The organism is Pedobacter kyonggii (genome assembly GCF_004310665.1).
Taxonomy (GTDB): Bacteria; Bacteroidota; Bacteroidia; order Sphingobacteriales; family Sphingobacteriaceae; genus Pedobacter; species Pedobacter kyonggii.
Window position 1 is genome coordinate 230,686 of the sequence record NZ_SIXF01000005.1, and the last position, 57,671, is coordinate 288,356.

Here is a 57,671-nt window from a genome sequence, read left to right on the forward strand (position 1 = left end):
CATCCAAATGACCTATTATTTATTTATAGCGTTGTTTATTCTAGGCTGTATAGAACTGTATCATGCCTTTAAAGCAAAACAGCTTCCGGCATTTGGTAAATCTGTAGCTTATATTGCTGCAGGTATTTTATTGTCGGTTCTGGTAAATGCAGGTACCCTATGGACAACCTACGAGTATGGCAAAGAAACCATCCGTGGTAAATCTAACTTAACTACCGATAAAGCTGAACCTGCAAATGGTTTAGATAAAGAATATGCTTACCAATGGAGCCAGGGTGTTGGAGAGAGTTTCTCTTTCTTAATCCCGAATATTTATGGTGGTGCAAGCAGTATTGATGAAATTATCAAACCCGAAAGCAATACCTATAAAGCGGTCGAAAAAAATCTTCAGGGCGTTGATCCTAAGCAGGCCATTGGTTATGTAGCGCAAAATTTGGGTACTAACCAATATTGGGGCAATAAACCGGGTACTTCCGGTCCGTATTATTTTGGCGCTATTATTTGTTTCTTATTTGTTTTCGGACTGTTTATTGTAAAACATCGCTGGAAATGGTGGATCTTAGGATCGAGTGTTTTATTGTTGTTCCTCTCTTTCGGACAAAACCTACCTTTTATTTCAGACATCTTTTTTGATTACCTTCCTGGTTACAATAAATTCAGGGCTGTTGAATCGATATTGGCAGTTGTAGGTTTATTGGTGCCGTTGTTGGCTATATTGGCTATTAAAGAGGCACAAGAAGGAAAATACGATCAAAAATATTTAGTGCAGCGATTAACCTGGTCAGCAGGTATTACTGGTGGTTTTGCTTTAATTATTGCCTTGATCCCTACAGCGTTCTTCAGCTTTACGCAGGCCAACCAAGCACAGGTTTTAGATGCTTTAACACAAACTCTGCAGAATAACCGCGGTGCTGCGATGGAAATTTTAAACGGCATTGTTGCCGACCGTGTGGCTTTAGCACGTGCTGATGCCTTACGTACTTTATTGTTCATTGTCATTGGTTTTGGTATTACCTGGGCGTTCATTACCAAAAAGATGAATATGCAATTGGCCTTTGGTTTATTGGCGCTGTTTGTGCTGATCGATTTATGGCAGGTAGACCGTAGGTATTTAAACAACCAGAATTTTGTAAGCAAATCTGATCTCAACAACCATTACCAGCCAAGAGATGTAGATAATTTTATTTCGGCCGATAAAGATCCAAATTTCAGGGTTTTCGATATGTCGTTAGGTGATCCATTCAAAAGTGCAGAAACTTCATATTTCCATAAAACGGTTGGTGGTTTCCACTCGGCAAGGTTAAAACGTTTCCAAGAATTGGTGGATAACCAAATGACCAAAAGCATTAATCAGGATGTATTGGATATGTTAAATACGAAGTACATCATTACACAAGATCCTCAGAACGGATCGTATAAAATGCAGCGCAATGCAACGGCTGCGGGTAATGCCTGGTTTGTACAAAGTGTTCAGTTTGCTAAGAATGCTGATGAAGAAATGAAGGCCATTAGCAGTTTTGATGCTAAAAAAGAAGCCATCGTTGACGAAAGTTTCAAAAATTCGATCGATACCAAACGTTTAGGAACTGGTCAGGAAGGTTTTATTAAATTAACCAACTATAACCCTGATCATTTAACTTACGAATACTCAACCGCCAAAGATGTAATTGCAGTGTTTTCAGAGATCTATTATAATAAAGGCTGGAAAATGTATATCGATGGTGTTGAAAAGCCATACTTCAGGGCTGATTATGTTTTACGTGCGGCGCAGTTAGAAGCAGGCAACCATAAACTTGAGTTTATTTTCCACCCAACATCGTATTATACTGGAGAGAAGATTTCTTTAGCTGGATCGATCTTATTGGTGGCCGGATTAGGTTTCGGATTTTATTCAGAAGAAAAGAAGAAAAAGAAAGCAGTTAAAGCTTAATATTTTCTTTAAATAGATTTACGCCCCGCAAGATTTTGATTTTGCGGGGTTTTTTGCAGCCAAAATTTTTTTTTGTAATGATTTCTTGCCACAGAAACACAGAATATCCCCCTCGGTTTGTCATCCTGAGCGTAGTCGAAGGATCTTTTAACGAGGTAAAATGGATGATGGAAAGGGCTAGTTCAAAGTCCTTAAGTCAATTAACCGATTCTGCAATTAACCAGTTAACCAATTTATACAATTAACCAAACTAATGAACTATTGAACTAAACAAAACTTCGAATGTCATTTTAACAATCTTTATCAAATAGAATAATAATTTAACAATGTCGTAACATTTGTTTGATATACAGAGTCTTACCTTTGTAATGTAAATCAGATGATATGTTAGAATCATTCTTTGCCGTATGCTTATTAATTGTTGTACTTTATTTCTTTAGCCCCTTTGAGGTAAAACTCGATGAGGAAGAGGAGTGGTAACACAACTAATTTATCTCTGAACTGCTTTAATCGAGCGGTAACAAGACCCTTCCCCCCTAAATTTCCCGTTTATGGATAAAAGAAATGTCGATGTAGTCGTAATATCCGATGTACATTTAGGCACCTATGGTTGCCACGCGAAAGAACTTCTAAAATATCTTAAGAGCATAAAGCCCAAAACGTTGATTTTAAACGGCGATATCATCGATATCTGGCAGTTTAGTAAAAGTTATTGGCCCGAATCGCATATGAAAGTAATCCGTAAACTGATGAAATTCGTATCAGAGGGTGTTCAGGTCCACTATCTGACAGGAAATCATGATGAGATGCTCCGCAAATTCGACGGCATGGAAATGGGCACTTTCCATCTCCAGAATAAATTAATTTTAGAGCTGGACGGTAAAAAGGCATGGTTCTTTCATGGCGATGTTTTTGATGTAACCATGCAGCACTCTAAATGGCTGGCCAAACTTGGTGCGGTTGGCTACGATACGCTAATCCTCATCAATAGTTTTGTAAACTGGGTACTTACAGCATTTGGGCGGGAGAAGATGAGCTTTTCGAAAAAAATAAAAGCAAAGTTTAAAGATGCCGTTAAGTTCATCAATAGTTTTGAGCAAACTGCGGCAGAACTAGCCATCGAAAAAGGATATCAATATGTAGTTTGTGGTCATATCCACCAGGCTGAGCAACGCGAAATCGCCACAGAAGATGGAAAAGTGCTTTACCTGAACAGTGGAGATTGGGTAGAAAGTTTAACCGCTTTAGAGTATGAAAATAAAAACTGGACGGTCTTTAAATATGAGTACCAACATTTTACGAAAGACGAATTGGATGAAGGAATCCTTTCTGATGCCGAGGATTTAAAAAGTAAACTGGACATAAATATTCTTTTACAGAATATAAAATACGAAATTGCCCAATAATTTTAGATATTCGGGCATAAATGAAGATACTTTACGCAATACAGGGAACTGGTAACGGTCATATCAGTAGGGCGAGGGAAATTATTCCTTTGCTACAAAAATATGGCGAATTGGATATTTTAGTAAGTGGAACACAGGCCGATGTGAAACTCAGTCAGCCGGTAAAATACCAGTTGCATGGTTTCAGCTTTATTTTTGGGAAAAAAGGCGGTGTAGACCATTTTAAAACATGGCTGAACATGAATCTTTTCCGATTTAGAAAAGATATGAAGCAGTTGCCACTGAAAGAGTACAACCTTATCGTTAACGATTTTGAACCTGTAAGTGCCTGGGCCTGTAAACTACAGGGCATAGAATGTGTATCATTGAGCCATCAGGCTGCATTTAAATCTAAAAAAGTACCCCGTCCAAGAACTTTAGATTGGGGAAAGCTTATTTTGAGCCGTTATGCGCCTACCAAATACCATATTGGCTTTCATTTCGACCGTTACGATACTTTTATCCATACCCCGGTAATCAGGGCAGAGATCCGGAATCTGAAAAGTGAAAATTTAGGACATTATACGGCATATCTTCCAGCTATTGACGATAAACGTTTGGTAAAGCTTTTTACACAGCTCCCTGAAGTTACCTGGCAGGTTTTTTCTAAACACAGTAAAGTTGCCTACCGGGAAGGGAATGTTTTTGTAGAGCCGGTTAACAACGAAAAATTTAATAAAAGCCTGGCCACCTGCGAAGGTTTGTTTACCGGTGGTGGTTTTGAAGGACCAGCAGAAGCACTTTATTTAAAGAAAAAACTGCTGGTAGCACCTATGCGTTTCCAGTTTGAACAACAGTGTAATGCTTATGCTTTAAAACAGTTCGGTTTACCTGTAATTTGGGGAAGTACCAGAAACTGGTTGCCTATTATCAAAAACTGGGTAGAAAATCCGCAACAGCATGAGTTTAATTTCCCGGATGAAACGGCCCGGATCATTGATGATATGGTGAAGAAATATGCGAGGGTTTAGTCCTGAGTCTTCAGTCCTGAGTTCAAAGTCAATTTGCTCTCGATTGTCATCTTGAGCGTAGTCGAAGGATCTCAATGATGAATTAAGTTACTTAGTGATTTGGAAATGAATGTCGGTAGCTTTTGGCTTGTACAGGCCCGTTATTCGCTATAGCCCGATAAAGGATCGGGGCTGTCGCTACTCCCGGGTTTATTTAACGCAAAGCAGCGCTTTTGGGGATGGTTAGCTATACATCGCGTATTTGTACCTTCCGCTGCTACCTATTCACTTTGGTCTTAGGCTTATTCTAATCCGTGGCACAATACTGATCGGAACCGATACAAACAGGAACCTGCTTTTCTAAAAATAACAGAACTCACTTTTCTGCTTTTCATTAGCCAAACGGTCTTCGACTCCGCTCAGACTGACAGATTTATGGATGTCTTTCAATAAGATAAATAACATAAATCCTCCCTTTAGTCTTTAAGCTTTGGTTTTCTACTCTTGTCCTTCCGCTCAACGCTTATCGCCCTCCGCTTTGGTCTTTAAGCTTAAGTCTTTCTTCTGCTACTATTAAATTATTTTCTTTACTTTGCCTACTCTTTAAAAAGGCATGATTAATCAGTTTAGAAAGCTAAATCCAATTAACCTCGTATTCTTGCTGGCGTACACATTTTTTTTGCGTATTGCCATTTTTCATGAAACGCACGATAAGCTGAACTTTGATTTTTTGGAGCCCTTTGCCCGATTATTGATCAATATAGATTTGGATGATGCCTTTACACCATACACCAATATTTTTATCGCAGCACTATTGGTTTATATACAGGCGTTAATTTTCAACCGGGTTGTAAACAACCATAATTTGCTGGCCAAACCCAGTTTCCTTCCGGGGCTGATGTTTATTACAGGAACAAGTCTGTTTATGCCTTTTATGATACTAAGCCCGGCGTTATTGTGCAACTTTCTGCTGATCTGGATTATAGATAAATTTTTAAAACTAGGTAAAAGTGCCAACACTATAACCACTGTTTTCGATATCGGGATGATTATTGGGGTTGGAACATTGATCTACTTTCCGTTTATGACCATGTTGCTGATGATCTTTTTAGCGCTGTTGCTTTTTAGGTCGTTTAACTGGCGCGAATGGGTAGCTGGCTTGATTGGTTTTATTACAGTTTTCTTTTTTCTGGCAGTATTTTATTATTGGAAAGATAATTTAAGTTCGTTTTATCAGATATGGCAACCATTAGGCAATAAGTTTCCTTCGGTTTTTAAAATCAACTATAACGATTACCTGGTGCTGATCCCGGTAACAGTAATTATCATACTGGCATCACTACAGCTCCGGGAAAATTTCTTCAGGAGTTTTATCAGTACACGGAAAAGTTTTCAGCTGTTGTTTTTCATGTTTATTGTTTCTGCAGCTAGTTTTTACCTCAAACCCGATTTCAGGACCTGGCATTTTTTGCTTTGTGTACCGCCAGGATCGGTACTGTTGGCATACTATTTTAGCAATGCCAAAAAACGTTGGTTTTACGAAACATTGTTCGTTTTATTTGTGCTTTCGATACAGTATTTTCTGTTTGTTTAACCTTTTTTAACAAATAACTAGAGCGAAACTTGACAAAGATTAATAGCTTTGTGCATGATTTTAGCATTAAAGCTTTTTTAGTTTTAATCAAGATGGATAAAAAATGGGGTCATTGGAATTTCTAAGAACATATTATTTGCAGTGGGAGATTTTAAATGCGTAGGCTAAGCATTGATATTGGAAATTCTGCTGTGAAGGTTGCGGTTTTTGCAGATAAGGACATTATTCATCATCAGCGTTTCAATAAAATTGGGATACTTGATCTGGCTCAATTGATTGAGAAGTTTTCGCCAGCGAAATCCATCATCAGTAGTGTTAACCAGGAAGTTGGACCATTAGAAGTATTTTTAAAAAAGCATACCGGGTATATCCGTTTCTCAACCATGTTAACGAACGGCGTACAAAATAGATATAAAACGCCAGTTACTTTAGGATTAGATAGATGGGCTGCTATTTTGGGTGCAAATGGTTTACATCCAACAAATGCAAGTTTGGTGGTTGATGCGGGTACCTGTATTACTTACGATGTTTTAACCAGTTCTAAGGAATATTTTGGCGGAAGTATAAGCCCTGGTATTAAAATGCGGTTTAAGGCCGTGCACGAATTTACTGGCCGTTTGCCTTTGGTGGAGTGGGATGCAAATGAAGCTATTGTGGAAGGTACTGATACCCAATCGGCAATTAAAAACGGCGTTTTACAAGGAATAATAAACGAAATTGAAGGCTTTATTGCCCTAAATAATAAAAAAGAAAGTGCTCTGAAGGTAATTATAACGGGGGGTGATGCTAATTTTTTGTATAAACAATTACAAAACAGCATCTTTGCGCCTCAAATTATAAAAGATCCTTACTTAGTATTAAAAGGATTAAATGAAGCTATTGCAGATTAAAATGTACAAAAGAATAAATTATATTGCAGCCATACTCGTTCTAGTTTGTGGTTTAAGTGCTCAGGCACAGGTTACCACTTCATCACCATATTCAAGATATGGACTTGGAAATATAAAGGGATCTTTGTTGCCCCAGCTTAGGGCAATGGGTGGAATTTCTACCGCAGTAGGTAAAGTAACAGGGTTCAATTATATTAATATGCAAAACCCTGCATCTTACGCCGGAATAACTTTAACTACCATTGATGTGGGAATGAGCGCTGGTTTAACCAATCTTTCGCGAAACAATTTAAGCGAAACGAGTTTCAATTCTACTTTTAGTCATTTGGCATTTGCCGCTCCGGTTACCAAAAGATCGGCCTTGAGTTTTGGTATTTTGCCTTACTCAGATTTGGGTTATTCTTACAGAAACACCACCAAAGTTGATACAACCACTTTATACCAGCTTTATGAAGGCGAAGGCGGCTTATCAAAAGCTTATTTAGGTTATGGTTATCGTTTTGGCGATCATTTAAGAATTGGGGGTAACTTAGAATATATTTTTGGTAACCTCCAAACCACCCGGGCTACAGAATTTCAATCGGTAGGGGCTTATAATGCTAAACTTCAAAATAAAAATAGTGTTGGCGGTATAAATTACTCTTATGGCATACAGTACGATTTTAATATCGGTAAGAAAACAATTATGACCCTGGGGTATTCTGGAAGCACTTCTGGGAAAATAAATTCAACACAAACTTCTTTTGCTACGTTCTACACAAGAGATCAAAGTGGTAATGAAAACCCTGCAGCCGATACGTTAAATATCGCGGATAACGGAAAATCTAATCTTACCTTGCCATTAACGCACAATTTTGGGATCTCTATCCAGCAAAATGATAAGTGGATGATTGGTGCCGATTTTAGAATGAGTAAATGGGCTGCAACAAGTATCAATAATGTAAATCAAGGTTTGCAAGATAGCTGGGGGGCATCGCTCGGTGGCCAATGGACACCAGATGCATTTTCTTACAACAGTTATATGAAACGCGTAGATTACCGCCTTGGTGTTAATTACGATAAAACTTATATCAAAATCGGTAATCAGGATATCAAACAAATGGGTGCATCTTTAGGTTTTGGCTTCCCCTTGCCTACTGCTAACGGTGGTTCAGCATTTTATAAAATCAACTTTACAACCGAGTTCGGACAAAGAGGAACGTTAAGCGATAATCTTGTTAAAGAGAAGTTTATTAATTTCCACTTAGGCTTTACCTTGAACGATACCTGGTTCCGTAAGTATCGTGTAGACTAATGAATTTAAGAACATTTTTATATGGTCTGTTTCTGGCGTTGCCTTTTTTTCTGGCTTCCTGTGGAGACGACGATCTAAAAAATGCCAGTTCAGTGTCGCCAAATAAAGTAATCCTATCAAGGGACCGGACCATCGGTGTCGATATTACTTATAGCGATTCGGCCAGAATTAAGGCTAAAGGTTATGCCCCAATAATGGATAAAGTTACGCCTAAGAATGGAAGTGCTTATCAGGAGATGATAAAGGGGGTAAATATCGATTTTTATAATCCTAACGGAGCTATTGATGGAAACTTAGTGTGCGATTATGCCATTAGGAAAGATAGTGAGCTTAAAACCGAATTTAGGAAAAATGTGGTTGTAAAAAACAGTAAGGGCGATACTTTCTCTTCGCAGGAGCTGATCTGGGATGAGTCGAAAAAGATTTTTTATTCCAGTCAACGGGTATATGTAAAAGGAGTAGATGGAAGCATTGGCGAAGGCATCAACTTTAAAGCTCCGCAGGATTTTAGTACCTATGAAATGGATAGCGGAAACGGTGTGCTGAACATGAAGGAAGGCGTAGCGCCGTAGACGACGAGATGAGTGAATGATAGCGTTTTGAATGAGCGCATGTTTGAATGGCTTTATTCAAATCATTATTCACTGATACACGCATTCAATCATCCAACTCATTATCTAATTCAATCACTCAAAATTCTGTCATTCAAACATTAAAAGAGGGCCTGTATTTACTTAAAAATTAAACACTTGATAAATAAAATTTTGTGTTTTCTTTTTTGAGGCAAATTTGTATCTTGCGCCCTCTTAAAAAAGAACTAAATAAATTTATAATTACAATATGGGATTAATGACATTTTTGCGTAACCGTGCAGGCTATATTCTAGTTTTTGCCATCGGTTTTGCAATTGTTGCATTTTTAGTAGGTGATGCAATTAACGTGGGTAAACCTTTTTGGGCAGCAGATCAAAAAGTTGTAGGATCAATTGATGGTAAGGATATCAGTATTGATGAATTCGGACCAAAGGTTGATCAGGGTGTGAACCAGATGAAACAACAATATGGCGGCAGTGCAAATGCACAGATGACTGCTATGGCTGTTGATCAGGCATGGAATGCAGAGTTGGCAAAAGTTTTGTTAACTAAAGAGTACGATCGTTTAGGTTTAACAGTCTCTGAAGATGAATTGTTAGATTTATTACAAGGTCAAAACCCTAGCCCCCTAATTAAACAATATTTCTCTAATCCTCAGACAGGACAGTTAGATCGTGCTACCTTGATGAACTTTCTAAAATCGAAAGAACCTCAGGCTTTGCAGCAATCTAATATGTTACAGGAAGAAATTAAAAACCAGGCCCTTCAGACAAAATATTCTAACCTGATCCGTAATTCGGTTTATGTAACTTCTTTAGAAGCTACTGATGAATATACCAACCGTAATAAACTGGCTAATTTTAAATACGTAAGTTTAGATTATACTTCTATTCCTGATGCTTCTGTTAAATTAACAGATGGCGATTATTCGGAATATTATGATCAGAACAAAGCACGTTTCAACAATCCACAAGAAACACGTGCTTTTGAATACGTTACTTTCAGTATCAGTCCAACCAAAGCAGATTCATTGGCAATCAAAGCTCAGGTAGACAAAATTGCTGCTGATTTCCAGGTGGCTAAAAACGATTCACTTTTCGCAGCCATCAATTCAGACGTTAAAGTCCCATTTACTTATATCACAAAAGGCAAGTTGGATCCAGCTGTTGATTCGGCAGTATTCGCTTTACCTGCAGGCAGTTTTTATGGTCCGAAATTAACAGGTAACTCATACAAAATTGTGAAGGTAGTTTCAACCCGCATCTCTCCTGATTCGGTAAAAGCAAGCCATATTTTAATCGACCCGGCTAAAGTTGGTGGTGAAGATAAGGCAATAAAACTAGCTGATTCATTAAAAGCATTAATTTTAAAAGGAGCTAACTTTGCAGAACTGGCTAAAAATTACAGTGTAGATGGTTCGAAAGATCAAGGGGGCGAATTGCCAGCTTTTGCCCGCGGTGCTATGGTACCTGAGTTTGAGAATGCTGCATTTGATGGTAAGACAGGAGATCTTAAAGTAGTAAAATCTCAGTTTGGATACCATGTGCTTAGAATCGAAAAACAGATCGGTTCATCTAAAGTGGCTAAATTAGCTTACGTAGAAAAAGCATTAAATGCAAGTAGCAAAACCCAGGCAGCGGCTTACAAAGCAGCAAGTAATTTCTTAACTGATGTGAAAGGTAACGACTTTAGCAAATTTGCTGCACAAAAAGGATTAAAAGTTGCTGTTGCCGATAAGGTTGCATCCACACAAGGATTTGCAGCTGGATTGGATAATCCACGTAAATTAATTCAAGATGCTTATGCAGCAGATAAAGGTGATGTATTACCTGAAATTTATACCATGAGCAATGCTTATGTTGTGGCCCGTTTAACTACAATCAGTCCAAAAGGTATTTTATCTTTAGCTGATGTGAAGAAAGAAATTGAGCCAATGGTAATTAATGCAGTCAAAGCAAAACAATTAAAAGAAAAATTAGCCAACGCAGGTAAAGGAAGTATCGATCAGGTTGCAGCTAAAGTTGCACGTCCGGTTAATCCAGTACAAAATGTGGTATTTGCTAATCCGGTAATCCCAGGCGTAGCACAGGAAAATGCTTTAGTAGGTAGCGTTTTCGGTTCACAGCCAGGTAAAGTATCTGCCCCTGTTCAGGGCGAACGTGGTGTTTATGTATTTTCAGTTGATGGATTTACAAATCCTGCACCAATTGCAAATATGTTTAAACAAAAAGAAAGCATGATGTTAAGTTTAGGACAGCGTTCATTAGGATCGGCTTTCCAGGCTTTACAGGAAAATGCAAAGATAAAAGACAATCGTGTGAAATTCTATTAAATAGAAAATACGTAATTTTGTAACCGTTCCGATGATTAGTCGGAACGGTTTTTTTATTTAAGGCCATGGAAATTCAGGAAAACATTATTAATAAAGTAGCCAATAGCGGTTTAATTACCTTAAATCTCGAAGATTTTTATCATAAAGGCGAAAGAGTGGTTTATGATATTGTAGACAATCTTTTTTCTGGGTTAATACTAAGGGAAAAGGATTTTAGAGAGTTTATCAAAAATCACGATTGGGCGCAATATCAGGATAAGAATGTAGCCATTATTTGTTCGGCCGATGCAATTGTACCTACATGGGCTTATATGTTGCTGGCCAATAAACTAAAGCCATATGCCAACGAAGTGGTATTTGGCGATTTAAATACATTGGAAGCTGTTTTATTTACCAAGGCATTGGCTAAAATTAATCCTCAAGATTATGCCAACGAGCGTGTGGTGGTAAAAGGATGTGGAGATATCGATGTTCCGGTTTCAGCCTATGTTGAGGTAACCAACCTGCTTACACCGGTAGTTAAAAGCATTATGTTTGGAGAACCCTGCTCTACAGTTCCCGTATATAAAAGAAAAGATTAAATTTTGGTTTGCTTTTTGTATATCTTCATGGGAGAAAGAATTTAACCACATTTTTTAGGAAACAGTTCCTTCCCAACAACACACAAATGAGTACAAAAGCAATGAAGAAATTATTTATAACCGTCACGGCTGGCTTATGCAGTCTTTTGGCAACGGCTCAGCAACTTCCCCTGAAGAAAGAGGCCGTATTTCAGGAAGGTGAAGTTTTGCAATATAAATTAAGGTACGGATTTATAACGGCGGCAGAAGCCACGATTAAGGTAGCCAATTCTGATTTAAAGTTTGATAACAAACCCACCTATAAACTTACGGTTGATGCGCAGACTTCCGGAACTTTTGATGTGTTTTATAAGATAAGAGATCATTACGATTCGTATATCGATAAAACTGACCTTTTACCTTACTTCTATCAGGAGAATATCCGTGAGGCCAGTTATAGACGTCAGGATAAGGCACGTTTTACGCAGGATGCAAAGAAAGTAGTTTCGAACAGAGGAACTTTTACAACACCGACTAATCAGACTTTTGACCTGGTTTCGGCTTATTATTTTGCCCGGAGCCTGGATATCAGTAAAATCAAGGTTGGTGATAAGTTTAAACTGAACTATTTTTTGGGTGATGAAATCTCAGCCTTAGAGGTAGAATATATAGGAAAAGAAACGATTAAGAGTAAGTTGGGGAACATCCGCTGTTTAAAATTTAGTCCATCCATTAAGCCAGGAAGGATCTTTAAAAAAGATAGCCGGTTATACCTTTGGGTAACCGATGATGGAAACCGCGTGCCGGTAAAAGCCCAGGTAGAGATATTGGTGGGTGCAGTTACCATGGAATTAAAATCGGCCAGTGGACTGAAATATGCTTTAGCAAAAGAATAATGATGATAGAAGTTGAACAGGTGCTGGTGCACGAAGACGTATTGAAAGAAAACTTTGTTTGTAATTTAAGCAAATGTAAAGGGATCTGTTGTGTGGAAGGTGATTCGGGTGCGCCATTGGACAATGACGAAAAAGCCATTTTGGAAGAGATTTATCCAAAAATTAAACACCTGTTGAATGAAAAAGGCATTAAGGCTATAGAAGAACAAGGCGTTTACGTGGTGGATGAAGATGGCGACCTGACCACTCCTTGTGTCGATAAAAATAAAGAATGTGCTTACGTGCTTTTTGAGGGTGGTATTACCAAGTGTGCCATTGAAAAAGCGTATGAGCAAGGTATTGTAGATTGGCAGAAGCCGATTTCTTGTCACCTTTACCCTATCCGGATAACCAAATATCCAGAATTTGAGGTGCTAAATTACGACCGCTGGCACATCTGCCACGATGCTTGTACCTTTGGCCGTGAACTTAAAGTACCAGTTTATAGCTTTTTAAAAGGACCACTAATCCGTAAATACGGTGAAGAGTGGTATAAAGAATTAGAAAGTTCTGTGGCGGCGATGTAGTTTGTTTTTCTTAAATTTCTATGTTTATTGGCGCAACAGTAAAATCAAATATAAGCTTCATCTATGCTTTCCTTGCGTATATCTATTGTGACTGTAAGCTTATCTATTTATGCAAAAGATGCTCATAGAAATTAATTAATTGCTTCTAAATTATTTCGTTCAGTTTTCAGCTTATGTCAAAATTAAATTGTTTTTTGCCGAAATCTAGCTTACTTTAGCCAATTGAAAAACATTTAATAACTGTGAAAAAAATCTTAATCACTGGTGGTGCAGGCTTTATTGGCTCTCATGTAGTTCGCCGTTTTGTAAATAACTATCCTCAATACGAGATCGTCAATTTAGATAAACTTACCTATGCAGGTAACCTGGCTAATTTAACGGATATTGAAAATAAGCCAAATTATAGATTTGTAAAGGAAGACATTACAGATGCTAACGCAATGTTTGATCTGTTTAAAACAGAAAATTTCGATGCGGTTATCCACCTAGCAGCAGAGAGCCATGTAGATCGTTCTATTTCTGATCCAACAGCTTTCGTCATCACCAATGTAATTGGGACAGTAAATTTATTAAATGCGGCCCGCGAATATTGGAAAGGTGATTACGATAAAAAACGTTTCTATCATGTAAGTACCGATGAGGTTTACGGTGCTTTAGGCGAAGAAGGTATGTTTACTGAAACAACTGCTTACGATCCGCATAGCCCTTATTCGGCATCAAAGGCGAGTTCAGATCACTTTGTAAGGGCTTACCATGATACTTATGGCATGGACTGTGTAATTTCTAATTGCTCTAACAACTATGGTTCTCATCATTTTCCCGAAAAATTGATTCCATTAGCCATTAATAATATCAAAAACAACAAGCCTGTACCCGTTTATGGTAAAGGCGAAAACGTACGCGATTGGTTATGGGTAGAAGACCACGCCAGAGCAATCGATGTAATTTTCCACAATTCGAAAACAGGAGATACTTACAACATTGGTGGACATAACGAATGGAAAAATATTGATCTGATCAATTTGCTTTGTACCATTATGGACCAAAAACTTGGTCGCGAAGTAGGAGAATCGGCTAAGCTGATTACCTATGTAACCGACCGCGCAGGTCACGATTTACGCTATGCCATTGATTCGAGTAAATTACAAAATCAATTGGATTGGGTACCAAGCTTACAATTTGAAGAAGGCTTGGCCAAAACAGTAGACTGGTATCTACAAAACGAAGATTGGTTAAACAATGTAACCTCAGGCAATTATCAATCTTATTACGAACAACAATACAGCAGTAAATAATGGAAATTGAACAAACAGGATTAAAAGACTGTCTGATTATAAAGCCAAGGGTGTTTGAAGATCCCAGGGGTTATTTTTTTGAAAGCTTTAATCAAAATACTTTTGAAGAAAAAACAGGTTTATCTGGCAGGTTTGTTCAGGATAACCAATCTTATTCTTCATATGGTGTAATTAGAGGTTTACATGCCCAAACCGGTGAATTTGCACAGGCTAAATTGGTTCGTGTAACGAAAGGTGAAGTATTGGATGTTGCCGTAGATGTACGCCCTAGCTCACCAACTTATGGTAAGCACATTGCGGTGCGTTTAAGTGCGGAGAATAAATTACAGCTGTATATTCCAAGAGGCTTTGTTCATGGCTTTTCTGTATTGAGTGAAACCGCAGAATTTTTATACAAGTGTGATAATTTTTTCAATAAAGCTTCAGAAACTGGCGTAATTTATAACGATACGGACCTGAATATCGATTGGTTAATTCCAGAAGAAGATCAAGCTATTTCAGATAAAGACCTTTTTTTAAAACCCTTTTCAGTTTTACAACACATATGAGCAAAATATTAGTAATTGGCGCTGGCGGACAGTTAGGCCAGTGCTTAAAGGTGGTTGCGGAGCGAAGAGGAATTACGGAAATTGTTTTTCCAGCGGAGCAGGATGCCAATATTCTAAATGAGTCTGGTTTGAAAGATCTGTTAGCTGCAGCGCAACCTGCTTTTGTAATTAACTGTGCCGCTTATACTGCTGTAGATAAAGCAGAGGATGAAGTTGAGCTGGCTAAAGCCATTAATGAAACAGGGGCAGCTTACTTAGCCTCAGCTTGTTTAGTAAATGGGGCAACGCTTATACATGTTTCTACCGATTTCGTTTTCGAAGGGAATGAGGTTAAATTGTTGAAAGAAGATGATCAAGCTGAACCGATCAATGTTTATGGTGTAACCAAATTAGATGGAGAAGAAGTAGTTGTTTCAACACTGCCTGCTCACTTCATTATCCGCACCAGCTGGTTGTATTCTGAGTATGCCAACAACTTTGTAAAGACCATGCTTAAACTTGGTGCTGAGCGTGATGAACTGAATATCATTGCCGATCAAGTGGGCACACCGACCTACGCGATTGATCTGGCAAATGCCATTTTTGATATTATAAGTTCTTCATCCGCCGCTTATGGCGTTTACCATTATAGCAATGAAGGGGTAACCTCATGGTTCGATTTTGCAAAGGCCATTTTTGATATCAGTGAAACAGCGGTTAAAGTGAATCCTATTCCAGGTTCTGCTTACCCTACCAAAGCTGTCCGGCCAGCATTTTCGGTAATGGACAAAACCAAGATCAAAGAAACTTTTGATATCCAGATTCCATATTGGAGAGATAGTCTGATAGAGTGTATAAAACAAATTAATAAATTGAAGTAATGTAGATTTTAGATAGAGCCATTAACCTCAAATCTAATGTCTAAAATCTCAAATCTAATACTAATATGAAAGGTATAATCTTAGCTGGTGGCAGCGGAACCCGTTTGCATCCTTTAACTTTGGCTTGTAGTAAACAGATGATGCCGGTTTACGATAAACCGATGATCTATTATCCACTATCTACCTTAATGTTGGCTGGTATAAAGGAAATTCTGATTATCTCTACCCCACACGATCTGCCAAATTTTGAAAAATTATTGGGTGATGGTGCTTCTTTAGGCTGTAAATTTAGTTATGCAGCACAGGCTGAGCCGAATGGGTTAGCACAGGCTTTCGTTATTGGAGAAGAGTTTATAGGTAAAGATAAAGTGGCCCTGGTGTTGGGTGATAATATTTTCCATGGCGATGGTATGGCTAAATTATTACAGGCCAGCTCTGACCCTGATGGCGGTGTGGTATTTGCCTACCAGGTTGCTGATCCTGAACGTTACGGGGTTGTGGAGTTTGATGAAAATAAAAAGGCAATTTCGATAGAAGAAAAACCTGTTCAACCCAAATCAGACTACGCAGTACCAGGTTTGTATTTTTATGATAACGAGGTGGTAGAAATTGCCAAAAATATTAAACCTTCACCTCGTGGCGAGTACGAAATTACCGATGTGAACCGAATCTATCTGGAACGAGGTAAATTAAAGGTAGGCGTATTAAGCCGTGGTACAGCCTGGTTAGATACCGGGACTTTTACCTCTTTAATGCAGGCCGGGCAATTTGTTCAGATTATTGAAGAAAGACAAGGTTTAAAGATAGGCTGTATTGAAGAAATAGCTTATCGTATGGGCTTTATCGATGAAGAACAGCTTAAGGCTATTGCTACTCCATTGGTTAAAAGCGGCTATGGTAGTTACCTGTTGAAACAGATTAAATAAGAAGTTGGACCTTAGTGTAATAATAAATCACCATTCATTGCAATTGTATTGATTGGTGATTTTCTTTTATCCTTCAGAAGGATGATTTAAGGAGATAAACGATCGTTAAGTATCGTCATCTCCGCAGTGGAGATCTTTTGATATAGTCCCGATCTCTCCTCCAAATCAAGACGACCGCTCATTGCTGTCCCAGCGAAAGATCTTCAGAAGTATCTGAAATTTTTACCACATAAGAGATATAAGTTCATTTAAGCCTTACGCTGCACCCAACACTGTGTGCGCTGTGCTTTTTTTCTTTGTGGGCCCTGTGGTTAAAAGATTATCAGCATTGAATCAGGCACAATAAGCATCCCTGATTTATCTTATATTTGCCCAGTTACCGAAAGAAAAAATGAATACAAAAAAGCAGATTGCAATTATTGGTTTAGGTTATGTAGGTTTACCCCTGGCTATCGAATTTGCGAAGAAATATAAAGTAATTGGTTTTGATACGAACGAGGAACGGGTTGCAGAGTTAAATCAACTACAGGATCGAACAAACGAAGCCAATCTGGAAGATCTGCAAACTGTAATTGTTGAATCAGAGGTGGGATTAACCCTTAGTGCCAATTTAGCCGACCTGGCCACCTGTACCATCTATATCGTTACCGTTCCTACCCCTATCGATCAGCTCAAACGGCCAGATCTGCAACCTTTACTTGCGGCAAGTAAAATGTTGGGTATAGTGCTTAAAGCTGATGATATCGTCATTTATGAATCAACTGTTTACCCTGGCTGTACTGAAGAAGATTGCGTGCCTGTTTTAGAAAAAATTTCAGGATTAAAATACAATATCGATTTTTTCTGTGGCTATTCCCCAGAACGGATTAATCCTGGAGATAAAGTTAATACCCTTACCAAAATTAAAAAGGTAACCTCGGGCTCTACGCCTGCAATTGCTGCTGAAATTGATCAACTCTACGCATCTATCATTACCGCAGGTACCCATTTGGCACCCAGCATTAAAGTAGCAGAAGCCTCAAAAGCCATTGAAAATGCACAACGGGATGTTAATATCTCTTTTGTAAATGAACTGGCCTTAATCTTTGATCGCATGGGCATTGATACAACAGATGTCCTGGCTGCTGCTGCAACCAAATGGAATTTTCTCAATTATAAACCCGGCTTGGTTGGTGGCCATTGTATTGGCGTCGATCCCTATTATTTAGCGCATAAATCGGAAGCTTTGGGTTATAAACCTGAAGTGATTTTATCCGGGCGGAGGATAAATGACAATATGGGCATGTTTGTAGCCAATAAGGTGATTAAGATGTTGGTGGCCAGAGATAAGGTAATTAATGGCGCTAAAGCACTAATATTAGGTTTCGCTTTTAAAGAAAATTGCCCCGATACCAGAAATACAAGGGTAATCGATATTTATAGGGAGCTGATATCGTTTGGTTTGGAAGTTGATGTATTTGATCCCTGGGCCAATACAGCTGAAGTGGAAAAGGAATATGGTTTTAGGTTATTGGAACAGTTTGGATATCAATATGACACTGTGATTCTGGCGGTCTCCCATTACCAGTTTTTGAACGTTGATTATTCCGAATTCAGAAAAACTGGAGCTGTTATTTTCGATACTAAATCATTCATTGCGCGTGATTTGGTTGATGATAGATTATAACCTGAGTTCGATTATTAAAATGCGTACAATTGATTAGTTTTTACAGTTTGATATTTGATTGATGGTTTTTTTAGGGAAGAAACTATATGCTGCCAATCCAGCCAAAATATTAACTATAAAATTAATAAATGAGCGATGTCTTGAATGTTCAATCTGGTATATGTTTTTAAGCTCGTTATTTACGGTTTCTATGACAGGCCTTTTCCTCAACATGATCTTTCGTTCATGTTCATTAAGCTGTTTTTTATATTGTTATGTATGCCTGTTATCAAATGTACCCCATCAGTAAAGTATTTCAAACAAAGTTTTGGATATATACCCCTTGCCTCCAAACAGCTTTCCGAATATTTTTTCAGGAATCCCTTTCTTTTCAAGGGCTCCCTATCATCCATATTTCCCTGCCTAATCAGGAAATTTAGAATTTCGCCTCTGTCATTAATCGGCAAATGAAGCTTGAAACCGAAAAACCAGCCCATTGTGGATTTTCCAACTTCAGCAATCCCCCTGAATACCTTGTTTGCCTTGATCCGTATGTTCTTACAGACTCTTATCGGTGTGGAATCCAAAAAAAATGCCTGTACAAGAACCTGAACAACAGCTTTTAAGGAATATGGTTAAGGGCATGATTACACTTTGGTTATGCTCTACAAATCGGTGGGCTATTAATGGAAACATCTGAAACAATGGTCAAATTATCTGCTATAAAATTATTATTGAATAAAATTCAAACAGGCTCTAATGTAAATAATTTATTTGCGGCTCTTGGTTTTCTGTTGGCAAACAATTCAAAAATATAGCTGTTATAAGAATATCCATTGGCTGATCGCCGTATTTATTAATCACAAAATTCGTTTATGCAGTATATTGACCAGGTTTCAGGTTATCCTATCCCTTTGTTTTTTAAGAACCTAATCATTGGATTAATAGCGGTATCTCTTGATATTTTAATCAAGTTATCATTCACAAAACTTTCATCTTGCTTTCGGGTTGTGGGATTTTATCATTATAAACCTGAACTAGATTAATAACATGCCTTTCAAGATCTTCTGTAGATATTTTCAACTCACCGTCGTTACCCTGAATTTATTTCAGGGTCTATCTAGCAGGAAAGATGCTGACAACGAAGTAGCTATTAGGCCTTTAAAGCTATATTTTATTTAAACATGCCTTTCACTTTCAGCTTTGCTAATTTTTCCTGCAGATCGCCATCAGCGTCTTTTGGCTCATTACGTGGCTTGAAGTTTTGTCTACTGTTATTCTGCTTAAAATCTTGTTTTGGTTTATGCTCTTTAGTCTCCCGACTACGGGCTTCCGACTTCGGACTGGCTTCAGTTTTCATCGATAGTGAGATTCTTTTGCGTGTTGCATCAACTTCCATTACCATACTTCGACCTAAAGGTAAAAATTAAAGGAAGCAAAGCTAATCAGGATTTGCGGGATTTTTAAGATGAAGTTTTCCATCTGGCTCTGTGGGTAGTTTCCCAGAAAGTTATTTAGGACAATAATTCTGTTTAGTTTTTGAGTCAATTGATTTAGTGTCTGGTTGAAAAGTGTTCGGCATAAGTAGTTTATAATGTCTTATTACTTTGGCATACTATTTGCTTTTTTGTTTTGCTAACCAACTAACTAAAATACTAAATTAATGTCAAATCCGTATCCCCGATGCTGGAAATGTAACACGCACTACCACTATCAAATTCCAAGGCCTTGGTTGATTAAAACGTTGCTTTTTTTTCTGCCCATTAGGAAATATTTTTGCCCACATTGTGTGACCAGTAGATATTCTTGGGTGAAGACCAAAAATAATAGCGCTAATTACCTAAAGACTGAGCATGTTGATAAGACCGACCCTAAAAAGCTCAGAAAAAAATAAACATTGCTATCCTTTAAATGCAATTTAGCAGAGCGCTTATCATGAACGTGGCTTGCAGCCCCGATTTTACACCTTACCGTGTGGACGCATCTTTTGTTAAGTTTCAGGGATATTATTCATTCTCCATCCAATATTTATCTCGAACCTGAGTTCGATTATTAAAATGCGTATAATTGATTGATGGTTTTTTAGGGAAAAAACTATATGCTGCCAATCCAGCCAAAATATTAACTATAAAATTAATGAATGAGCGATGTTTTGAATATTCAATCTGGTATATGTTTTTAAGCTCGTTATTTACAGTTTCTATCACAGACCTTTTCCTCAATCTGATCTTATCGTTCATGTTATTTCAAACAAAGTTTTTGATATATCCCTTGTCTCCAAACAGCTTGCCGAATATTTTTTTCAGGAATTCCTCTCTTTCAAGGGCCCTATCATCCATATTTCCCTGGCTAATCAGGAAATTTAGAATTTCGCCTCTGTCATTAATCGGCAAATGAAGTTTGAAACCGAAAAACCAGCCCATTGTGGATTTTCTAACTTCAGCAATCCCCCTGAATACCTTGTTTGCCTTGATCCGTTTGTTCTTACAAACTCAAAGTTCTTGCAGAATTCGTCAACTAAGCGGAAAATATCGGTAACTTTTATCATATTTAATCACGCCCGTGTGATATTTAAGCGTTTGAATTTCACGGATTTAAATATTTTCTGGCATGATTGCAATTTTAAATCGAATTAATTATCGAACTCAGGTTTATAGCCAATGTTTATCTCTGTATATCAAACCCAGAATTTATCAGGTCGGCTCTCTTCTTGAACTGCGCCTAAGGAAATAGCTTTTTTTGGACTAGTTTCTCCTACTAATGTTAAACTGGACTCCTGCTGAAAAAAGGTTAAGCAAGAATTCTGATTTTTGATAGGTATTTACCGTCCTGGAAGTTCCGTTCGGCTCTGTTGATTCTTGGCGTTCATAAGAATAAAAATAGTCCAGACTGCTTTCCGCAAATAGATTCATAAGCGGTATTAAGTTGAGCTTTACGCCTATAATCGGCGAAATGACCAATCCATTTTTTGATGATTCTGCATATCTCGCGGTACCCACAAACATGGTATTGCCAGGATAGGTATTACCACTAAATCTGTTAGAGCGGTAACCCAGGTCCATCCCAAAATAAGGTTGAAAACGGGAGTAGGTGAAATTCTTTTCAAAGCCAACTTTGAATGCAAAATCAGTCAGTATTCCTTCCGCAATTTCACAACTGGCACAGGTATTAGGGAAGGTGATACTCTTTCTATAGAAATTTCCTCCAATACGGTAACTGATTTGATTATCATTGAATTTCATGAACAACGCATTTGCGTAGGTATGCTTGAAATCTTGGTAATTTGTTTGGTTCAATACCTTAGGAAGCTGCATGATGCTGTACGCTTTTAAGCCTAACGAAAAGTTATAATCTGCACTTGTTTGGGAAAACGTGGGTAATGATAGCGCTAGTGCCGCTAACAGGAATATAATTTTTTTCATTTGATTAGGATATCAACTTCAAAAATAAAGATATTTCCCAGATGTAGATCATTGATAGGCATTTATATTTTTGAGGACAATCAATCGTGATTGGGGAGGTAGAAAAATACGATAATTTCACACTATTGGCAACGAGCTGAGGCTTCCTATCCTTAAGCTAGAAAAAATTATGTATGTTTGCTCGCTTAAAAAGTTATCAAAATAGTTTATGAAAGTTGCGCTAATAACAGGTGTTACGGGCCAGGACGGAGCATATCTGGCAGAATTTCTTCTGAAGAAAGGCTATATGGTGCACGGTTTAAAGAGAAGGTCGTCGCTATTTAATACTGACCGCATCGATCATCTATATCAGGATCAACATGAGAATAATGTTAATTTCAAACTTCATTTTGGCGATCTAACGGATTCTACAAACCTGATTAGGATCATCCAGGAGACTCAACCTGATGAAATTTATAACCTCGCGGCAATGAGCCACGTCCATGTGAGCTTCGAGATGCCCGAATATACGGCCAATGCCGACGGGATAGGTACGCTAAGGCTATTAGAGGCAATCAGGATTCTTGGGCTAACCAAAACTAAAATATATCAGGCTTCTACTTCCGAACTTTACGGACTCGTACAGGCTGTTCCGCAGAGTGAAACCACCCCTTTTTACCCACGGTCGCCATACGCTGTTGCTAAGATGTATGCGTATTGGATTACCGTTAATTATCGGGAAGCCTATGGCTTATTTGCCTGCAATGGTATTCTATTTAACCACGAAAGCCCTTTAAGGGGAGAAACTTTTGTGACGCGTAAGATTACCAGAGCGGCGGCTAAAATAGCACTTGGATTGCAGGAATGCCTTTATTTAGGTAATCTCTCCGCACAAAGGGATTGGGGACATGCCAAAGATTACATTGAAGCGATGTGGTTGATTCTGCAACAGGAAAAAGCTGAAGATTATGTGATTGCAACAGGGGTGACCACCACAGTTAGAGATTTTGTTAGAATGAGTTTTGCAGAGTTGGGAATCGAAATTGAATTCAGCGGAAAAGACGAGTATGAAAGGGGCGTAATTATAGATGTTGAGCAGGAACTACTGAGCAATTTCGGACTAAACGCTGAAGCACTAAAGCCAGGTCAGACGGTAGTTCAGGTGGATGCTAAATATTTCAGGCCAACGGAAGTTGATTTGCTTCTGGGCGATCCTACAAAAGCAAAAACACAATTGGGCTGGGTGCCTAAATATGATCTGGCTGCGCTGGTGAAAGAGATGGTGCATTCAGATTTGCAAGTAATGAAAAAAGATCAGTATTTAAAAGAAGGCGGATTCAGCACATTGAACTACTTCGAATAATCATAATATAATTAAATATACTTCCTATACCTATGAAGTTGAAAAACATATTTACAACCCTACTATTTCTGATCATGCTCACTGTATTCCAGCAGTCAATGGCTCAGACCAATTATGCAAATGTGAAGGTCGACGACCTAACTGATACGCAGATCCGGCAATTAATGCAGCGCGCGGAATCTATCGGTTATAACGACGCACAGTTAGAGCAGATGGCTGCTGCACAAGGTATGAAGGCTGACGAAATTCAAAAATTACGACTAAGGGTAGAGAAAATTAGAAAGCAGGATGGAACAACCAGTGGCGCTACCTCGCAGAACAATAACACATCAAATAGAGATGCAGAAGAAAGCGGTGATCGGTCAAGAACAGCGGTCAAGATCAACCAGGATTCAACAAAAAATACAGATAGTAAAAATATAAACAATAAAAAGACAAACAACAAAGATTACCAACAAACTGAAATCAATATTTTCGAAGGTCTGAAACCCAAAGTTTTTGGAAAGGAACTTTTTGCCAATACCAACCTCACATTTGAACCTAATCTCCGAATGGCCACGCCAAAAGGATATGTAATTGGTCCGGATGATGAACTTTTGGTAGATTTAAGCGGCGATAATGAGGCCAGTTATAAATTGAAAGTTAGTCCTGATGGCATAATACGTATGCAATACGTCGGGAATATCGCCGTAAGTGGTTTAACCATTGAGCAAGCTATTAGTAAAATCCGGTCTAGCCTTGCGTCCACTTATCCTTCACTAAGAACAGGCAGAACTACTGTGGCTGTGAACCTTGGGAATATCCGTACGATTAAAATTACTCTTGTTGGAGAGGTTGTGAAACCAGGCTCCTATTCCCTTTCTTCCCTCTCTACTGTGTTTAATGCACTAAATGCTTCAGGAGGTCCAAATGAAAACGGGTCATTCCGTAAAATACAGGTGATCAGGGGAAACAATATCGTGTCTACAATTGATGTGTATAGCTTCCTGCTTAATGGCGTTCAAAAAGGCAACATCCGATTACAGGATCAGGATGTGATCAACATTCCGGTTTATGAAAAGCGGGTAGAAATGTCGGGAGAGGTTAAAAGGCCAGCCTTATTTGAGGTGGTGTCAGGCGAAAGCCTTGCAGATCTTCTGCGCTTTGCTGGCGGTTTCTCTACAGAAGCTTACAGTTCCAATATTAAAGTGTTGCAAAATACCAATAGAGAGCGGAAGATTATTGATGTTTCCAGTACACAATTCAATAGCTATAATCCTCAGAATGGAGATAAATTTATTATAGACACAATTTTGGATCGTTTTGCAAACAAAGTAGAAATTGATGGAGCTGTTTTTCGTCCTGGGAAGTATTCGTTAGAAGATGGTACCACCTTGAAACGCTTGATTTCGAAGGCCGACGGCTTGAAAGAAGATGCTTTTTTAAATCGAGGTTATATCAACCGCTTGAATTTCGACAATACTGCCAGTTTTATTTCTTTCGATGTTGCTAAGATCATGTCTGGTGCGCAGGCTGATATTCCGCTTCAGAGAGAGGATAAAGTAACGATATCGTCTTTGTTTGACTTGAGAGATGAATATAAGCTTAGCATTCAGGGAGAGGTTAGGCAGCCCGGCACATTTGATTATGCAGATAATATGAGCGTCGAAGCTTTGATCCAAATGGCGGGCGGGTTTAAAGAAGGTGCTACGCCCAGCCGGATTGAAATCTCCAGAAGGGTTAAAAGTGCAGATACCATAGGTAAAACTTCACGTACGGCTGAAGTATTCAGCCTTTCGGTTGATCGGAACCTGAAAATTGAGGGGCCTACTTTTGTTTTACAGCCTTTTGATATTGTGTCGATCAGAAATTCAGAGGGTTATTCCATTCAGAAACAAGTCAAATTAGAAGGTGAGGTTCTTTACCCTGGTGTATATACCATCACCAATAAAAATGAACGTATTTCTGATGTGATCAAAAGAGCCGGTGGACTCACTTCTTATGCTTACGCTGAAGGAGCGAGTTTAAAACGCCCTGGTGCCGAAAAAGTAAATCCAACAGATAAGAATGCCATTAACAATAAAGAAGAAGAGGAGAAAAAATACTTAAGCTTAAAACGTGCACAGGAAGCCGGTGCTAAAGATACATTGGCGGCGGAGATCGAGCAGAAACTGATTCAAAGTGACCTGGTCGGCATCAATCTGGAACGTATAATGGACAAACCATTGGGGAAATACGACCTGATTGTAGAGGACGGGGATATTATCCGTGTTCCACGCACTTTGCAGACTGTGCGAATTACCGGTGAGGTACTTAATCCCAACAGCATTGTGTACCTTCCTGGAAAGAGCTTAAGGCAATACATCAATGGCGCTGGTGGTTTTACCTCGAACGCGAGAAAAGGTGGAACCTATATTAAATATGCTAACGGATCTGCGGCGGCAGTGAGCAAGTTTTTGTTTTTTAGCAATTATCCTGTTGTCAAGCCTGGTGCAGAAATATTGGTTCCTAAACGTGCGGAAAGAGAACGTATGACTGCACAAAGCTGGATTGGAATTGGAACTGCAGTTGCTTCATTGGGAGCAATTATAGTTAGTTTATTAAGATAAGAGTCTAACTCATGAAAATGGAAAATATACCTCATGTGAATAGTGAAGCCGAGAAGGTTGTGTCATTAAAAGAGTTATTTATTAAGCTTAATGAATGGTATAGATGGCTAATTAGTAAAAGTTGGATTATTATTTTTCTTGCGGTATTAGGCGGGGGATTAGGAGTCGTATATTCCTATTTCAATAAACCTTTATATACTGCAACAAGTACCTTTGTTTTAGAAGAAGGTGATAAGCAGAGTGGATTGGGTCAATTCGCGGGTTTAGCATCTATGGCTGGTATTGATATTGGGAATAGCGGAGGAGGTATATTTCAAGGAGATAATATCATAGAACTTTACAAGTCGCGTACTATGATTGAGAAAGCATTGTTAAGTCCTTTGAGTGGAAATCCTACCACATCGCATATTGATCTTTTTATCCAGTTCAATAAGCTTAGAGATAAATGGACTAATAAACCGGAACTGGCAATGATTAATTTTAATGCCATTCCCGGAAAGCAATTTAGTCGGTTGCAGGACAGCGTAATGGGAGAGGTAGTAAAGGAAATCAATAAGAGCTATCTATTTGTTTCCAAACCAGATAAAAAATTAAGCATTATCAGGGTCGATGTTAATGCAAAGAATGAGCAGTTTGCAAAGTCTTTTAATGATGCAATTGTAAGGAACGTAAATGATTTTTATGTTCAGACAAAAACAAAAAAATCATTGGAAAACCTTGCCATTCTACAGCATCAAACTGACTCGGTAAAGCGGGTACTTGAAGGTAATATTTATTCAGGTATTGCAGCATTAGATGCAACGCCCAATTTAAATCCTACCAGACAGGTTTTAAGATCAAGTTCACAAAGATCCCAGTTTAACGGGGAGGCTAATAAAGCGATTTTAATTGAATTAGTTAAAAATTTAGAGCTTTCAAAAATTTCAATTAGAAAAGAGAAACCATTAATTCAATTGATCGATGAACCGATATATCCATTATTCAAGAAAAAAATTGGATTTATTAAAGGATTTATTATAGGTTCCTTTTTATTTGGCTTTGTGTCTGTACTATTCTTGCTCTTGCGGAAAATTGTTCAGGACATCATTAGAAATTAACATTAAGAAATACTAAGTATGTATAAAGATTATGTATAAAGATAAGGTTCTATTAATAACAGGAGGTACAGGTTCTTTTGGCAATGCAGTTTTACATAAATTTCTGAAATCTGATATAAATGAAATTCGTATTCTTAGTCGGGATGAAAAGAAACAGGATGATATGCGACTGTTCTACAATAACAGTAAAATAAAATTCTATTTAGGGGATGTTAGAGATATCAATAGCGTTAACAATGCGATGTCTGGAGTAAATTTCGTATTTCATGCTGCTGCACTTAAACAGGTCCCGTCTTGCGAGTTTTATCCAATAGAAGCGGTAAAAACAAACATTCTAGGGGCAGAAAATGTATTAAACAGTGCACTTTCAAATCAAGTAGAAAAAGTTGTCGTGCTAAGTACAGATAAAGCCGTTTACCCGATCAATGCAATGGGTTTATCTAAAGCGATGATGGAAAAACTGATGGTCGCGAAATCAAGATCGTTGAATGCTGAGAGTAAAATGGTATTTTGTGCAACCCGTTATGGAAACGTGATGGGATCCAGAGGTTCTGTAATCCCTTTGTTTATTCAGCAAATAAAAAGTGGAAACCCAATTACGATCACTGAACCAAGTATGACCCGTTTTATGATGTCACTAACCGATTCGGTTAATTTGGTAGAGTTCGCATTTGAGAATGCAAAACCTGGTGATATTTTCGTTCAGAAATCTCCAGCTTCTACAGTTCTCGATGTTGCAAAGGCGCTAAAAATAATCTTTAAGGCTGATAACCCAATTAAAACCATTGGTATCCGTCATGGTGAGAAAATTTATGAAACCCTCTGTAACAGAGAAGAAATGGCAAAAGCCGAAGATATGGGTGATTTTTATCGTGTACCTGCAGATAACAGAGATTTAAATTACGCGAAATTTTTAGAGGATGGGGAACCAAAATACATTGATTTTGAAGACTATCATTCTCATAATACAACCCGTCTGGGGCTTGAGGGTACAATCGATCTCTTACTTAAATTAGACATTGTTCAGGAAGCATTAAAACAATGAAAAGAATTTTAGTTTTCGGTGCTGCCGGCATGGCCGGCCACGTCATCTATACTGTGCTGAAAGAAAAAAGTGGTGTGGAGGTATTTGGAACAATTCATCGAAAAGGATTTGATGAATTGAAGAGAGTTTTAGATATCTATGACAGCGCTAAGGTTGAAGAAGTAATTAGCGATCTAAAACCTGATGTTGTCATCAATTGCATTGGCGTACTGATCAGGGAAGCAAAATCAAATCCGGCCAATGCTATTTATGCTAATTCCTATTATCCACATTTTTTAGCCAGAATTTGTAAACAGCATAATTGCAAGCTTATTCATATTTCAACTGACTGTGTTTTTTCGGGAAAAAATGGCGACTACACAGAAACTTCTGTGAAAGATGCGATTGATGTCTATGGAATTTCCAAAGGTTTAGGCGAGGTTGTAGATGAAACCAATCTTACCATTCGCACGTCGATCATCGGTCCAGAACTATCAGACTCCGGAGAGGGGCTTTTTGATTGGTTCATGAAGCAAAATGGTGTTGTACACGGATACAAGAGCGCAATATGGTCTGGTATTACGACTCTGGAGCTCGCCAAATTTATACTTTGGGTTTTGGAAAGAGAATTAACAGGTTTGATACACTTAACTAATAATATGCCGATCAATAAATTCGATTTACTTTCTTTATTTAACAACGTTTATAATAAAAACATTCAGGTTTCAGATCAAAAAGATTATCAGGTAGACAAATCGTTTAGAAATACGAATATGGCAATTGATTACGTAGTGCCGTCTTATGAGGAAATGCTTTTTGCTCAAAAGGAATTTATGAATGAACATCAATCTTATTACACTCAATACACTTATAGTTAACGATGAGTCATGCCGCGACACTTAAAAATATATTAGCTAATTACGGCAGTAAGTTATGGGGCTTTGCATCTATATATCTTTTTATCCCACTTTATATTGATTTCCTAGGAGTTGAGGCTTACGCAATCATCAGCTTCTACTCATTGATTCTTGGACTAATTAGTTTTGCAGATGCAGGTTTGTCGTCCGCCATAACAAGAGAATTCGCTAAAGATACGCAGGCATCAGACAAATACAGTTTACTTGCTATCGTTGAGCGATATTATTTGCTGATCTGCGTGTTAATATTTGGTGTGATTTTTTCCTTTTCATCGACTATAGCCTCCCATTGGCTTAATTCTCAAAAGATTGCAAACTCAGATATCTCATATTATGTCAAATTAATTGGATTGGGTGCTGTTATGCAATTGATATCTTCATTGTATTTTGGTGCGCTAATGGGTTTGCAGGTTCAGGTGCGGGCAAATGTGATGCAGGTTTCTTGGAGCATTTTACGAACGGTGGGAATCATCACAATTTTTTATTTTTATCAGGCATCTCTCGAATTGTTCCTGATTTGGCAAATAGTTTGCAACCTAGTGTACGTTATTGTTCTAAGGTATTCGGTAATCAAATATCTTAAATCATTCAGTGTAAACCTAATCCGCACAATCACCAAGCTACCTAGTGAAATTAAAGTCTATATATCAGGAATGGTAGTTGTTGCAATAATTTCTGCAATTAACACCCAGGCAGACAAGTTGGTAACTAGTAGTTTATTCTCACTATCTGAATTTGGATATTATTCTTTGGCGTCAACGCTAGCGCAGGTTCCGTTACTGTTAGCTTCGCCCTTGGCAATAGCCGTTTTTCCCATTCTTTCAAGACTTGCCTCAATTAAAGATACCCAAGCTCAGGAAACCAGCTTCAGAAACTTTACTTATCTTTTGAATATCATGGTTATCCCCATTGGCATTATAATTTTTATTTATGCAAGAGAAATTGTTGTATTATGGACAGGTAAGCGGATGTTTGTTGAGGACATCTTACAAAAGATAGTATATATAGTGAGGTTATTAACAATAGGCGGTGTCTTTCTGGCGCTTCAGTTGCTTCCATTTTATTACCTACTCTCCAACGGACAAACAAGATATACTGTTAAGCAAGGGCTGGTGCAGTTGGTTTTCGGAGTCCCTGCATTATATCTTTTTGTGAAATATTTTGGAATAATTGGTGCTGGCATCCCTTGGTTGCTAATTAATTTTTTTTCTTACGTTTATTTATATTATGTGTTATTCTCATCATATCTCAAAGAAAATGCATTTCTGTTTTTTTTTACAACACTGCTTGTCCCATTATTAATTACATTTGGTGTAACAATATTTTTCTATCTTATTTTCGAGCAATTTCCGCTAAACTACAAGTTAGCCTCACCTGTTTTAATAGGCATTTTTTCAGTTATCTTGAATATCGCTTATCAAAATTACAAGAGACACAATAAGCTTCATGATATTAGCTGGTTATTGCAATATTAACTTTATGAGTCAGCCTTTATTATCAATAATCATAGCGACAAAGAATCGCAGCAAGTACTGTTTCGAATCAGTAAAATCAATATTATTGGCTCTGGGAGCTAATTGTGAATTGGCTATCCAAGATAATTCAGATACCAATGAATTGGAACAGCTCTTAGATAATATTGCTGATCCCAGAATTAAATATAATTATACCAACTCCGCCTTATCATTCGTCGCAAATTTTAATCAGGCAATGGAGAATAGTACAGGTAAATTCTTTTGCATTCTAGGCGATGATGACTCCATTACCCCAGACATATTGAATATTGTTGAATGGATGGACCATAATCACATTGAATCTGTATGTTCTGCAAATAATGTTGAGTATATCTGGCCAAATGATAAAATAGAGAGATATAAAGATGGAGAGTTGAACATTCCCCCCTACTCTGGCACCAAGAAAAGGCTTGATCTTTTAGATTCACTGCATAAATTAATCGTGCTGGATGGGACATTGAACTATCAATCTTATTGCTTACCCAGAACCTATCACGGAATCGTTAAACGTTCGGTATTTGATTTAGTTAAGCATAAAACAGGACATTATTTCGGTGGCTTAACGCCGGATATCTATTCTACGATAGCATTGACCTGCATTACCAAGGAACATTATGTTATTGATTACCCCTTTACTATCGCTGGTGCCTGTCCCGCAAGTGCTTCAGTCGCCAATATGACAGGTGGTCATTCAGGTCGTTTGGATGATGCTCCCCACTTCAGGAATAGAGGTGATTATGTCTGGGAAGCGGAGATTCCAAAATACTATAGCGTAGAAACTATCTGGGCTGAAACAGCACTAAAGGCGCTCCGGGAAATGGGAGAAAATACACTTGCTTCGCGTATTAATCTTTATAAATTTTTAACCTATGGAATTTACGCAAATAGAAAGTATATTTTCCGTTTAACCCTTTCAGAGACAATGAATCTCTATAAAGTACTAAACATGAACCAAGTGGCGTTTTATGGTAAATTATATATCAGCATCGCTTATGTAGTTGGCGCAGGCCTGTTAAAAAAGGGGTTTAAGAAATTGACCAGCAAAAGATCTCCGATCTTTTCAAAAAAAAGAATTAACGATCTAAATCAGGCAATATATGAAGTTAACCAATATCTGTTGTCGAACAAAATAACATTTAAAGATGAGTAGTACTACAGAAAAATTTAAAATCCTTTTAAGGCCGCTGGTGTACTCTTTGAGAACCATTAGAAGGCTCACCTTGTCTTGGATCTATCCGTCAAAAATCAGTGATGCTTACCAGATTCCCATCATCATTAATAACCGGAACAGATTGGAATATATGCAGCTACTGATCAACTCACTTGAGGAAAGAGGATATACAAATATCTACATCATTGACAACGCTTCAACATATCCTCCCTTACTTGAGTTCTATAAAAAATGTAAGTATCATATATTCAGGTTAGAGAAAAATGTTGGGCATCTTTCGATGTGGGAAACTGACATTTATAAACAGTTTATTAGAGATTACTATGTATATACCGATTCTGATGTAGTGCCGATTGAAGCATGCCCAGATGATTTTCTTGACTTCTTCTGGCAAACTCTCAAATCTAGGCCAAGTGTTCAAAAGGTAGGTTTCTCGCTGAAAATTGATGACTTGCCTGATTCTTTTAGTAATAAGCGCTCTGTTATGGAATGGGAAAGCCAATTTTATGCGAAAAATATTGAAGGAAAATTCTTTGAGGGATTTATTGATACTACATTTGCGCTTTATCGACCATTTATGCAGGCAGGAAAAGGAGCATTGATGTACCGAACGGCAATGCCATATCAGGCCTATCATATGCCATGGTACGTAGACTCGAAACAACTATCCCCTGAAGAAGAATATTATATTAAACATGCAACAACGAGCACACACTGGACAAAATTAAATAATTGATTACATGTTTTATTTGCTCCTATTTCTGCTAATCTGTTTATTTACGATTTTTGAATTGATAAATATTGAATATAAGTATCAAACTTATATGACATTGTTTGTCGTTTTGATTTTTGTTCTGATAGCTGGTTTAAGATACGAAACAGGAGTAGATTGGTTAGTTTACGAAAAAATGTTGGAAACTACACCACCAATTACCGATATTACAGATGCTTTTGGGAGAGTATTGATCTTTTCTACACCAGATTATGGCTATTGTCTATTGATGTCGGTAGTTAAATATTTTGGCGGATCTATTCAAGTTATTTTCTTCATTACTTCATGTGTAAGCATGTTCTTTGTTTATAAGGGAGTGAATTGTTATTCAGAATCAAGAGTTGTTTCCTTACTGATTTATTTTTCACTGTTTTTTTTTATTCTCGACATGAGTGGGTTGAGACAAGGTTTCAGTTTGAGTGTATTTTTCTATTCAATAAAATACATTCATCAAAGAAAATTTTGGATTTATCTGACTATGATTCTTTTTGCAGCGTCTTTTCATTGGAGTGCATATCTATTGATCCCAATCTACTTCGTTGCAAAAAGAAGATTTAGCTCGGTCTCACTTGTTGTATTTTTTTGTATCTCGTTAATCATATTCTTTTTCAACATATCATGGCTTGAAAAAACAATTACAGCTGTATTTCCTTCGCTTGAAAGCGAAGTTTTTGCTGCCAAATTGCTGGTATACACAACAAATGATAAATTTTCTGAGGGAAGACAACTTACAGCAAATACTATAGCTTCTATCCTCTTTTACATTACTACATTTGCATTTTGCATTTTTTACAGGGACAGATTAGAGAAACGCAACAAATATTTTTACTTGTTTTTTAATATATATATATGCCAGATATTTACCTTTTTTTGCTTATACGAACTTATTGAGATGGCTGACAGACTTCGTCTATATTTTTTAATTTCGAATGTGGTACTGTTTCCTTCAATGATTTATTTATTTCAAGTTAAAAAGGAAAGAATGCTGGCCTTTACCTATGCAGGCATATTCGCTTTTTTTTCTTGCATGCCCTATATCCTGAATGCGCCCACAACCATAGCTTATTATCCATATCAGAACTATGTGATCTATAAAATGTTTAATATTGAGAGTACTGGTCCGCAACGGCTACAAAAACATTCAGAACTTCATGAATAATCAAATCGAAAAAATTCTTGCAGTAGTTGTCATTTATAATACTGACCTTTCTAAGGCAGATACATTAAAATCCATTGGAAAAGACCTGGAAGAAAATGATATGCAAATGGATCTCTTTATTTTTGATAATAGTCCGAATGCCCAACCTTTGATAGATATTCGCGGATTTAATATCCTAAAATATATTCACGCGACCGAAAATGCTGGTGTAAGTAAAGCCTATAATGAGGGGGCACGCTTTGCAGAAACTCTGGGAAAACAATGGCTATTGTTGTTGGATCAGGATACAAGTTTTGATGGCGGGATAATCAATGCCTATACTAATGGCATACTCAACCAGCCTGATATCAACTTATTTTGCCCTATCATAAAGGTAAAGGAATCTATCATATTTTCTCCATTTATTAGGAAGTTCAAACGAGGTTTTGCAATGAAATCGGTTAAACCAGTCCGTTATCCATTTGTTAAATTTTCGCCAGTTAATAGTGGTATTTTAGTTAATCTTTCTGCATTTTTAGATGCTGGAGGTTATAATGAAAAAGTAAAACTTGATTTTAGTGATCTTGAATTTATTGAAAGGTTCAGAAAGTTTAACCTCGAGTTTCAGGTTTTGGATAGTGAGGCACGACAAGATTTTTCTAATGACATCCAAGATATAACGAGGTTAAACAGTAGGTACAAATTCTTTTGTGAGGGGGCTAAAAATTGTGATAAAAAAAATCTCACGGAACGATTTCAATATCTCGTTGTTGTTTTTATCAGAGCAACAATGCTCGTGAAAAGGACTAGAAGCTTAATTTTTTATAAGACAATGTTTACAAATTTCATTATAGCTAACTGATCATATGTTCAAAAAGAGTTTACTGTACTATAAGTCACTTCTTTTCTTTCTTCTGAGCATCGGGATAGAATTATTACTACTCCCTATATTATATATCTGGGAATATATTTTAAGAAAACTAAGTAACTACCTGAACAAAAAGCCTCTTAAATATAATCAGTTAAGAAAAAGAGAAAAGGTAACCGATATATCCCTTCTAAATGTTTGCGTCCACGAATGGGGTGGCTATGAGATGAAAAGATCAAAAACAATTAGGGGAAGGCAATTTGATTGCGGTCTGGAGTATCAGTTGAGGAGGTTACGGAATTACAGAGGCAATGTTAAATTAAGAAATACTATAACAATTTCTGATTATGATCTTTTTAAATATAAAACAGAATTATCCGACTTTAATGTTGTACCAGTCGAGAATTTAGCTATGGACTTCTCGGGCTATAGTAAATTTATAGAGCTCTTGCCTTTGGACAACCAATATGTATTGTTGATGAATTCTTCAATATCTGCACGGCAGGTTGATTTTATAGATGAGTATCTTAATTATTTTAAAGAAAACCAAGAGCTAGGCATGCTTGGGATTTCATTTAGTTCGAAAAGTTATCAAACCTTAATCAGGAATAACTTTCAACCACATATACAGAGCTTTTTTATCCTTACGACAAAACAAGTTTTAACGGAAGTTATAGATTTAAATGGGGGATTTTTGCCAGGCTCCAGAAGCAACTATAAGCTATCCATAATCAAATTCGGAGAATTAAAACTAAGTAAGCTTGTTCTGAAATTGGGCTACAGAATAGCTGTAATCAAAGAAAATGGTATACCCTTTGTGTTTTATAGGAATAAATGGTATGATAATGGTTATGGGAGGTGGACTAATCCTGATGGGGATTGCAGACTCTATGTGAAAGAATTGAACGCAATTAATCCATTGATAATCAGTTTGTTGAAATGATGTTAGAATTAAATAAAATACTTAGTCTATTGTACTATTCTACAGATAACAGTCGTGTTAACACGAAATGTAGTGGTTTGCAACGCAATCTGAGCATCCTTTTAAATACATGGAAAAAATGCTATGAAAGTAAAATTGGCTGCAGTGATGAAGCAACAAAACCTAAAGTCATGTTCAATGTAAATCTAATTGTCAAGGTGATCAGTAGTATTTTTAAGAGGTTAAAAAAGGTTGATATATTATGAAGTTAGATCTTACTGGATGTATTGTGCTTTACCAAAATGATCGTGAGGTATTATTGATGGCAATTAACAGTTTTTTGGGGACGGATTTGAACTTAAAACTATATCTCATAGATAATTCTCCGACTGATGAACTTAATGATGTTTGCTTTGATACGCGTATTTCCTACTTTCATAACCCTTCAAATCCGGGATTTGGGGCAGCCCATAATATTGCCATAAAAGATGCGATAAAGCTCGGTAGCAAATACCATGTAGTCATTAATCCAGATATTTACTTTAGTGGTGATATTTGTAAGACTATGATTTGCTATATGAATATAAACGAGGATATTGGTATGATGATGCCGAAGGTGCTGAATGAGGACGGTACCATTCAAAGCTTGCCTAAGCTTTTGCCTAGTCCGTTAAGTATAATCTGGAGAAAGCTAAAGAGGCCCGTCAATTCCTATAATAAGTTTATTGAAAAATATGAACTCCGTTTCGTCCCTTCCGATATAATCTACAATGCGCCCATACTATCGGGTTGTTTTACACTACTTAATTTAAATGCAATCAAAGAAATTGGGATGTACGATGACAGGTATTTTATGTACTTTGAGGACTGGGACTTGTCAAGAAGAATGCACGCCAAGTACCGGACTATTTACTTTCCACAAGTTTCAGTATATCATAAATACGAATCGGGGGCAAATAAGAGTGGTAAATTGTTTAAGATATTTATTAAATCGGCAATTGCCTATTTTAATAAATGGGGATGGCTTTTCGACAAAGAAAGACAAAGGATAAATAGAAGTGCATTAGCCCAGTTTAGATGAATAGAATATTAATTACAGGAGCCTCTGGCTTTGTAGGTAAAAACTTAGTGCCTTATTTAAATAAATTCAGCAATATTACAACTGCTTTAGGCCGTAACCAAATGGAGGATAAGTCTAATTTTGCAGAACAAGATGCAATTATTCATTTGGCAGGTAAGGCACACGATTTAAAAAAATCAGCAAATTCGGAGGAATATTATAGTGTGAATTTTGAGCTAACCAAAAAGCTTTATGATGTTTTTTTGAAATCTGAGATGAAGAAGTTTATCTATATTAGCTCGGTAAAAGCCGTCGCTGATAGTTTAAACGAGACTTTAACAGAGGAGAGGGTACCTGCGCCAGCAACACACTATGGTAAATCTAAACTCATGGCCGAAGAATACATTATGTCTATTCCGCTCCCGGAAGGTAAATCATACTTTATTTTAAGGCCCTGCATGATTCATGGGCCTGGTAATAAGGGTAATCTGAATCTTCTATATCAATTCGTGCAAAAGGGAATACCCTATCCACTTTCTGCATATGAGAATAAGAGATCGTTCTTAAGTATTGAGAACTTGTGTTATGTAATTAAAGAATTGCTGAAAAGAAATGATATTCCCTCAGATGTTTATAATGTAGCAGACAGAGAGCCAGTATCTACTAACGAAGTAGTATGTATTTTGGCTGCTAGTCTTAATAAAACACCTAAGCTTTGGAATATACCGAAAAGCTTATTGCATGTTATGGCCGCTATCGGAGATCGGCTCAAACTCCCTTTAAACACTGAACGATTAAATAAACTAACGGAGAACTATGTGGTAAGTAATCGAAAAATCACAGAAGCACTTTCCTCAGCTTTACCAATCGAAAGTAGAGAGGGATTAATTCAAACTGCCAAATCTTTTAAATCTTCTTAGTCTATGTCTGCAACATTTACGATCTTAATTCTTCTTGCTTTATTTTTTATCCTGGAAATTTTTTATTTTAAAATTGCAGATTATTATAATATTATAGATATGCCTAATAGTCGTAGTTCACATAAAGTTATTACTATCAGGGGGGGAGGAATTATATTTTATCTTGCTGTTTTAGCATTCTTTTTTTCTCAAGCATTTCAATATCCATATTTTGTCCTGGGACTTTCCCTAATCACTATTGTAAGTTTTCTGGACGATATCCTCACGTTGAACAATAAGATGAGGTTGAGTATTCATTTCATTGCCGTATTCCTGTTGATCGGAGAATGGGGAGGGAATTCCTTGTCGCTTTATCTTATGCCTATAGTGGTTATTTTGATCATTGGAACCATCAATGCATATAACTTTATGGACGGAATCAATGGCATTACGGGAAGCTACAGTTTGATCACAATCATCGCACTTTTTTTTATTAATCAGGAGGTGGTTAATTTTGTAGCCTCTGATTTAATACTTTACGCGGGCTTGTCGTTATTGGTTTTTAATTTTTTCAATTTCAGAACCAGGGCTAAGTGCTTTGCAGGTGATGTAGGTAGTGTTTCAATTGCTTTTATTATCACATTCCTGATTGGTCTGCTTATTATTCGAACAGATAATTTTGCTTATATTCTTTTATTATTGGTTTATGGACTAGATGCGGCTACAACTATTGCATTTAGGTTAATCAGAAAAGAGAATATTTTTGACGCTCACCGAAGCCATTTTTATCAATACTTAGCTAATGAAAAAAAAATACCCCACATATATATATCTCTAGGCTATGGAATTGTGCAGCTACTAGTCAATATCATTGTCGTTAAATTGGGAACAATTGCAATCGCTTCTACAATATTAATAATTTTAGGATCGACGTGTGTTTTTATCGGTGTGCGATTAAAAATAGAAGGCAGAATACGACTTCTTAAAAGCGCAACCTCATAGCAAAGTAATTTGCTCAAATTATAATTAACTTTATCATTTCTTAGAAGAAATGACACCATTGCTTGGTTAAGGAAGGTTAGATCAATTAGTCGCTATTAAGATAACCATTCAAAATTCGTGCTACCATGACTTCTTTTGATAGAATGGCATTGTAAGCATTCATCTTTCAGGCCATTTATAAAGGATGATGTTGGCCGATAGGTACTGGTTGGTTAATCATCAGGTTTTAAACTTAAAATGATAAGAAAAATTGAGAAAGCAGGCTGCCTTTATATTTACCATTCGAGTTATCAGACTAGGTTTTGCTATTTTGAATCTCTCACTTTCCTCAAAATATTTTGGCGTGAGTTTAGAGCGTGATGTATGGCTATTGGCATTGAATGCGATTATCATTTTAGATATTGCTATCTGGGCTCCATTAAATGATACTTTCAGAGCTAAATTCCAATTTATCAGAGCTGAAAATGGTGAAGTAGCGGCCATGCAACAAACAAAATCGCTGTTGTTATTGATTCATTTGATTACCTTTCTATTGGTCGTAATCATTATGCTCTTTCCTCAATTAATGGTAAAACTTCTTGCGCCAGGTTATGATAAAATTGAACAAACAAGTTTAATGTTTATGATCCGAGTAGTAGCGCCATCCTTTCTACTCAATCAGCTAACAAAAATTTTAATTAGTATTTTGAATACTTATAACTCCTTTATCATACCGGAAATTATTGGTTTGGTTACACAGTTCTTCACCCTTGTGGTAATCCTTACGCTGGCTCCATCAATCGGAATTATATCTTTGGCAATTTCCTATTACGCTGGATTAATACTTTTACTAATTATGTTATTGCAGCAGCTAAGAAAACGCAACCTGGATTTATTTAGTGGGGTTTTAAAAGCGAAATTCGCCACAGCTCTGCCATTTTTTATTTTTTCAGTTCCTTTTTTTCTACCTCACTTCAGTTCTCAGATCAATGTAATTGTGGAGAAATCAATGGCAACGTCTTTCTCGGCGGGGGCTATTTCTATTTTAGACTACGCACGTAAATTTTCTGATATTCCTTTGGAAGTACTTAGCGGTGTTCTTGTTTCGCTCATGGTACCAATGCTTACATTGAAATTCTCCTCCAAACTGATGGATGAGTTTTTTGAGGAATTCCGAAAAATCTATCAGCTTGGTTTCCTCATTGTGGCAATAATCGTTGGTATGTTAACAGGGTGTTCTAATTCAATGGTTGATTTTTTATATAAAAAAGGAAATATAACAGCTGTGTCATTAGCTGAGATAAGTGAATTATCGATGTTTTATGGCTGGGCAGTCCTTTCGATTTTTCTTTACTACATCTATGGCTTATCACTTCTTTCTGCTGGAAAGGGGAAACTATTTGCAACTTATGGAACGCTCGCCCAGTTATTAATGATTGGGATGAATCTGTATTTTTTTAAAGATTATAATATCTACATTTTTCCTTTTTCGCTAGCTAGCTCCCATTTTATCGCGGCTGCGATCATGGCATGCTATTTCCCCGTTAAAAATAAACAGTTGCTACTAATAACCATTAAATATAGTTTGCTAGTATTGGTTACGGCGCTAATGATGTATTTCCTCAACCTCTATCTTATCGATTTTCAAACACCACTTTTAGACATTGTATCAAATATTGTTATCTTAAGTCTTATCTTAGCGGCGGCGATATTTATTGCCAAACTGGAAGAATATAAGGTTATTAAAACCTATTTAAAAAGAATCATTTCTTAGCTTCTAAATTCAATTAAAGCATGGATCTTTCATTTATCATCATAAACTATAATACTACTGCTTTAACACTTGCATGTTTAGATTCTATATATCTTCACACAAAAAAGAACAAATTTGAAGTTATTGTAATAGATAATGCTTCCCCCGATGCTTCAATCAATAAGCTCAAAATATTATATCCTGAAACTATTTTAATTATTTGTGAAAATAATATAGGTTTTGGCCGGGCCAACAATCTAGCCATTGAAAGGGCTACTGGAAAATATATTTTTCTACTCAACTCTGATACTTTACTCATAAGTGATGCTGCAGCTGTATTTTTTAACTACATGGAAGACGTAAAAAATTTGCAAGTTGCCTGTTGTGGAGGTGCTTTAATCGGTGCTGATGGTTGTGATATGGTTTCGTACGGGAATTTTCCCTCTTTTAGAGAAGCCTTTTCCTCCTTAGGTTTTTTAAAGTTTTATAAAAATTATTACAGCAAATATTTAAGCAGTGGAGTTTTAAACTATTCTGAGCGGATTAGGTCAGTGGATTACTTATGTGGTGCAGATATGTTTCTGCGAAAATCTGTCTTAAAGGAAATTGGTGTTTTCGATCCTGAATTTTTTCTTTATTTTGAAGAAGTTGAGCTTTCTTTAAGGATGAGAAAAGCCAAATATTTATCCGTAATCCTGCCAGATGTAAAAATAATACATTATGAAAGTGCGTCTTTTGAGGGTGGAACATTAAATCTTAACAAAATCCAACATATGGCCATCAGCAGACGGGTTTATTTTAGAAAAAGTCATGGAAAGCTTGCATCGAACATTATTAATAAAATATATGGAGTTCAAGCATTAATATTTTTATTGGTGAAAAATAACTCAGCATACCTTAAAATTGCTGGCATTTTATTCAAATCCTAGACGTTGATGATGAAGAAAGTTTTACTGGTTTGTACTGTTCCATCCCTCGAATCATATTCCATAGGGATCATTAGTGCTGCTTTTGCCAATAAAAGTATAAACTGTTATGCCTACATTTTTTTAGATGGTAAAGATCAGCGGAGCGAAAAGGAGTTGGTTTTTGCATATGGTGTATCCGATGTAAGACAACAGGTTCAATTTTGTTATTTGGCTACAAATAAGATCATAAGGTTCTTATCATCAAGTATTTATCTTGATAAAGTAAAGCGGTTCGCTTTCAGCCAGGTTATTCAGGAAATTCATTTTATTTCGCAAGATATTATATTAGCCCGGCACTTATCTAAATTTAAAAAATTTAATTTGTATTATACCGTCCATGATTTTGTGCCGCATCCCGCCAAACTCAATTTTTTTCAAGGTTTAAAACATTATTATTTGAGGATTAGAAAGGATAAATATCTGATGAGCCAAATCAAAAATCTAGTTACCAATAGCGTGTCGCAACTCCGCGCACTTCAAAAACGGTATCCGGATAAAAACGTCAGGTGGCATCGAATGCCAACAATGTTGACAAATGAAATCTTAATGGGAAATGAAGTCGTTCCTGAACTAGGCGAAATAGAAGGTTATGTTCTCTTTTTCGGTAGAATTGAAGTTTACAAAGGTATTGAGGGCTTATATCGAGAATTTATAAATAATCCGAAGCTGTCTAAAATAATTTTGGTAATTGCTGGAAAAGGATCGCTATATTTTAAACGGGACAAAACAAAAGAAGCCAATATTGTATTCATAAATAGGTTTATCAAAGAAAAAGAAGTTGCTACTTTATTTAAAAAGGCAAAATTGCTTGTCTTACCCTATCACAGCGCCACTCAATCAGCCATTACTTCGCTCGCTTATTATTTTAAAAAACCAGTTGTCGGATCCGCTATTGAGGGGCTCAATGAAAGCATTTTGCATATGGAAACAGGATTATTATACCCACCCGAACAATTCGATCAATTGACATCCATGATCATACGGTTGTATGTTGACGGGCATTTATATAGAAAAATAGAAACTAATTTGACAACTGAACAGCCCATATATGATCTTTTCAAATTGGGAGATGAACTTGCAGTTATTTATCAAAGCCATTTATAAGTATGAAAATCGCATTTATCATCACGTCACTGGCGAATAAAGGGCCGATTATCATGGTACAATCTCTGGTGCTTAAATTGGTGCAAAAAGGATTTGATTGTGATGTATATTATTTCGATGCCATCACGGATCTGAAATTTAATTGCCCGGTAAAACAAATTAGTTTTTTCGAAGTCATACCATTTAGAAATTACGATTTAATTCATTCTCATTTATTTAGATCAGATGTGTATTGTGCAATTCATCACCAAAAAATCCAAAAAGCTGGAGCAAAACTGATTTCTACGATCCATACTGCTATTTACGATGATCTGGCTTTCACATACGGTAAACTGGTAAGTATCTTGCTCATTCCGGTATGGAAGTTAGCCTGGCAAAAAATGGATCATGTAATCCTATTAACTAAGGCTGCACAAAGATATTATCAAAATACAGAATTCAAGGCATTGAGTATAATCAATAATGGCAGGGATGTTTCATTGACAGGGGAAGGTATCTCCGATACGGACTTGAATGAGATTTTGGCTTTAAAAAAGAAATACACGTTACTAGGGACAGTATGCAATATCGACAGCAGAAAAGGATTAGAACAGATTTTAGAACTTTTGACTATCAATAATAACTATGCATTTATCGTTATTGGCGATGGCCCCGAACATCGGACTTTAGCAGCTATCGCACGTCAATATCGGGTTTCCTCAAGGTTTAAGGTTATGGGGTTTAGGGCCGAGGGTTATCGTTACATTAAGCATTTTGATATCTATGTATTACCATCCAGATCAGAAGGCATGCCATTGGCCCTACTCGAAACAATGGCGTTAAAGGTTCCGGCGGTTTGCACACGTATACCATCATTAGCAGCAGAATTCAGTGATGACGTATGTTATTTCTTTAACCTCGATGATGTTACTGATTTGAGCAGGGCATGCGAACTTGCCACTAATGATCTCGGATTGAAGACCTTAGCCGCCTTCGAAACCTATAATAATAAATATACAAGCGAGAAAATGGTGAAAAATTATGTAGAGTTATATGAGATTTTAGTTGAAACACTGTAGTTTCTGGAGTTTGTTGATTTTGTAAAGGAATAAACAAACCAATAAATTAATGTCAGAACACAGTTAGGAGATTTTTTAGTAAGGATTAGAACGTAATTTAAGGTTATTAACCATTCTATTTTACTTTGATATCCATCGTTTTCCACAGGGCACAAATCTTATAATCGAGCTTAGAAATGTTTTGAGTCATTTCCACTTCCTGTTTTCAAAAAAGGTTTCATCGCGGATGATTTCGATCCAATTCACGGCCTATGTTCATGTTTTTATGCCGTATTATTTAATCAAGGAATGGCAATAAAAAAGCCACTTATACACTGCGATAAGAACATATTCCCTGAATTATTATGAAATTGATTAAAAAAAAATGGTAACTATCTGTTAGCTATGTATATTTGCTAACGAAGTAATATATAATATGAATAAATCTATACTTTTTTTAGCGATCATGCTGCTTTCTGTTGGTATGAAAAGTTTCGCACAAACACTTCCTGTTGGATTATTAGATGGCACCGAGGATAACCTGAGGAGACAGCAATTGCTTGGGAATGATAGCTCAAGGAGTTCATTTATGATTCGGCCCTTAAATATATCTGATCGGAATAATTTTTTGTTGGATAGGGATCAAAATATTTACTTAGACGGTTTTAGGAAGAAGATTTATTCGGCTCATAATGATACATACGCGGTGTATCTGTTACCCGTTACCTGGCAACAGCAAATTAATACCCACCATCCCTATGGATGGAATGACGGGTCGATGATCCAGGCAAGGGGCTATCAAACCCAAATTTCTGCGGGCGTTTACGCTAAAATTGGTCCATTGAGTATTCAGTTGAGGCCAGAATATGTATATGCTGAGAATAAAGATTTCAGGCAAATGAAGGATGCTGGAAACGGTGAGGCCTTTTTGCAAAAATATGCACAGTTGGTGAACAGGATAGACAATCCAGAACGCTTTGGTAACGGTTCCTATTCTAAACTTGATTGGGGTCAGAGCAGCATCAGGTTAACTTTTGATCCGGTGTCAATAGGCCTATCTAATGAAAATTTATGGTGGGGCCCTGGCGTTAGAAATTCCCTGTTGATAAGTAATACCGCATCTGGTTTTAAACACATTAGTTTAAACACCTCCAGGCCAATAAATACACCAATCGGTTCTTTTGAGACTCAGATTGTGGCCGGTGTTTTGAAAAGTTCGAGAATTACAATCGATAATGCATTATTCACTGCAAAGCCAAATAATTGGCGTTATCTTTCGGGCATTGCTTTTACCTATCAACCAAAATGGATCCCTAACCTATTTCTGGGTTTTGATCGTAGTTTTATTGTATACCGAAATGATATGGGAAATTCTTTTGGTGATTATTTCCCGCTATTCTCATCAGTAGAAAAAGTTAGCATTGCTGATGGGCCGAATAATGAAGATTCTAGAAAAAGGGATCAATATGCTTCATTTTTTGCCAGATGGGCAATGCCTGAAAGCCATGGGGAAGTTTACTTCCAGTATGGAAGGAATGATCATCCTTACGATATACGGGATGCGCTGCAGGAGCCTGAGCATTCAAGAGCATATATTGCAGGTTTTAGAAAACTTGTTCCTCTTAAGAGGAGCGATGAGTTTATTCAGGTGGGGATAGAAGTGACTCAAATGGAAGGTGCTAGAACAGGAGTTGGTAGAGAACAACCTGTTTGGTATGCGCATCATCAGGTTAGAGATGGATATACCAATATGGGACAGGTTTTGGGTGCAGGTATTGGCCCGGGAAGTAATCTACAATCGTTGGATGTGAGTTGGGTAAAGGGACTGAAACGCATTGGGATTCAAATTGAAAGACTTGTAAATAATAACGACCTGTATTATGCGGCTATTACTACTGATCCGAGGAGAAAGTGGATAGATCTTTCGTTATCGGGTAAATTTGACTGGACTTACAAGCACTTTATTTTAAATTCTCAGTTGAGTTATATCCGTTCTCACAATTATCAATATACTGCAAAAGATATTGTTTATACGGCTAAGGATTTTTGGAATTGGGATAAACAAGACGTAAACAATCTGCATCTTAAAGTAGGTTTAATGTATAGGTGGTAGGGTTTAAGGGTTAATGGGTGATTTCAGGTACGAGGGTTCAGTAGTTTTGAGCTTATATTAACCAGGCACTTTAAATTAGTAATGAAAATGGGGCTAATTTTTTGTTCATGGAATTAATTTCATGTTAAAATGGCTAATCGTGTAATTTTGCCAAGATGTTTACGTTTATCTGGTATTGATTGAGAGGTTTCGGGAGGTGTATACTTGAAGTTGCTAGTCAAATATTTATTTTAATGTTATTTAACAATAAAATAATATAGTTTTTTTTATTTTGACAGTTATCCAATTTTATATTGGCGTTAGTGACTACAGTCTGAGAAAAGACAGTTTTTGTAAATGGTTTTTATTTTTTTTTCTATCTTTAGACGATTTAATTATGAAAATATTTTTGAATGTTCTCTATTTTTAAGAAAAAAGGCACGGTTGTGGCTGATATCAGCTGGCTAGGGGTTGATTTGCACTCTCATCTGCTTCCGGGAATTGATGATGGATGTAAGAATCTTGATGAGTCGCTTGCCTACATTACGAGATTACATGGTTTGGGATTTAGTAAACTGATATGTACTCCTCACATTTTTACAGAACTTTATCCCAATACCCCAGAAACTATCTCGACTGCCCTCAAGCTTGTGCAAGATTCAATTGAAGCAGCGCAAATCGATATAGAAGTTTCCGCGGCTGCTGAGTATATGGTTGATGAGACTTTTAAAATAAATGATAGTTTGATGTGTTTGCCAGGTAGACGTATACTTGTCGAAATGTCGTATTTGTACGAAAGTCCTGATATAGAGCAAATTATATTTGATTTGCAGATCAAAGGTTATGTTGTGATTCTTGCTCATCCTGAGCGCTACAATTTCTATCATGAAGTACAAGAGCGATATAAACGACTTAAAGATATGGGTTGTTTGTTTCAATTAAATTTGCTCTCTGTTGCTGGATATTATGGTAAGGGGGTGGCAAAGGTCGCGAACTATTTGCTCAAGAATGAATTATATGATTTTGCAGGTACTGATTTACATCATGAAAATCATCTAATGGCGTTAGAAAAGATTGTTTTAAATGGCAGATTGTACGAGGAAATCGGGCATTATTCTTTTAAAAACAAACAGATTTAAAATAAAAAAAAGCAGCCGGATGTCTTTGAATATTATACTTTATCAAAAAAATACCGTGCTTTTATTTAACTTCTTATATTTACCATGCATTTAAACCAGCTAATTTTTACTAATGAATAAGTACCTGTCATTTTGTTTTAAAAGTATTTCACTGATCTATCTAGGCCTATTTCTGGCTGGATGTTCTAGCACAAGGAATATTGCCTATTTTCACGAAGGCAATAGGGTCGATTCGGCAAACTTGGTAAAACTGGTTGGTTTTACTGAACCGACTATTCAACCTGATGATATTTTAGCCGTTTCCATTTTTACAATTGATCCTACTACCGGTGCACAAGTTAACCAAGTAGCTTCCCAAGCTGTTCAGAGCTCGAATAATTCGAGTGGGCAATCTACCGCTATAAACGGCTTTTTAGTCGATAAGAATGGGGAAATAGAGTTGTCTATTATAGGTAAGCTAAAACTTGTAGGATTAACGACCTTCCAGGCTAGAGAACTAATTCGGACCAAGGCCTCAACAGATTTTAGGAATCCGAGTGTGCAGGTGCGATTTGCGAATTTCAAGGTTACTGTTATAGGGGAAGTTACACACCCAGCTATGTACACCCTACCCAATGAGAAAGTAACTGTTTTAGACGCATTGAGCTTAGCGGGCGATTTAACACTTTATGGTAAAAGAGAAAACGTATTAGTAATTAGGGAGAAAGATGGTAAAAAGGAATTCGGAAGGTTAAATTTATTTAGTAGGGATTTATTTAACAATCCTTATTATTATTTGAGACAGAATGACATTGTATATATTGAACCAGATAAATCTAAATCTGCAGCTTTAAATGCCCCAAACCGTGCTAATTTGGGATTAATATTGTCGGCAATTTCTGTCTTAGCATTGGCATTTACAAGGATATTTTAACATTAGCAGCCCGTCTATACTAATATAATGGATATAAACCCTCAGGATGCTCAGCTACTGTCTGAGAAAACCGAAACAATGTTTGATTTTAAGAGAATTTTAGGTAAGATATTATTTATTTGGCCATGGATATTACTAAGCATTTGTTTAGGAATGTCTGCATCATGGTTCTACTTGCGTTATAAAACACCTTTATATAATATTACAGCACGTATATTAGTCAATGATGATAAGAAAGGCGGCGTGTTAGGCCAGAATGACGTTTTAGGTGATATGGGTGGCTTGTTGGGTGCGAAAAACTCAGTAGATAATGAAGTTGAAATATTAAAGACTAAAGATTTGCTACGTAAAGTAGTGTTGGATATGAGATTAAATGTTAGGTATTTCAAGAAAGGAAATATCCGTGACATCGAATTTTATAACTCGCCTTTTAGCGTCGTGTTTTTAAAAGAAGCGGACACCATTTATAAGAGTACTTGTGTTTTGAAACCATTGGCAAATGCTAAATTGTCATTAAAAACTGATGTGATAGATACCGTTGTAAATTATGATAAGCCGATTTTCCTCAAAAATATTGGACTTTTCCAAATTCATCGTAATGGGGCTTTGCTTGATGTTAAAGAAGAATATAGTTTTTCAATTAATTCTGTCGATGCAGAGGTGTCGGATTTGTTGGCTAATATTACAGTTGCAGCAACAAATACTCAGGTAACTATTATTGATTTAAGCATGAAACATCCTATCCCACGTAAAGGAGAGGACGTTTTGAACAAGTTGATACAAAAATATGTTCAAGGCAATATCGATGATAAGAATATCATAGCAGATAGCACTATAAAGTTTATCAAAAATCGTTTAGCCTACATTGGTGGTGAGTTGGGTGATTTAGAAGGTAATATACAAGGCTTCAAAGAGCGCAATAAACTAGTCGAAATGAGCGAGCAAACTAAAATGTTAGTTCAGAATACCGCGCAGTATGTAAAGGATCTTTCTCAAATCGAAACACAACTTAATATTCTAAAAAGCCTAAAAGATTACCTCAATGACGAAAGTAGGAATAAACGTGTTCTACCAAGTTCTATTCTGTTAACCGATGCGGTATTTAATGGGTTAGTAGAGCGATATAATCGACTTTTACTAGAGAGAGACAATCTTTTGATAAGTGTTACAGAAACGAATCCACAGATTGTTAACTTGGATGCCCAAATTATCAATTTAAGATCTGATTTGCTTTCTAACCTTGAAAATACACAGCGTACTTTAACCATAAATAGAGACGGGTTACGCAAACAGATGGCTAATATAGAGGGAGATATGAAACAGGTTCCCGAAGTTGAACGCAACTATCTGGAATTGGCTAGGCAGCAGCAAATTAAGCAGCAACTCTACTTGTTTTTGATGCAGAAGAATGAAGAAACAGAAATTTCTAAAACAGCTAATCTATCAAATTCTAAAGTCATCGACTCTCCTAAATCTGATGTTAGTTACTTTAGCCCTAAAAGGCCAATTGTACTGCTTATTGGATTTATTGTAGGTTTGCTAGTGCCAATGTTGATTGTCTATCTGAGGGAGCTAATGAATACTCGGGTGGAGTCTAAAGCTGATATAAGCAAAATAACAGAGGTATCTATCATAGGTGAAATCAGTCATGATAAAATAGGAGATAATTTAGTCACGGCATCTAATTCGCGATCTGCTATTTCCGAACAATTTCGAGCCCTGCGGACAAACCTCGCTTTCTATTTAAGAGATAAAGATGAAAAGATAATACTGCTAACATCAAGTATGTCGGGCGAGGGCAAGTCTTTTGTTGCCATTAATCTTGGAAATATTCTTGCTTTAACAGGTAAAAAGGTTTTGCTAATGGAACTTGATTTACGTAAGCCTGGTTTATCGTATAAATTGGGAATGAGCAATACTAATGGTTTCACTAATTATAGCTTGGATGAAAATTTAAAGATTGAAAACCTCATTAAACCACTCGATATTCATCCAAACTTATTTTTATTAAGTTCTGGTCCTATCCCACCAAATCCAGCTGAAACAATAATGAGTAGTAGAACAGATGCCTTAATGAACGAACTTAGAACACAATTCGACTATATTATTATAGATGCGCCACCTATTGGACTTGTTACCGATGCTCAACTATTGTCGAAGTATGCAAGCCTTTGTCTTTATTTGGTAAGACAAAATTATACTTTCAAAGAACAAATAAACATAATACAGAACCTTTACATAAATAAAAAAATGAGAAAAATGGGTATCGTGATAAATGATATTCAACAAAGGAAGGGTTATGGTTATGGTTATGGTTATGGTTATGGAGAATACGGAGCAGATATGCCAAAACAAAATTGGTTACAGCGGCTATTGTCAAAAGCGAAGAAATCATAATACTTGGATTTACAGCTTACTAGTCGGGTAAAAATAGCGAGTGGTTTCATCTGATTCTATACTTTAGTGATTCAGGTTGGTTTTATTGATGGTGGTTATACGCGATCAAAATATTTCTCAACAGAATTAATCGGTTTTTTGAAAATCAAACTTTAAAGTTGTAGAAAATTTATATCATTGATATACAATATATATACGTCTATCCATCTAATGTGAAATATTCGAATGGGTTATCATTTCTAATAATGACAGTCGTTGATGAGAATCGAGAAAGATTTTGCGTTAAAGTCTAAACTAAAAAACAATATAACTGATTAGCTTACTACTTAGAAAGATCATAGTTCGCTATGATGGTTATAAATTCACAAATTAAAGTATAAAATGCCAGCCACCACACCGAAAATCGGAGATAACAAAAGAATAGCAAAAAACACGATGATGCTATATTTCCGAATGCTATTAACTATGGGAGTTAGTCTTTACACTTCCAGGGTGGTGCTTAATACTTTGGGGGTTTCAGATTATGGTATTTATAATTTAGCGGGTGGAGTTACAGCGATGTTCGCTTTTCTGAATAGTTCTATGAGTGGAGCGACATCTCGTTTTTTGACTTTTGAATTAGGGCTTAATGATGTGGCTAAATTGAAAAAGACATTTTCCGCAGCCTTGACAATTCATTTATTAATAGCTGCGGCAATCTTTTTTTTGGGAGAGACGGTGGGGCTTTGGTTTTTGGAAAACAAGTTGATAATACCCGTCGATCGAATGAGTACAGCACGCTGGGTTTATCAATTGTCTATTTTGAGTACGATGGTTACAATTACCCAAGTTCCGTATAACGCCACGATCATAGCGCACGAGAGAATGAATGTTTATGCCTATGTAGAGATATTAAACTGTTTCCTGAAATTGGGGATAGTTTATTTATTGGTAATTGGGCATTTTGATAAACTTTTGCTTTATGCTGTTTTAGTCTTGTGTATTTCAATAATCATCGCATTGATTTATAGAATATACTGTGTCAAAAATTTTCCTGAGTCTAAGTACAAATGGGGGTGGGACAAGGAAATTATATATCCTATGCTTAGCTTTTCCGGTTGGAATATGTATGGTACCATGGCATACACAGTGAAAACTCAGGGAGTGAATATCCTGCTTAACCTATTTTTTGGCGTAATAGTCAATGCTGCTTATGGTGTCGCCACGCAGGCTCAAAATGCAGTTCAGAGTTTTTCAAATAATTTTTTAACGGCTGTGAACCCTCAGATTGTAAAACATTATGCTCAGGGAGAGATTGAGAAGATGCAAAATTTGGTGATTAATGCTTCAAAGCTTTCTTTTTTATTGCTGTTTCTGATTTCCTTTCCGTTGATAGTGGAAAATCATTTCATACTTAATTTATGGTTGAAAAAGGTTCCGGATTATGCAGTAGATTTTTGTCGACTGAATTTGATTTCAGGTTTAATGACAGGTATGTTCACAGTGCTCACATATGCTATTTTTGCCACTGGCAAGATAAAAAGTTTTAGTATTATCTCCGGGACTATCTATGTAATGGTTTTACCTATTTCATATTTTTTGCTTAAGAATGGATTCTCACCTATTATTCCTTTTATTATAAATATTGTTCTACTGTTTATAGGCTATATGAATAATATACGAATACTAAATAAATTAATTCCAAAGTTTTCTATATCCAAATTTTTTATCAATGTTGTTTTTAGTTGCATAGTGACCATTACTTTAGCATCGTTGCTCCCGATGTATTTTCATTTCTCATTAAATGAAGGTTGGGTACGGCTTATTTTGGTCGGGGTTACTTCAGTACTATCTACTCTACTCTTTGGATATTTTATAGTACTAGATGCAGATATGAGAAGTAAATTGACAAATATGTTTTTAAGCAGGATAAAAAAAACTCATTAGAATTATGATTTTTGATAAAATAAGAAATAAGTTTAAAAGCCATAAACTATCAAACTTATTAAAAAAACTAAAAAAGTTTGGTGATTTAAATGATATAAATGTTGACACGCAAATAGTTCATCCAGAAAGAGTAGAAATAGGATCGTATATATATATAGGGCCAGGCGCACGAATAAATGGACTTGGGGGACTGGAGATTAAATCAGGGACGATAATTGGGCCCAATCTTATACTTCATTCTGCAAATCATAAATTTAAGGATTCTAGATTTATTCCATATGATGAAACCTTTGATTTTCGAAAAGTTACAATTGGAGAAAATGTTTGGGTTGGTGGAAATGTAATCATTGTTCCAGGAACTGAAATTGGCGAAGGTTGCATTATTGGAGCAGGTTCTGTGGTTTCTGGTAAAATCGCGCCTTTATCGATAGTCGTAGGCAATCCTTGCAGAGTTATTAAAACAAGAGATGCTGAACACTATTATAAACTGAAAAAGGAAAATAAGATTTATTTGAAAAATAAAAAGGAAAATCAAATCACTCCCAATTTAAACATAGGCTATAATGAATAATATTAAGATAAAAATAAAAGGTGCATACGGGGCAACCAATTTTGGAGATGATTTGTTGATGTGTTTATTTGAAAAGTATTTTTTAAACAATTTCAAGAACATAGATCTCAATTTTGAGGGTATTGACATGAAGTACCCTGATAAATTACTGGTAAAAGCCAAATACAATTCTAAAAGTTTTAATGAAGACTGGTTTATTTACGGGGGGGGAACTCAGTTTTTTTCATTTCAGCAAACGCATAGTAAAACGTTCTTTGGATTGATAAAAAAAGCCATAACTAGCCCTGACAAGGCTATGAAAAAACTGTTAAGTATGCTTGAACCTAAGAAAACTGTAAATAAACACGTAGCGTTTTTAGGATTTGGTTTAGGACCTTTTTATGATAATAATGAAAAGATAGAGCAGGTAAAAAAAACTTTGTCTTCAGCGCATTTCATAGGACTTCGCGATGAGGTTTCTATTAATTATTGCAAAGAATGGGGAATTAATGCATTTTTTGGAGCAGATATGGCTTATTCTTCGTATTTTGATTATCAGGTAAGTTCGGATAAAAAACAAAATGTAAAAAAGAAAATTGGGATAGTTGTGAGAGATTGGGTATGGGAGGAGTCTGGGAGAGGCTATTTTGAGCCAATACTTGATCTATATAAAAATAGAAATGAAGATTATGATTTTCAGTTCATCATATATGCTCCTGATAAAGATCCAGAATGGATGAAAAGGTTAAAAGATGAAGACACATTGATCTGGGATCCTAACAAATATTCTATTCAAGAATTTCTCGACACGCTAAATAAATTTGACGGATTTATTTCTGCGAGATTTCACGGTGCTATTGTTGGTGCTTTATTGGGTAAACCAGTTATATCTATAGAAATTGAGCCAAAGCTGAGGATCTTAACGGAAGATATCAAAGAGTTATTTTTGTGGGAAAAACCATTCAATTCAGACGATCTGAACAAGCTATTAGATAAAATGGATTATAACGTTGATTACGCTACATCTTTAGATATATTGAGAACAAGAGCTGATTTCGCATTAGAGAAATTTAGAGGGGTGTTTAATAAAGACCAGTAAAAAAGTGTTATTATGAGGTCAATAAGAAAAAACATATCATCACTGGTTTATTTTTTTATCAACTCTTTTGTTTTGAGGCTCCCATCAAGAAGTCTTAGACGTCTTGTGTTGTCAAAATGCTTGGGACAATTGGGGAAAAACAGCAGTTTTTTACGATTTGTAGAGATAAGGAATGGCCGAAATATCTCAATTGGAAACCATACAGTTATCAATCAAAGAGTATTGTTAGATGGAAGAGGGGGTAAATTAATAATCGGTGAAAATGTTGATATTGCTCAAGATACTAATATTTGGACTTTAGGGCATGATCCTCATGGTGACTATCATGAACCTAAAGGTGGCAATGTCACGATAGAAGATTATGTTTGGATTGCATCTCGAGTTACAATTTTACCTAATATAATTATTGGGAGGGGGGCAGTTGTTGCAGCAAACAGTGTTGTCACAAAAGACGTACCAGCGATGGCCATTGTGGCAGGTGCTCCTGCAAAGATTGTAGGAACTCGAAAAAGTAAATTATTATATAATTTGGATTATAAACCGTGGCTTCGGTAAATCCAACAAAATGGAATGTTATGAAAAATTGGTTCAGAAATTTCACTGCATGCGCAATTTTATTTTTTGGTAGTATTGTTGCACTGAAGGCCCAATCAGGTTATGATGGGATGTATTTAATAGATGCTAGGGCACACAAAAAAAACCTTGAGCTCTTTAGAAGTAAAAATAAGGGCTTTCTTGAAAAGCTAAATAGGTTGAAGATAGAGGCAGAGAAGATTTTAAGTAAAGAAACCTATTCTGTCACTTTTCACAAAACGAGTACTCAATCTACTAGTGATGTACATGATTTCTATAGTAAGTCACCTTATTATTTTGTTGATCAAGCCGGCAAGGCCTTTATGAAAGATGGCGCGCGAAACCCTAAAATAAAAGAAGATAAAGATAAAGAACAATTAGTGAAGTTGCTCGACGATCTTAAGGTTTTATCAATAGCTTATTTTTATACTAAAGATGAGAGATTTGCGGAAAGGGCACGGCTGCTAATGGATACTTGGTTTATAAATGTAAAGACAAAAATGAATCCGAATATGAATTTTGCGCAGATAAAGCCAAATAGCAATCAAGGTACTTTTTCTGGCATCATAGAGTCCAGACAATTGGTTTGTTTACCTGATGTGCTATTTCTATTACAAGATTCGAAGAAAGTCGATGCCAATTTTGTCTCGTCGATGCGTATATGGTTTAAGAGTTATCTTTATTGGCTGGAAACGAGTAAGTTAGGAAGGATTGCCTCGGTTCAAAAGAACAACCAAATTAATTATTATAACTTGCAAGTGTATGTATTCAAATTATTTACTGGAACCAATATGCAAGAGGTTAGGTCTATGATATCCAACAGCACACTAGACAATATTAAACATCAGATTAATGAAAAAGGCGAACAAACAATCGAATTGAAACGGGCGACGCCTATTGGTTACTCGCTTTTCAATTTAAAAGCACTCTCATTAATAGCTCTTTTTTCAGAGAATATAGGTGGGCCGGATTTATGGAATTATGAGCAAAATGGAAGCGGTATAAAAAGCGCCCTTATCTGGCTTGACAAACAGTATGTCAATCAGAAAATCAATAAGAAGACCAACCCTAAATTTGAAAATATCCTGCCGGGGCATTTGTGGGGCCTGTATACGCTAGCCCAAAAAAGAATTAGCAATTTGTCCCTTTCTTACAAACAAATAAATAATCAATCAGTAGGAATTAGTTCAGCTTATTTTGAATTTAACTAGCCTTTGTGGCCACATTTAAGTCATTTAGTAAATAAATGAAGCCAAATTTTGGAAAATATTTTAGAAAATTGTTACTAGTCGTGAGTTTATAGATAGTCCAGAAATGAAAATAGCTTTTTTTCCATACGAAAGTACAGAGAATAAATATGTAAATATTATCATCGAAATTCTTAAAAGTATAAATGGTATAAAAGTGTATCCGTTTGTACCTTTAGATTACCTTCGATTTTCAAGAAAAATGTGGGGTGCTAATGTTGTTTGGTTAAATTGGTTTGAGTTAGATCACGGAAGGGTAAAAAACATGTTAAAAATATTTGTGTTGATCTTGCTCAAAGTTACGGGCAAAAAAATAATTTATACATTACATAACAGGAAACTCCACAATAAGGACACTTCAACTCTCAGCCGCCTACTGCAAAATAGTATTTACTATTTTTGCGATATTATCATTATTCACAGCAAGATATCTATACATGATTTGCCAAAGAAATATATTGTAAAAACTCAATATATCCCTCACCCGAACTATATAGGCGAATATGGAGACAGCAAGGGGAAAGAGGCTTCAACAAAATTGAGGCTATTGTTTCTCGGACAGGTAAAACCGTATAAAAATATAGAATTGCTTATAAAAACCGCTTCCGAATGGAATCCAAATGAAGTTGAGCTTACCATTGCTGGTAAACCTATTTCTGAAGAGTATAAGAGCGAGTTGCTAAATTTGGCGGCAGGTAAGAATATTAAATTTGTTTTTGAATTTGTAAAGGATGATGAGATGAGTGAATATCTGGGTAACTGCGATCTTTTAGTTTTACCTTATGATATATCAAGTAGTTTGAACTCAGGGACAGTTATATTGGCTTTTTCTTATGCAAAAACAGTAATTTGCCCCCTTATAGGTACAGTTGGTGATTTAACCAACAAGGAATTTTTAACATATACCTATAATGACTCTACTGAGCATTTAGCTGCGTTGAAACAGCAAATCCAAAAAGCTACTACCTTGAAATCAAACGATAACCAAATTTTTGATAATTGGGGGCAAATAATGTATAATGAAGTTTATCAGAGTAATTCAAAAGATAAGATTAAACAAATAATTGAACAAAGAATATTAAAGTAATACTTTTAGTGCTAGAGCGATAACGGATGACCATATTTATTGTATTATACCTCTTATTATTTTTGTCGACTTTTTTTGAGCGAGAAGATGTTCCCGCATTCCGCAAAAAGGAGCTTCTTGTTTTTTGGGTCATCATTTTCACTCTTTTTAGGGGGTTGAGATGGGAAACAGGAACAGACTGGGAACAGTACTACCAAGTCTTTTTAACTGCAAGTTGGGATAATTTGTTTTCTTTTGCGCGTAATTCATCTGTTAGTATGGAATCGGGCTATGTTTTACTCAATGTCTTGGTGAAAACTATCGGGGGAAACTATACAATTTTTTTATTGTTGACCAACTTTTTTGTAATGGTGGCATATATGAAATTTTCGTTGACAAATTCTAAGACTCCAATTTATATTTTTGTTTTGATCATGTTTAGCACTCAGTTTTTTCCCGTGCGGATTGGTATTGCCGTTGCTGTTATTCTCTTAGGCTTGTGCAATTTTTCGCAAAGAAAATATAAGAGGATCATTGCTTATACACTAGTTGCGGCAAGTATTCATTCATCAGCTTTTGCATTTATACCTGTCTATTTCTTTGGCTTTTTCAAAAAAGTACCTACGAAATTGGCTGTTGCTGGTGCTGTAATGTTAATGATAATAGCTCAATTACCTTTTTATAATGGTTTATTAGTGTCGATTGCGGGCGGTCTTCATGTTTTAGGTGATGAGGCGTCGCATAAATTTGAGACCTATATAAATTACGATGTTACTAAAAATAGTGGAGCGATAATAGCCTTCGCGGGAATAGTTAGCAATACAATATTTATAGCCTTATTGATTCTGTTTGGGGATATGATAAAAAAACAACCTGCCTATTTGAAAACAACTAATGTTAATTATGATTTTCTTTTCAACATATATTTCGTTTTCATTATGATAGCCATCGCTTTCCCAGGTAATAATATGGCTGGATTAAGACGGTTGCAAAATTATTTCATGTTTGCCTTTCCTATTTTATTTGCTACGTTTATTGTGTATAACAAAAAAAGATATCCACAATACGCTTTTGTATATATGTTTGCTTTTTTCTTCTACGTTTTATTTCGTTCCTATTCACTGTTCTTCGCTGGGCATCTCGAGAGTAATTTCCCCTATCTATCTGTACTAGATAACGCATTTTAATATGAAAAATAAAAATCAATTCTTTGCATGGGTATCGTTTCAAAGACGGCCAGTTTCTATGCAGTCATATTTTGGCTATAATTTAGAATTTATAAAAACTTCTATAAAAGACAAGTGGCTGAAACCTTTTGACTATATCGCAAAGGGGATGCAAACAAGCTACAGCTTATTAAAGAATAAGCCAGAAATTTTGTGGATACAATTGCCACCAACTCCATTGTTGCGAATTGCTCTAGCCTACAAAAAAATAAATAAAAAAACAGTCTTGATTGTCGATTGTCACAATGGAACATTTTGGGGCAAGTGGAAAAAATATCTAAAAAAAGATAACTTAAACAAATGTGATGTCATTATTGCTCATAATTCAGTGATTCGAGATATTGCTATTGAATTGGGGGTGGATAGAGATAAATTGATGGTGCTTGAAACTAAACCTGCGGAGAGAAAGTCAACTAAAGAAATATTACCGAGAGTTGCGGGTCGTCCTCAGGTTTTGATGCCATGTAGTTTCAATATAGATGAGCCAGTCCAAGTGGTGTTTGATGCAGCAAGGCAAATTCCAAATATAGATATCCTTATCT

Annotated in this window: 49 protein-coding genes and 2 pseudogenes (2 of these 51 only partly in view); 46 read left to right on the forward strand and 5 right to left on the reverse strand. The window is 36.4% G+C overall.

From position 1 onward, the window contains the following. From EYS08_RS08030 to EYS08_RS08105, 16 genes are all read left to right on the forward strand, one after another. Window positions 1–1,930, forward strand: the 3' portion of a protein-coding gene (locus EYS08_RS08030) for a YfhO family protein (protein ID WP_131029526.1). The gene continues 566 nt to the left of window position 1, outside the view; 1,930 of the gene's 2,496 nt are visible here — the last part of the coding sequence; its start codon lies off the left edge, out of view; it ends in the stop codon at window positions 1,928–1,930. Between the two features lie 551 nt (window positions 1,931–2,481). After that, window positions 2,482–3,336 (forward strand): UDP-2,3-diacylglucosamine diphosphatase, encoded by an 855-nt coding sequence (locus EYS08_RS08035; protein WP_131029527.1) that lies wholly within the window; start codon window positions 2,482–2,484, stop codon window positions 3,334–3,336. 20 nt (window positions 3,337–3,356) lie between these two features. Next, window positions 3,357–4,346, forward strand: coding sequence for a glycosyltransferase family protein (locus EYS08_RS08040; RefSeq protein ID WP_131029528.1), 990 nt, complete (start codon window positions 3,357–3,359; stop codon window positions 4,344–4,346). Window positions 4,347–4,938: 592 nt separating this feature from the next. Then, on the forward strand, window positions 4,939–5,919 hold the full coding sequence (locus EYS08_RS08045; RefSeq protein WP_131029529.1) for a DUF6427 family protein: 981 nt from the start codon (window positions 4,939–4,941) through the stop codon (window positions 5,917–5,919). A gap of 155 nt (window positions 5,920–6,074) precedes the next feature. Continuing rightward, window positions 6,075–6,809: a type III pantothenate kinase gene (locus tag EYS08_RS08050; protein ID WP_131029530.1), complete on the forward strand. Its 735-nt coding sequence runs from the start codon at window positions 6,075–6,077 to the stop codon at window positions 6,807–6,809. Beyond that, on the forward strand, window positions 6,790–8,103 hold the full coding sequence (locus tag EYS08_RS08055; RefSeq protein ID WP_131029531.1) for an OmpP1/FadL family transporter: 1,314 nt from the start codon (window positions 6,790–6,792) through the stop codon (window positions 8,101–8,103). Before EYS08_RS08050 ends, EYS08_RS08055 begins: the two co-directional genes overlap by 20 nt. Next, window positions 8,103–8,675 carry a hypothetical protein gene (locus tag EYS08_RS08060; protein ID WP_131029532.1) on the forward strand — a complete coding sequence of 191 codons (573 nt, stop codon included), beginning with the start codon at window positions 8,103–8,105 and terminating at the stop codon, window positions 8,673–8,675. The genes EYS08_RS08055 and EYS08_RS08060 overlap by 1 nt, the downstream gene beginning before the upstream one ends. Before the next feature lie 268 nt (window positions 8,676–8,943). Further along, complete coding sequence (locus EYS08_RS08065; RefSeq protein WP_131029533.1) at window positions 8,944–11,028, forward strand: peptidylprolyl isomerase; 2,085 nt, start codon at window positions 8,944–8,946, stop codon at window positions 11,026–11,028. A gap of 65 nt (window positions 11,029–11,093) precedes the next feature. Next, window positions 11,094–11,609 carry a DUF2480 family protein gene (locus EYS08_RS08070; protein ID WP_131029534.1) on the forward strand — a complete coding sequence of 172 codons (516 nt, stop codon included), beginning with the start codon at window positions 11,094–11,096 and terminating at the stop codon, window positions 11,607–11,609. 101 nt (window positions 11,610–11,710) lie between these two features. Continuing rightward, window positions 11,711–12,484, forward strand: a complete 774-nt coding sequence (locus EYS08_RS08075; RefSeq protein ID WP_131029598.1) for a DUF3108 domain-containing protein — start codon at window positions 11,711–11,713, stop codon at window positions 12,482–12,484. Window positions 12,485–12,486: 2 nt separating this feature from the next. Next, a complete protein-coding gene (locus EYS08_RS08080) occupies window positions 12,487–13,050 on the forward strand; it encodes a DUF3109 family protein (RefSeq protein WP_131029599.1) in 564 nt (187 codons plus the stop codon). A 242-nt stretch (window positions 13,051–13,292) separates the two neighbouring features. Further along, entirely contained in the window at window positions 13,293–14,345 is a 1,053-nt protein-coding gene (gene rfbB / locus EYS08_RS08085; protein WP_131029535.1) for a dTDP-glucose 4,6-dehydratase, read from the forward strand. Further along, a complete protein-coding gene (gene rfbC, locus EYS08_RS08090; RefSeq protein ID WP_131029536.1) occupies window positions 14,345–14,893 on the forward strand; it encodes a dTDP-4-dehydrorhamnose 3,5-epimerase in 549 nt (182 codons plus the stop codon). Before rfbB ends, rfbC begins: the two co-directional genes overlap by 1 nt. Next, a complete protein-coding gene (rfbD, locus tag EYS08_RS08095) occupies window positions 14,890–15,753 on the forward strand; it encodes a dTDP-4-dehydrorhamnose reductase (RefSeq protein WP_131029537.1) in 864 nt (287 codons plus the stop codon). Before rfbC ends, rfbD begins: the two co-directional genes overlap by 4 nt. Window positions 15,754–15,818: 65 nt before the next feature. Next, entirely contained in the window at window positions 15,819–16,679 is an 861-nt protein-coding gene (rfbA, locus tag EYS08_RS08100) for a glucose-1-phosphate thymidylyltransferase RfbA (RefSeq protein WP_131029538.1), read from the forward strand. Window positions 16,680–17,070: 391 nt separating this feature from the next. Beyond that, the gene (locus EYS08_RS08105; RefSeq protein WP_131029539.1) at window positions 17,071–18,345 is read left to right on the forward strand and encodes a nucleotide sugar dehydrogenase; all 1,275 of its coding nucleotides are present in this window, start codon (window positions 17,071–17,073) and stop codon (window positions 18,343–18,345) included. A gap of 33 nt (window positions 18,346–18,378) precedes the next feature. Here EYS08_RS08105 and EYS08_RS26640 read toward each other — a convergent pair whose 3' ends face one another. The 5 genes and pseudogenes from EYS08_RS26640 to EYS08_RS08135 all read right to left on the reverse strand — a co-directional run bounded on the left by EYS08_RS26640 (window position 18,379) and on the right by EYS08_RS08135 (window position 21,746). Next, window positions 18,379–18,558 (reverse strand): transposase, encoded by a 180-nt coding sequence (locus EYS08_RS26640; protein ID WP_131029540.1) that lies wholly within the window; start codon window positions 18,556–18,558, stop codon window positions 18,379–18,381. Next, window positions 18,535–18,911, reverse strand: a pseudogene (locus EYS08_RS26645) (transposase); the annotation flags it as partial. The gene EYS08_RS26640 and the pseudogene EYS08_RS26645, both read right to left, overlap by 24 nt. Before the next feature lie 587 nt (window positions 18,912–19,498). Continuing rightward, entirely contained in the window at window positions 19,499–19,729 is a 231-nt protein-coding gene (locus EYS08_RS08120; RefSeq protein ID WP_131029542.1) for a hypothetical protein, read from the reverse strand. 601 nt (window positions 19,730–20,330) lie between these two features. Further along, window positions 20,331–20,816 (reverse strand): annotated as a pseudogene (locus EYS08_RS26320) (transposase); the annotation flags it as partial. A gap of 252 nt (window positions 20,817–21,068) precedes the next feature. Then, the gene (locus EYS08_RS08135) at window positions 21,069–21,746 is read right to left on the reverse strand and encodes a hypothetical protein (RefSeq protein WP_131029544.1); all 678 of its coding nucleotides are present in this window, start codon (window positions 21,744–21,746) and stop codon (window positions 21,069–21,071) included. 208 nt (window positions 21,747–21,954) lie between these two features. Between EYS08_RS08135 and gmd the strand changes: the two genes are divergently transcribed. From gmd to EYS08_RS08285, 30 genes are all read left to right on the forward strand, one after another. After that, window positions 21,955–23,088, forward strand: a complete 1,134-nt coding sequence (gene gmd, locus EYS08_RS08140) for a GDP-mannose 4,6-dehydratase (RefSeq protein ID WP_131029545.1) — start codon at window positions 21,955–21,957, stop codon at window positions 23,086–23,088. Window positions 23,089–23,120: 32 nt separating this feature from the next. Continuing rightward, window positions 23,121–25,676 carry an SLBB domain-containing protein gene (locus EYS08_RS08145; RefSeq protein ID WP_131029546.1) on the forward strand — a complete coding sequence of 852 codons (2,556 nt, stop codon included), beginning with the start codon at window positions 23,121–23,123 and terminating at the stop codon, window positions 25,674–25,676. 11 nt (window positions 25,677–25,687) lie between these two features. Further along, window positions 25,688–26,773, forward strand: a complete 1,086-nt coding sequence (locus EYS08_RS08150; protein WP_131029547.1) for a Wzz/FepE/Etk N-terminal domain-containing protein — start codon at window positions 25,688–25,690, stop codon at window positions 26,771–26,773. A gap of 31 nt (window positions 26,774–26,804) precedes the next feature. Then, on the forward strand, window positions 26,805–27,818 hold the full coding sequence (locus EYS08_RS08155; RefSeq protein WP_131029548.1) for a polysaccharide biosynthesis protein: 1,014 nt from the start codon (window positions 26,805–26,807) through the stop codon (window positions 27,816–27,818). After that, window positions 27,815–28,675, forward strand: coding sequence for a dTDP-4-dehydrorhamnose reductase family protein (locus EYS08_RS08160; RefSeq protein ID WP_131029549.1), 861 nt, complete (start codon window positions 27,815–27,817; stop codon window positions 28,673–28,675). Before EYS08_RS08155 ends, EYS08_RS08160 begins: the two co-directional genes overlap by 4 nt. Before the next feature lie 2 nt (window positions 28,676–28,677). Continuing rightward, window positions 28,678–30,189 (forward strand): oligosaccharide flippase family protein, encoded by a 1,512-nt coding sequence (locus EYS08_RS08165; RefSeq protein ID WP_131029550.1) that lies wholly within the window; start codon window positions 28,678–28,680, stop codon window positions 30,187–30,189. Between the two features lie 4 nt (window positions 30,190–30,193). After that, on the forward strand, window positions 30,194–31,378 hold the full coding sequence (locus EYS08_RS08170) for a glycosyltransferase family 2 protein (RefSeq protein WP_165456403.1): 1,185 nt from the start codon (window positions 30,194–30,196) through the stop codon (window positions 31,376–31,378). Next, the gene (locus EYS08_RS08175) at window positions 31,371–32,135 is read left to right on the forward strand and encodes a glycosyltransferase family 2 protein (protein WP_208745816.1); all 765 of its coding nucleotides are present in this window, start codon (window positions 31,371–31,373) and stop codon (window positions 32,133–32,135) included. Before EYS08_RS08170 ends, EYS08_RS08175 begins: the two co-directional genes overlap by 8 nt. Window positions 32,136–32,190: 55 nt before the next feature. Further along, window positions 32,191–33,330, forward strand: a complete 1,140-nt coding sequence (locus EYS08_RS08180) for an EpsG family protein (protein ID WP_165456404.1) — start codon at window positions 32,191–32,193, stop codon at window positions 33,328–33,330. Continuing rightward, window positions 33,323–34,171, forward strand: coding sequence for a glycosyltransferase family protein (locus EYS08_RS08185; RefSeq protein WP_131029553.1), 849 nt, complete (start codon window positions 33,323–33,325; stop codon window positions 34,169–34,171). Before EYS08_RS08180 ends, EYS08_RS08185 begins: the two co-directional genes overlap by 8 nt. 4 nt (window positions 34,172–34,175) lie before the next feature. After that, window positions 34,176–35,120 carry a hypothetical protein gene (locus tag EYS08_RS08190; protein ID WP_131029554.1) on the forward strand — a complete coding sequence of 315 codons (945 nt, stop codon included), beginning with the start codon at window positions 34,176–34,178 and terminating at the stop codon, window positions 35,118–35,120. Window positions 35,121–35,361: 241 nt separating this feature from the next. After that, window positions 35,362–36,180, forward strand: coding sequence for a glycosyltransferase (locus EYS08_RS08195; protein WP_131029555.1), 819 nt, complete (start codon window positions 35,362–35,364; stop codon window positions 36,178–36,180). Further along, the gene (locus EYS08_RS08200; RefSeq protein WP_131029556.1) at window positions 36,177–37,079 is read left to right on the forward strand and encodes an NAD-dependent epimerase/dehydratase family protein; all 903 of its coding nucleotides are present in this window, start codon (window positions 36,177–36,179) and stop codon (window positions 37,077–37,079) included. The genes EYS08_RS08195 and EYS08_RS08200 overlap by 4 nt, the downstream gene beginning before the upstream one ends. Before the next feature lie 3 nt (window positions 37,080–37,082). Further along, the gene (locus EYS08_RS08205) at window positions 37,083–38,060 is read left to right on the forward strand and encodes an MraY family glycosyltransferase (RefSeq protein ID WP_131029557.1); all 978 of its coding nucleotides are present in this window, start codon (window positions 37,083–37,085) and stop codon (window positions 38,058–38,060) included. A 250-nt stretch (window positions 38,061–38,310) separates the two neighbouring features. Further along, window positions 38,311–39,813 carry a lipid II flippase MurJ gene (locus EYS08_RS08210; RefSeq protein WP_131029558.1) on the forward strand — a complete coding sequence of 501 codons (1,503 nt, stop codon included), beginning with the start codon at window positions 38,311–38,313 and terminating at the stop codon, window positions 39,811–39,813. Window positions 39,814–39,833: 20 nt separating this feature from the next. Beyond that, complete coding sequence (locus tag EYS08_RS08215; protein WP_131029559.1) at window positions 39,834–40,721, forward strand: glycosyltransferase family 2 protein; 888 nt, start codon at window positions 39,834–39,836, stop codon at window positions 40,719–40,721. 207 nt (window positions 40,722–40,928) lie between these two features. Next, window positions 40,929–41,864 carry a glycosyltransferase gene (locus EYS08_RS08220; RefSeq protein ID WP_165456405.1) on the forward strand — a complete coding sequence of 312 codons (936 nt, stop codon included), beginning with the start codon at window positions 40,929–40,931 and terminating at the stop codon, window positions 41,862–41,864. 2 nt (window positions 41,865–41,866) lie between these two features. After that, window positions 41,867–42,922 (forward strand): glycosyltransferase, encoded by a 1,056-nt coding sequence (locus tag EYS08_RS08225; protein ID WP_131029561.1) that lies wholly within the window; start codon window positions 41,867–41,869, stop codon window positions 42,920–42,922. A 415-nt stretch (window positions 42,923–43,337) separates the two neighbouring features. Then, window positions 43,338–45,014 (forward strand): capsule assembly Wzi family protein, encoded by a 1,677-nt coding sequence (locus EYS08_RS08230; RefSeq protein WP_131029562.1) that lies wholly within the window; start codon window positions 43,338–43,340, stop codon window positions 45,012–45,014. A gap of 392 nt (window positions 45,015–45,406) precedes the next feature. Continuing rightward, window positions 45,407–46,132, forward strand: a complete 726-nt coding sequence (locus EYS08_RS08235) for a tyrosine-protein phosphatase (RefSeq protein ID WP_131029563.1) — start codon at window positions 45,407–45,409, stop codon at window positions 46,130–46,132. 241 nt (window positions 46,133–46,373) lie between these two features. Continuing rightward, on the forward strand, window positions 46,374–47,045 hold the full coding sequence (locus tag EYS08_RS08240) for a polysaccharide biosynthesis/export family protein (protein ID WP_244215894.1): 672 nt from the start codon (window positions 46,374–46,376) through the stop codon (window positions 47,043–47,045). A gap of 27 nt (window positions 47,046–47,072) precedes the next feature. Continuing rightward, window positions 47,073–49,442, forward strand: coding sequence for a GumC family protein (locus EYS08_RS08245; RefSeq protein ID WP_131029565.1), 2,370 nt, complete (start codon window positions 47,073–47,075; stop codon window positions 49,440–49,442). A 381-nt stretch (window positions 49,443–49,823) separates the two neighbouring features. Next, a complete protein-coding gene (locus tag EYS08_RS08250; RefSeq protein ID WP_131029566.1) occupies window positions 49,824–51,368 on the forward strand; it encodes an oligosaccharide flippase family protein in 1,545 nt (514 codons plus the stop codon). Window positions 51,369–51,372: 4 nt separating this feature from the next. Further along, entirely contained in the window at window positions 51,373–51,939 is a 567-nt protein-coding gene (locus tag EYS08_RS08255; RefSeq protein WP_131029567.1) for an acyltransferase, read from the forward strand. Next, window positions 51,932–53,017 (forward strand): polysaccharide pyruvyl transferase family protein, encoded by a 1,086-nt coding sequence (locus tag EYS08_RS08260; protein ID WP_131029568.1) that lies wholly within the window; start codon window positions 51,932–51,934, stop codon window positions 53,015–53,017. Before EYS08_RS08255 ends, EYS08_RS08260 begins: the two co-directional genes overlap by 8 nt. A 12-nt stretch (window positions 53,018–53,029) precedes the next feature. Then, on the forward strand, window positions 53,030–53,572 hold the full coding sequence (locus EYS08_RS08265) for an acyltransferase (RefSeq protein WP_131029569.1): 543 nt from the start codon (window positions 53,030–53,032) through the stop codon (window positions 53,570–53,572). Window positions 53,573–53,592: 20 nt separating this feature from the next. Then, a complete protein-coding gene (locus EYS08_RS08270; protein ID WP_131029570.1) occupies window positions 53,593–54,801 on the forward strand; it encodes an alginate lyase family protein in 1,209 nt (402 codons plus the stop codon). A 103-nt stretch (window positions 54,802–54,904) separates the two neighbouring features. Further along, window positions 54,905–55,924 (forward strand): glycosyltransferase, encoded by a 1,020-nt coding sequence (locus EYS08_RS08275; RefSeq protein WP_131029571.1) that lies wholly within the window; start codon window positions 54,905–54,907, stop codon window positions 55,922–55,924. Between the two features lie 62 nt (window positions 55,925–55,986). After that, on the forward strand, window positions 55,987–57,090 hold the full coding sequence (locus tag EYS08_RS08280; RefSeq protein WP_165456406.1) for an EpsG family protein: 1,104 nt from the start codon (window positions 55,987–55,989) through the stop codon (window positions 57,088–57,090). 1 nt (window position 57,091) lies between these two features. After that, on the forward strand, window positions 57,092–57,671 hold the 5' portion of the coding sequence (locus EYS08_RS08285; protein ID WP_131029573.1) for a glycosyltransferase. It continues 422 nt past the right edge of the window; the window shows 580 of its 1,002 coding nt (coding positions 1–580); it begins with the start codon at window positions 57,092–57,094; its stop codon lies off the right edge, out of view.

Bases quoted from the DNA above. Each gene is read 5' to 3' on its own strand.
- EYS08_RS08145 (WP_131029546.1), top strand. From the start codon at position 23,121: ATGAAGTTGAAAAACATATTTACAACCCTACTATTTCTGATCATGCTC.
- EYS08_RS08170 (WP_165456403.1), top strand. From the start codon at position 30,194: ATGAGTCAGCCTTTATTATCAATAATCATAGCGACAAAGAATCGCAGC.
- EYS08_RS08050 (WP_131029530.1), top strand. From the start codon at position 6,075: ATGCGTAGGCTAAGCATTGATATTGGAAATTCTGCTGTGAAGGTTGCG.
- EYS08_RS08250 (WP_131029566.1), top strand. From the start codon at position 49,824: ATGCCAGCCACCACACCGAAAATCGGAGATAACAAAAGAATAGCAAAA.
- EYS08_RS08200 (WP_131029556.1), top strand. From the start codon at position 36,177: ATGAATAGAATATTAATTACAGGAGCCTCTGGCTTTGTAGGTAAAAAC.
- EYS08_RS08190 (WP_131029554.1), top strand. From the start codon at position 34,176: ATGTTCAAAAAGAGTTTACTGTACTATAAGTCACTTCTTTTCTTTCTT.
- EYS08_RS08255 (WP_131029567.1), top strand. From the start codon at position 51,373: ATGATTTTTGATAAAATAAGAAATAAGTTTAAAAGCCATAAACTATCA.
- gmd (WP_131029545.1), top strand. From the start codon at position 21,955: ATGAAAGTTGCGCTAATAACAGGTGTTACGGGCCAGGACGGAGCATAT.
- EYS08_RS08120 (WP_131029542.1), bottom strand. From the start codon at position 19,729: ATGGTAATGGAAGTTGATGCAACACGCAAAAGAATCTCACTATCGATG.
- EYS08_RS08185 (WP_131029553.1), top strand. From the start codon at position 33,323: ATGAATAATCAAATCGAAAAAATTCTTGCAGTAGTTGTCATTTATAAT.
- EYS08_RS08175 (WP_208745816.1), top strand. From the start codon at position 31,371: ATGAGTAGTACTACAGAAAAATTTAAAATCCTTTTAAGGCCGCTGGTG.
- rfbC (WP_131029536.1), top strand. From the start codon at position 14,345: ATGGAAATTGAACAAACAGGATTAAAAGACTGTCTGATTATAAAGCCA.
- EYS08_RS26640 (WP_131029540.1), bottom strand. From the start codon at position 18,558: ATGTTGAGGAAAAGGCCTGTCATAGAAACCGTAAATAACGAGCTTAAA.
- EYS08_RS08040 (WP_131029528.1), top strand. From the start codon at position 3,357: ATGAAGATACTTTACGCAATACAGGGAACTGGTAACGGTCATATCAGT.
- EYS08_RS08225 (WP_131029561.1), top strand. From the start codon at position 41,867: ATGAAAATCGCATTTATCATCACGTCACTGGCGAATAAAGGGCCGATT.
- EYS08_RS08150 (WP_131029547.1), top strand. From the start codon at position 25,688: ATGAAAATGGAAAATATACCTCATGTGAATAGTGAAGCCGAGAAGGTT.
- EYS08_RS08135 (WP_131029544.1), bottom strand. From the start codon at position 21,746: ATGAAAAAAATTATATTCCTGTTAGCGGCACTAGCGCTATCATTACCC.
- EYS08_RS08265 (WP_131029569.1), top strand. From the start codon at position 53,030: ATGAGGTCAATAAGAAAAAACATATCATCACTGGTTTATTTTTTTATC.
- rfbD (WP_131029537.1), top strand. From the start codon at position 14,890: ATGAGCAAAATATTAGTAATTGGCGCTGGCGGACAGTTAGGCCAGTGC.
- EYS08_RS08105 (WP_131029539.1), top strand. From the start codon at position 17,071: ATGAATACAAAAAAGCAGATTGCAATTATTGGTTTAGGTTATGTAGGT.
- EYS08_RS08045 (WP_131029529.1), top strand. From the start codon at position 4,939: ATGATTAATCAGTTTAGAAAGCTAAATCCAATTAACCTCGTATTCTTG.
- EYS08_RS08275 (WP_131029571.1), top strand. From the start codon at position 54,905: ATGAAAATAGCTTTTTTTCCATACGAAAGTACAGAGAATAAATATGTA.
- EYS08_RS08205 (WP_131029557.1), top strand. From the start codon at position 37,083: ATGTCTGCAACATTTACGATCTTAATTCTTCTTGCTTTATTTTTTATC.
- rfbA (WP_131029538.1), top strand. From the start codon at position 15,819: ATGAAAGGTATAATCTTAGCTGGTGGCAGCGGAACCCGTTTGCATCCT.
- EYS08_RS08055 (WP_131029531.1), top strand. From the start codon at position 6,790: ATGAAGCTATTGCAGATTAAAATGTACAAAAGAATAAATTATATTGCA.
- EYS08_RS08070 (WP_131029534.1), top strand. From the start codon at position 11,094: ATGGAAATTCAGGAAAACATTATTAATAAAGTAGCCAATAGCGGTTTA.
- EYS08_RS08270 (WP_131029570.1), top strand. From the start codon at position 53,593: ATGAAAAATTGGTTCAGAAATTTCACTGCATGCGCAATTTTATTTTTT.
- EYS08_RS08075 (WP_131029598.1), top strand. From the start codon at position 11,711: ATGAAGAAATTATTTATAACCGTCACGGCTGGCTTATGCAGTCTTTTG.
- EYS08_RS08230 (WP_131029562.1), top strand. From the start codon at position 43,338: ATGAATAAATCTATACTTTTTTTAGCGATCATGCTGCTTTCTGTTGGT.
- EYS08_RS08235 (WP_131029563.1), top strand. From the start codon at position 45,407: ATGTTCTCTATTTTTAAGAAAAAAGGCACGGTTGTGGCTGATATCAGC.
- EYS08_RS08165 (WP_131029550.1), top strand. From the start codon at position 28,678: ATGAGTCATGCCGCGACACTTAAAAATATATTAGCTAATTACGGCAGT.
- EYS08_RS08160 (WP_131029549.1), top strand. From the start codon at position 27,815: ATGAAAAGAATTTTAGTTTTCGGTGCTGCCGGCATGGCCGGCCACGTC.
- EYS08_RS08060 (WP_131029532.1), top strand. From the start codon at position 8,103: ATGAATTTAAGAACATTTTTATATGGTCTGTTTCTGGCGTTGCCTTTT.
- EYS08_RS08195 (WP_131029555.1), top strand. From the start codon at position 35,362: ATGAAGTTAGATCTTACTGGATGTATTGTGCTTTACCAAAATGATCGT.
- EYS08_RS08245 (WP_131029565.1), top strand. From the start codon at position 47,073: ATGGATATAAACCCTCAGGATGCTCAGCTACTGTCTGAGAAAACCGAA.
- EYS08_RS08080 (WP_131029599.1), top strand. From the start codon at position 12,487: ATGATAGAAGTTGAACAGGTGCTGGTGCACGAAGACGTATTGAAAGAA.
- EYS08_RS08215 (WP_131029559.1), top strand. From the start codon at position 39,834: ATGGATCTTTCATTTATCATCATAAACTATAATACTACTGCTTTAACA.
- EYS08_RS08260 (WP_131029568.1), top strand. From the start codon at position 51,932: ATGAATAATATTAAGATAAAAATAAAAGGTGCATACGGGGCAACCAAT.
- EYS08_RS08155 (WP_131029548.1), top strand. From the start codon at position 26,805: ATGTATAAAGATAAGGTTCTATTAATAACAGGAGGTACAGGTTCTTTT.
- EYS08_RS08065 (WP_131029533.1), top strand. From the start codon at position 8,944: ATGGGATTAATGACATTTTTGCGTAACCGTGCAGGCTATATTCTAGTT.
- EYS08_RS08035 (WP_131029527.1), top strand. From the start codon at position 2,482: ATGGATAAAAGAAATGTCGATGTAGTCGTAATATCCGATGTACATTTA.